Below are 57,157 nucleotides of genomic sequence, written 5' to 3'. Positions count from 1 at the left end.
GCTGCGCTCGCGCGCGGAGGGCTGGGCGAAGGAGCTGAAGAAGGCGGGCGTCAACGTCAACCTGGCCCCCGTCGCCGACATCGTCCCCACCTCGATCGGCACCGCGAACGCCCCCATCGGCCGCTACGGCCGCCAGTTCGGCGCGACGTCCGGCGTGGTGTCCCCGCACGTCACGGCGTACGTCCAGGGTTCGAAGACGGCCGGGGTGCTGACCACGCCCAAGCACTTCCCGGGCCTCGGCAGCGTCAAGGGCAACACGGACACGACCGCCTCGGTGACGGACACGACGCTGACCCGCACCGGCAGCAACATCGCGCCCTTCCGCGCGGGCATCTCCGCGGGCGCGGGGCTGGTGATGGTGTCGCTGGCGACGTACAAGCGCATCGACCCCAAGCACAAGGCCGTCTTCTCCTCGCTGATCGTCGATCAGACCCTCCGCCGCGACCTGGGCTTCAAGGGCGTCATCATCTCCGACGACCTCGGCAAGGCCGCCTCCGCCCAGTCCGTCGCCCTCGGCCAGCGCGCCCTGTCGTTCCTCCGCGCCGGCGGCGACCTCACCCTCACCGTCTCCCCCAAGGGCATCCCCACGATGGCCGAGGGCATCCGCTACGCCATGCGCCACGAGCCGAAGGTGCGGACGCTGGTCGCGAACAGCGTGCGGCGGGTGCTCACGGCCAAGCAAGCGGCGGGGGTGCTGCGCTGCACGAGCTGATACCGCGGCGCCGGCCCCGGGCCGCAGGTCAGCCGGCCTCGATCCGCGCCGCCAGCGCGGAGAGCATCGAGGTCAGCTCCCGGGCGGACACCACGGTGTTCTCGAACTGGCCGTACTTGTCGCAGAGCTCGAAGGCGCCGTCGTCGGGTCCGCGCACGAACGCCGTCGTGGTGTTCACCGACGAGCCGGGAGAGTCCCCGGACACCACCCGCTCCACCGCCTCCAGGAACAGCCGGACGCTGTGGGCCCGCTTGCCGAACGAGATCGCCAGCGTCTCCACCGCCCACAGCAGGTTCTCGTCCGCCGGCGGTGTACGCGTGGGCTTCCAGAAGCCGTCGCTACGGGTGAAGTCCCAAGCGGCGGCGTCACCTTCGGTCACGTGCCCGGACTCCTTCGGGAGGGGAACGGTGACGGTACGTGAGGTCCGCCGCCGGATGCCCGGGGACCGTAGCACCCCGGGACGGGGCCGGATCGACACCCGGGGGGAACGGCCGGGATGGCGGGGCGGGGCCGTGCGGTGGCACTGTCGGAGCATGGAGCACCTCTCGCGCAGGCACGTCGCGCAACGCTGGCTCGCCCGCTTGGCCCTGGCCGCGGCGGGGGCGGCCGTGGCATTGCCGCTGGTGGTCGCGGGGCTGCGCAGCATCGCGCTGGTGGGCGCCGCGCTGGGCGGCACCGCGGTGACGGCGGCGGGGGCGTGGTGGGTGCTGACCCGCCGCGGTGTGGTGCGGGCGCTGGCCGTACTGCTGACCGTGGTGACCCCGCTGGCCGTCCTCGCCTTCTACGACCGGGCCAATCTGCTCTGGGTCGTGGTCACCTCGCTGGCGCTGTGGGCGCTGGCCGTCGGCGCCGGGCGCAACGCGGTGCGCGCCACCCGGGCCCATGAGGCACGGCTGCGGGAGCGGATCGCGGCCCGGCCGCGGCGACCGTTCCTGATCATGAACCCGCGCTCCGGCGGCGGCAAGGTCGGCGCCTTCGGGCTGAAGGAGAAGGCGGAGGCGCTCGGCGCCCGGGTCGTGCTGCTCGACCCCGACCACCCGCAGGACGTCGCCGAGCTGGCCCGGCAGGCGGCCGACGAGGGCGCCGACCTGCTCGGGGTGGCCGGCGGGGACGGCACGCAGGCGCTGGTGGCCGGGGTGGCCGTCGAACGGGGACTGCCGTTCCTGGTGATCTGCGCGGGCACCCGCAACCACTTCGCCATGGACCTGGGTCTGGACCGCGCCGACCCCGCGGCCTGCCTGGACGCGCTCAGGGACGGCGTGGAGCTGCGGGTCGACCTCGGCTACGTGGGCGACCGGCCCTTCGTCAACAACGTGTCGTTCGGCGCCTACGCGGCCGTCGTGCAGAGTCCCGCGTACCGGGACGACAAGGTCGGCACCATCCTGGAGCTGCTGCCCGACCTGCTCACCCACCGCGCCGGGCCCCGGCTGACGGCCACGGCCGGGGAGACCGTCGTCGACGAGCCGCAGGCCGTGCTGGTGAGCAACAACCCGTACCGGACCGACGACCCGGCCGGGCTCGGCCGCCGGGACCGTCTCGACACCGGTCTGCTGGGGTTGCTCGGCGTCAAGGTCGACAACGCGGCCCAGGCCGCGGGGCTGCTGATGGGCCCGCGGGTCGCCTCCGGGCTCACCGTGGCGACGGCGCGGGAGGTGGTGACCACGGCCGACGCCGACGAGATCGACGCGGGCGTGGACGGCGAGGCGCTCGTGCTGCCCACGCCCGTGCGCTGCCGCATCCGCCCCGGCGCGCTGCGGGTCCGGGTGCCCCGCGGCCGCCCGGGGGTGCCGGCCACGGGCGTGCGCACGGACTGGCGCCGGCTGCGCAAGCTCGCGCTGACCATGGGCCGCACCGCGGCCGGACGCCCGGACCGGCCGGGTTGGCCCAGCGCCTGATCGGGCCGGTGGCCCCGGCGACGCGGAGACCCGCACCGGCACCGGTGCTCCCGGGCCAGGGACCGATCCCGTCCCCGTACGCACGTACGCGCGGATCAGCGGCCGGGCAGCCGAAACCAGCACCGCACGAGCCGCACCGCGACCGGAGCCCCGGACCGCCCGGGCTGACCCAGCACCTGATCAGGCCGGTGGCCCCGGCCACGCGGAGACCCGCACCGGCACCGGTGCTCCCGGGCCAGGGACCGATCCCGTCCCCGTACGCACGTACGCGCGGATCAGCGGCCGGGCAGCCGAAACCAGCACCGCACGAGCCGCACCGCGACCGGAGCCCCGGCCGGGCCGGCTCAGCGCCTGATCAGGCTGGAGTCCCGGACTACCAGCTCCGGCTGGAGCACGACCCGGCGATGCTGGTGCTCCCGGGCCTGCGGCCCGGTCTCCTCCAGCAGCATCCCGGCGGCCAGCGCGCCCATGTTCGTGGCGGGCTGCCGCACGGAGGTGAGCGGCACGGCCGCCGCGGCCGCGAACTCGATGTCGTCGTAGCCGACGATGGCCATCTCGCCGGGGACGTCCACCCCCGCCGCGTACAGCGCCTGCAGCACCCCGAGGGCGAGCAGGTCGTTGGCACAGAACACGGCGGTCGGCCGCTCCGGGAGGCCGAGCAGGCGGTGACCGGCGTCCCGTCCGGCGGCGACGTCCAGCCGTTCGGTGGGCAGTTCGCGCAGGGTCTCCGGCGGCAGCCCGGCCTCCGCCAGGGCGGCGAGCGCGCCCTCGCGCCGGTCGCGGACCTGGTGAAGGTGCCCGGGGCCGGAGACGTACGCGATCCTCCGGTGCCCGGCCGCCGCCAGGTGGCCGACGGCCATCCGGCCGCCGGCCACGTCGTCCACCGACACCGAGCACTCGGCGGTGCCCGCCGCCACCCGGTCGACGAGGACGAAGGGGATGCGGTGGCGCCGGAACGCGGCGAGGTTGCCGCCGTCGGCGTCGGCCGGCGTCACCAGCACCCCGCGTACCCGCTGCTCCGCGAAGAGCGACAGGTACGCGGCCTCCTCCTGCGGGTTCTCCGCGCTGTTGCAGACCATCACGCCGAGCCCCGCCGCCCGGGCCGCCCGTTCCGCGCCGCGTGCGACGTCGACGAAGAACGGGTTGCCCATGTCGAGCACGAGCAGGGCCATGATCCTGCTGCGGCCCGCCCGCAACTGCCGGGCGGACTCGCTGCGTACGTACCCCAGCCGGGCGATGGCGCGCTGCACACGGACCCGGGTGGCCTCGGGGACCGCGTCCGGCCGGTTGATCACGTTGGAGACCGTGCCCACGGACACCCCCGCCTCACGGGCGACGTCCTTGATCCCCACCGTGCGGCCCTTCTCCGCCACGCCCCGGCTCTCAGAACTTGAACTGGTCGATGTTGTCCTTGGTGAACACGGTCGGCTTGCCGAGCACCACCACGCCGTCCTTGCCGATGGTGTAGCTGCCCAGGTCACCGGCCTTGAAGGTCTGGCCCTCCGCACCGGAGATCTGGCCGGAGGACAGGGCGACCGCGGCGTACGAGGCGAGCGAGCCGAGCTTGGCCGGGTCCCACAGCTCGAAGGCCTCGACGGTGCCGTTCTTGACGTAGGCGCGCATGTCGTTGGGCGTGCCGAGGCCGGTCAGCTTGACCTTGCCCTTGTACTTGGAGCCCGCCAGGTACTGGGCGGCCGCCTTGATGCCCACCGTGGTCGGGGAGATGATGCCCTTCAGGTTGGGGTACTGCTGGAGCAGGCCCTGGGTCTGCTGGAAGGACTGCTGGGCGTCGTCGTTGCCGTAGGCGACCTTGACCAGCTTGACGTCCTTGTACTTGGGGTCCTTGAGCTCGTCCTTCATGAAGTCGATCCAGGTGTTCTGGTTCGTGGCGGTCTGCGCCGCCGAGAGGATCGCGATCTCGCCCTTGTAGCCGATCTGCTCGGCCAGCAGCTGCACCTCGGTGCGGCCCAGGTCCTCGGAGCTGGCCTGCGACACGAACAGGTCGCGGCACTCCGGCTTGGTGTCCGAGTCGTAGGTGACGACCTTGATGCCGTTCTTGCGGGCCTGGTTCAGCGAGGTGCACAGCGCGCCCGGGTCCTGCGCGGAGACGGCGATCGCGTCGACCTGCTGCTGCGTCAGGGTGTTGACGTAGCTGACCTGGCCGGCGGTGTCGGTGCCGTTGCTGGTGCCGACCTCCTTGTAGGTCGAACCCAGCGCGTCCAGGGCCTGCTTGCCGCCGCCGTCGGCGATGGTGAAGTACGGGTTGTTGACCTGCTTGGGCAGGAAGGCGACGGTCAGGCCCTTCTTGGTCGCCGCGTTGGGGTCGGCCGACGCGGTCGCCTTGGCTCCGCCGCCGCTGTCCTTGGAGGAGTTCTTGGTGGTGCCGCCGCAGGCCGTGGCGCCGAGCGCGACGGCCGCGGTCACGGCGACGACGACGGTGGCACGACGGGTGAGGGTTCTGCTGGACATGGTGATCCTTTCGCCTCCGGAGCGGGTGCCGGAGTGAGGACGGGACGGGGTGCGGGTGGTGGTGCTGGTGGTGCCGTGTGACAGGTGCGGGGGGAGGTGGGGGTTCACGAGGCGGCGAGCGCAGCCGGGGCCTCGTCGCCCGACCTCCTGCGCGCCCTGGCCTGCGAGACCTGACGGCCGATCCTCGGGGCGAGGACGGAGATCACCAGCAGCACGCCGGTGACGACGATCTGGGACTGGGCCGAGACGTTGAGCAGGCTCATGACGTTCTGGCCGGCGCCGAGCAGGAACACCCCGGCGATCGCGCCGCCCAGGGTGCCCTTCCCGCCGTCGAAGTCGATGCCGCCGAGCAGGACCCCGGCGATGACGGACAGCTCCAGACCGGTCGCGTTGTCGTAGCGCGCGCTGGCGTAGTGCAGGGCCCAGAAGATCCCGGTGAGGGAGGAGACCAGACCGGTCGTCACGAACATCGCCAGCTTCAGCCGCCGCACGCGCACACCCGCGAACCGGGCCGCCTCCTCCGAGGCGCCGACGGCGAACAGGGAACGTCCGAAGGGGGTCGCGTGGAGCACGAGGACGGCGACCAGCAGCAGCACGGCGAAGGGGATCGCCGCGTACGGGATGAAGGTGCCGTCGATCCGGCCGGCGCCGAAGTCGAGGTACTGCTGCGGGAAGTCGGTGACGGAGTCGGCGCCGAGCACGATCTGCGCGATGCCGCGGTAGGCGGCCAGCGTGCCGATGGTGACGGCGAGCGAGGGCAGGCCGAGCCGGGTCACGAGCAGGCCGTTGACCAGGCCGCACAGGGCGCCGAGGAGCAGGCAGAGCGGGATGATCGTCTCGATCGCCATGCCGCCGTTCCACAGCGCGCCCATCACGGCCCCGGACAGGCCGGCGGTGGAGCCGACGGACAGGTCGATCTCGCCGGAGACCACGAGCATGGTCATCGGCAGCGCGATGAGCGCGATCGGCAGGGTGTTGCCGATCAGGAAGGACACGTTCAGGGCGTTGCCGAAGTTGTCCACGAAGGAGAAGGAGCAGATCAGCAGGACGACGAGCAGGGCGCCGACCGCGGTGTCCCAGCGCACCGCGCCGCCGAGGCGGGCGAGCGGGGCGGGGGCCTTGGTGGTCTCAGGCATGGTGGGCACTCCTCATCTGTGCGGCCCGCTTGCGGAGGACGCCGGCCACCCGCAGCGCCACGATCCGGTCGACGGCGATGGCGAGCAGGAGCAGGACGCCGTCGATGGCCAGCACCCACACCGAGCTGACGCCGATGGAGGGCAGGACGCTGTTGATCGAGGTCAGCAGCAGGGCGCCGAGCGCGGCGCCGTACACGGTGCCGGAGCCGCCGGTGAAGGCGACGCCGCCGACCACCACGGCGCTGACGACGGTCAGTTCGTAGCCGTTGCCGGTGCCGGAGTCGACGTTGCCGAACCGGGCGAGGTAGAGCGCGCCGGCGAGTCCGGCGAGCGCCCCGCACACCACGTACGCGGTCAGGATCCGCTTGCGGACCGGCACGCCGGCCAGCCGGGCGGCCTCCGGGCTTGAGCCCAGCGCGTACAGGTCGCGGCCGCCGCGGTAGCTGCGCAGGTAGTAGCCGACCGCGACCAGCACCGCGAGCGTCAGGAGCGCGAGGTAGGGGATCACCGACAGGCCGTCGTGACCGAAGTCGACGAAGCTCGCCGGCAGGTCGCCCGCGGTGATCTGACGGGATCCGACCCAGATGGAGTCGATGCCGCGGATGATGTAGAGCGTGCCCAGGGTCACCACGAGGGCGGGGACCTGACCCAGGCTCACCAGCAGGCCGTTGAGCAGGCCGAAGAGCACGCCGAGCGCCACCGCGATGAGCACGGCGACCAGCGGGTTGCCGCCGCCGTGCAGGTAGGTGCCGGCTGCGAAGGCCGAGATGCCGAGCACCGAGCCGACCGACAGGTCGACGTTGCGGGTGATGACGACCATGGCCTGGCCGATGGCGACCAGCACGAGGATGGTGGCGTTCAGCAGGAGGTCCTTGACTCCCTGCTGGGACAGGAACTCGCTGTTGTAGACCTGGGTCGCGGCCAGCATGACCACGAGCACGGCGAGCACGGCGAGCGCCCGCAGTTTCAGCACCCGGTCCAGGAAGCGGCGGGACGCGGTCGGTTCGTCCGCGGCGATCTGCTGCGGGGTGTCGGCGGTCACGGTCACGCCGCCCTCCTCACGCGGCCGGTGGCCGCCGCCATCACGGATTCCTCGGTCGCCTCCGACCGGGGGATCTCGGCCGTCAGTCGTCCCTCGTGCATCACCAGGACGCGGTCCGCCATGCCGAGGATCTCCGGCAGGTCGGAGGAGATCATCAGTACGGCCACGCCCTCGGACGCGAGCCGCGACAGCAGCCGGTGCACCTCGGCCTTGGTGCCGACGTCGATGCCGCGCGTGGGCTCGTCGACGATCAGCACCCCTGGCGCGGTGGCGAGCCACTTGGCGAGGACGACCTTCTGCTGGTTGCCGCCCGAGAGCGTGCCGACGACGTCGGCCAGCCGGGCGTACTTGACCTGGAGCCGGACGGCCCAGTCCAGCGCGCGGCTGCGCTCGGCGCTGCGGCTCATCAGACCGCCCCTGGTGGTGGCGGCGAAGCCGGTGAGGCCGATGTTGCGCTCGATGGACATGTCCATCACCAGGCCCTGGGCCCGGCGGTCCTCGGGGACCAGAGCGATCCCCGCGGCCATGGCCAGGCTCGGCGCGCCGCCGCGCAGCGGCTTGCCGTCGACGACGACCTCCCCGGCGTCCCTGCGGTCCACACCGAAGATCGCCCGGGCGACCTCGCTGCGCCCGGCGCCGACGAGGCCCGCCAGGCCCACGATCTCGCCGCGGCGCACCTCGAAGGAGACGTCGGTGAAGACGCCTTCGCGGGTGAGCCGGCGCACGCTGAGGGCGACCTCGCCGATCTCGGCGTCCTGCTTGGGGTAGAGCTCGTCCAGGTCGCGGCCGACCATGCGGCGCACCAGGTCGTCCTCGGTGAGCCCGTCGAGGGGCTCGCTGGCGATCCACGCGCCGTCCCGCAGGGTGGTGACCCGCTGGCAGAGGGCGAAGATCTCCTCGAGGCGGTGGGAGATGAAGAGCACCGCGGCGCCCTGCTCGCGCAGGGACTTGACGACGCCGAAGAGGCGGGCGACCTCGCTGCCGGTGAGCGCGGCGGTCGGCTCGTCCATGATCAGGACGCGGGCGTCGAAGGAGAGCGCCTTGGCGATCTCCACCAACTGCTGGTCGGCGATGGACAGTCCGCGCGCCGGCTGTTCCGGGTCGAGGTCCACGCCGAGGCGGCGGAAGAGATCGGCCGCGGCCTCGCGCACGGCCTTGTGGTCGACCCTGCCCAGCGAACGGCGGGGCTGGCGGCCGACGAAGATGTTCTCGGCCACCGACAGGTCGGGGAAGAGCGTCGGCTCCTGGTAGATGACGGCGACCCCCGCGTCACGGGCGTCCCCCGGGCCGTGGAACTCCACGGGCCGGCCGTCGAGCAGCACCGTGCCGGTGTCCGGGCGGTGCACACCCGCGAGGGTCTTGATCAGTGTCGACTTGCCGGCGCCGTTCTCGCCCGCCAGGGCATGGGCCTCGCCGGCGTGCAGCCGGAGCGACACACCGCGCAGAGCGCGAACGGCACCGAAGGACTTGCTCACCCCCTCGAGCGCGAGCACCGGAGTGGTCTCCGGTTCGGGGTGCGTCATTGCGCCCTCCTGCTATGAAATGTTTCAACGGAGTTGCCGGGAAGCTAGCCCCGCCCTGCGAAGGCGTCAAGAGCCGCCGCCTCCCCCGCCTGACCTGCACCCTCGCGAAACCCGCAGGTAACAGGCCTGACAATGCCGCACGAACAGCAACAACGCGCTTTTGCGGCACGGATGACACGATTCAATAACGGGGATCGAGACCGGTAGACCTCTTGACGGCCACCGGTGGACGTGGATAGCTTCACAGGCGAATGAATCGATTCACTGAAGCCGGTTCACTGAGCCGATTCACCGAGCCATCCGAGGTGGACATGCCTGACATCGCAGCCGTCAAGGCCGCACTCACAGCCCAGCGGATCGAGACGCCGTCCTGGGGTTACGGCAATTCCGGCACCCGTTTCAAGGTCTTCGCCCAGGCCGGGGTGCCCCGTGACCCGTACGAGAAGCTCGACGACGCTGCGAAGGTGCACGAGTTCACCGGCGTCGCCCCCAAGGTGGCCCTGCACATCCCCTGGGACCGGGTGGACGACTACACCGCGCTCGGCGCCCACGCCAAGGAGCGCGGGCTGGAGTTGGGCGCGATCAACTCCAACGTCTTCCAGGACGACGACTACAAGCTCGGCAGCGTGTGCCACCCCGACCCCCGGGTCCGCCGCAAGGCCACGGACCACCTGCTGCAGTGCGTCGACATCATGGACGCCACCGGCTCCGCCGATCTCAAGCTCTGGTTCTCCGACGGCACCAACTACCCCGGTCAGGACGACATCGTGGGCCGCCAGGAGCGTCTCGCCGAGGCCCTCACCGAGGTCTACGGGCGGCTCGGCGACGACCAGCGGATGCTGCTGGAGTACAAGCTCTTCGAGCCGGCGTTCTACACCACCGACGTCCCGGACTGGGGCACCGCCTACGCGCACTGCCTCAAGCTCGGCCCCAAGGCGCAGGTCGTCGTCGACACCGGCCACCACGCGCCGGGCACCAACATCGAGTTCATCGTCGCCTTCCTGCTCAGCCAGGGGAAGCTCGGCGGATTCGACTTCAACTCCCGCTTCTACGCCGACGACGACCTGATGGTCGGCGCCGCCGACCCCTTCCAGCTCTTCCGGATCCTGCACGAGGTCGCCAGGAACGGCGGCCTCGATGCGGCGACCGGCGTGGCCTTCATGCTCGACCAGTGCCACAACATCGAGGCCAAGATCCCCGCGGTCATCCGCTCGGTGATGAACGTCCAGGAGGCCACCGCCAAGGCCCTCCTGGTGGACCTCGACGCCCTGGGCGAGGCACAGCGCTCCGGTGACGTGCTCGCCGCCAACGCCGTGCTCATGGACGCGTACAACACCGACGTGCGCCCTCTGCTGCGTGAGGTGCGCGAGGAGCGCGGCCTGGCCCCCGACCCCGTCGCCGCGTACCACGCCTCCGGCTGGCAGGAGCACATCGTGGCCGACCGCGTCGGCGGCACCCAGGCCGGCTGGGGCGCGTAGGCCCTGCCGGCCTGACGCCCGTCCTCCCCGCCCCTCCTCGTTCCTCCCCTCCCGAAGGACACCCCCATGGCACCCGCCACCCATCCGGAAGTCGCCGCGCTGCTGGAGCGCGCCCACCGCCTGGGCGCCGACCCGCGCAACACCAACTACGCCGGCGGCAACGCCTCCGCCAAGGCCACCGCCACCGACCCCGTCACCGGCGGAGCCGTGGACCTGATGTGGGTCAAGGGCTCGGGCGGCGACCTGGGCACGCTCACCGAGGCCGGCCTCGCCGTCCTGCGCCTGGACCGGCTGCGCGCCCTGACCGCCGTCTACCCCGGCCCCGAGCGCGAGGACGAGATGGTCGCGGCGTTCGACTACTGCCTGCACGGCAAGGGCGGCGCCGCTCCCTCCATCGACACGGCCATGCACGGCCTCGTCGACGCCGCGCACGTCGACCACCTGCACCCCGACTCGGGCATCGCGCTGGCCTGCGCCGCCGACGGCGAGAAGCTCACCCAGGAGTGCTTCGGCGACAAGGTCGCCTGGGTGCCGTGGCGCCGCCCCGGCTTCCAGCTGGGCCTGGACATCGCCGCCATCAAGGAGGCCAACCCGCAGGCCGTCGGTGTGATCCTCGGCGGTCACGGCATCACCGCCTGGGGCGAGACCTCCGAGGAGTGCGAGCGCAACGCCCTGTGGATCATCCGCACCGCCGAGGAGTTCCTGGAACGCCACGGCAAGCAGGACCCGTTCGGCGCCCCGCTGCCGGGCTGGGAGCCGCTGCCGGAGGCCGGGCGCCGGGCCCGGGCCGCCGCGCTCGCCCCGGTCCTGCGGGCGATCGCTTCCCAGGACCGCCCGCAGGTCGGCCACTTCACCGACTCCGCGCCCGTCCTGGACTTCCTCGCGCACGCGGAGCACCCCCGGCTGGCCGCGCTCGGCACCTCCTGCCCCGACCACTTCCTGCGCACCAAGGTCCGCCCGCTCGTCCTCGACCTGCCCCCCACGGCGCCGCTCGAGGACGTCGTGGCCCGCCTGGAGGAGCTGCACGCCGCCTACCGCGCCGACTACCAGGCGTACTACGACCGGCACGCCACCGAGGACTCCCCCGCCATCCGCGGCGCCGACCCGGCGATCGTCCTCGTCCCGGGCGTCGGCATGTTCAGCTACGGCAAGGACAAGCAGACCGCGCGCGTGGCGGGCGAGTTCTACGTCAACGCGATCAACGTGATGCGCGGCGCCGAGGCGGTCTCCGCGTACGCCCCCATCGACGAGGCGGAGAAGTTCCGCATCGAGTACTGGGCGCTGGAGGAGGCCAAGCTCCAGCGGATGCCGAAGCCCAAGCCGCTGGCCACCCGCATCGCCCTGGTCACCGGGGCAGGTTCGGGCATCGGCAAGGCCATCGCGCACCGCCTCGTGGCGGAAGGCGCCTGCGTGGTCGTCGCCGACCTCAACGCGGAGAACGCCCGGGCCGTCGCCGAGGAGCTGGGCGGTCCGGACCGCGCGGTCGCGGTCACCGTGGACGTCACCAGCGAGGAGGCCATCCGGGCCGGCTTCGACGAGGCCCTGCTGGCCTTCGGCGGGGTGGACCTGGTGGTCAACAACGCGGGCATCTCCATCTCCAAGCCGCTGCTGGAGACCACCGCCCGCGACTGGGACCTCCAGCACGACATCATGGCCCGCGGCTCCTTCCTCGTCTCCCGCGAGGCGGCCCGGGTGCTCATCGCGCAGAAGCTCGGCGGCGACATCGTCTACATCGCCTCCAAGAACGCGGTCTTCGCCGGGCCCAACAACATCGCCTACTCCGCCACCAAGGCGGACCAGGCGCACCAGGTCCGGCTGCTGGCGGCCGAGCTCGGCGAGCACGGCATCCGCGTCAACGGCGTCAACCCCGACGGGGTCGTCCGCGGCTCGGGCATCTTCTCCTCCGGCTGGGGCGCCCAGCGCGCCGCGACGTACGGGGTGCCGGAGGAGAAGCTGGGCGAGTTCTACGCCCAGCGCACCATCCTCAAGCGCGAGGTGCTCCCCGAGCACGTCGCCAACGCGGTCTTCGCCCTGACCGGCGGGGAACTGACGCACACCACGGGTCTGCACGTCCCGGTCGACGCCGGCGTGGCCGCGGCGTTCCTGCGCTGACGCCGACCGCACCGCGCGGGGGAGCCGGCCGACCGGCTCCCCCGCACCCGTACGACCCACCGCCCCCCGCGGCGCGCCGCGCCGCACCGACCGCACCCGTCGCTCCGACCCGAACGACCAGAACACGAGGGGCCCACGTGCCATTCGCCGCCATCGACCTCGGCGCCACCAGCGGCCGCGTCATCCTCGGCCGGGTGGGCCCGGACCACCTCGTCCTCGACGAGGTGCACCGCTTCGCCAACACCCCCGTACGGCTGCCCACCGGACTCCACTGGGACGTCCTCGCCCTGTTCCGGGAGAGCCTGGACGGCCTGCGCCTGGCGGCCCGGGCCGGGGACGGCGTCACGTCGGTCGGCATCGACAGCTGGGCGGTGGACTACGGACTGCTCGACGCGGACGGCGCCCTGCTGGGTATCCCCCACCACTACCGCGACAGCCGCACGGAGCACGTCGCCGAGCGGGTCAGGGACGACATCGGCGCGCAGGAGCTGTACGCGGTCACCGGGCTGCAGCACCTGCCCTTCAACACGGTCTTCCAGCTGGCGGCGGCCCGTGACGGCGCGCAGTTCGCGGCCGCCAGGACGCTGCTGATGATCCCCGACCTGCTCACCCACTGGCTCACCGGCGGCATCGGCGCCGAGGAGACCAACGCCTCCACCACCGGCCTCTTCGACGCGCGCACCGCGACCTGGGCGGAGGAACTCCCCGGCCGGCTGGGCATCGGGCCGCGCCTGCTGCCGCCGCTGCGCCGCCCGGGCACCCACGCCGGCACGCTCCTGTCCCACGTGGCCGCGTACACGGGGCTGCCGGCGGACACCGCCGTCGTCACCGTGGCCTCGCACGACACCGCCTCGGCGGTGGCCGCGGTCCCGGCCACCGGGCCGCACTTCGCGTACATCTCGTGCGGCACATGGTCGCTTGCGGGCCTGGAGCTGGACGCCCCGGTGCTCACGGAGGCCTCGCGCCTCGCCAACTTCACCAACGAGCGCGGCGTCGACGGCACCATCCGCTACCTGCGCAACATCATGGGCATGTGGCTGCTGGAGGAGTGCCGCCGCACCTGGGAGCAGCAGCAGGAGGGCCTGCCCCTGCAGGAACTGCTCGCCGCGGCGGCCGCCGCGGAGCCCTTCGCCGCCCTCATCGACCCGGACGACCCGCTCTTCCTGACGCCCGGTGACATGCCCGCCCGGATCCGCGCCTTCTGCGCCGGGACCGGCCAGAAGCCCCCGGCGTCGCACGGCGCGGTCGTCCGCTGCATCCTGGAGAGCCTCGCCCTCGCCCACCGCCGCACCCTCCGCGAGGCGGCCGAACTCGCCGGCCGGGAGATCCACCGCGTCCACCTGGTCGGCGGCGGCTCCCGCAACGAACTGCTGTGCCGCTTCACCGCCGACGCCACCGGGCTCCCGGTCGTCGCCGGCCCCACCGAGGCCACGGCCCTGGGCAACATCCTCGTCCAGGCCCGCGCCGCCGGCGCGTTCGGCGACGGCCACGACGGCCTGGCGGCGATGCGGGCGCTGGTCGCGGCCACCCAGCCGCTGCGGACGTACGAGCCGGCCGCGGACGGCCGGGCCTGGGACGCGGCGGCCGCGCGACTGGCCGGGCTCGCCGCGGCGCGGCAGCCCTGAGGGGCGCTACGTCGCTCAGCCCGCCCCGGATCCACCTGCCTGAGGGCGCGACCCGGGGCCGTGGGAGGGGACTTCGGCGGTCGTCGGGTTCCTCAGCCCTGCTGCTGCGAGGGGAACTGCGAGCTGAAGTCGGCCGTGTCGGAAGCCGGGGGCGCGGTGACGGCCTTGGTTCCGCCGAACTTGAGGAAGTCGATCGTCACCTTCGCCTTGCCCATGACCTGGACCATGCGGACCGGCAGGTCCTTGCCGTCCACCCAGACATCGATCGTGATCTCGTCCACCGGCCCGGTGGCGGAGTTGAAGATGCTCTTCTCCTCGGAGGGCGAGAGGGACTTCCCCAGCTTGCCCAGTCGGCTCTTGTCGAGGGTCGCCCGGAAGTGACGGGCCTCGCGGCCGCGGATCGTCTGCTCCCCGAGGTCCTCGACGTCCTCGGTCAGCTCGATGTAGCGCAGCCCCGCGGTCGGGTCCCCGCTCTTCGCGACCGCGGCGGCGCCCTCCTTGCCGAGGACGGCGGAGACGTCGACGCGCAGCCAGTGCTTGCCCTTCAGCAGGCCGGCGGGCTGCGGGTCGACGTTGTAGTAGTAGGCGCCGTCCACCATCAGCGCCCGCAGTTCCGGGTCGTCCTGCAGCGGCTGCATCTGCGCCGCCGAGGTGTCCATCATGACGTCGTACGCGACGCCCTTGCCCCAGGAGTAGGTCCCCTTCATCGTGATGGGGCTGCCCTGGCCCAGGTAGGTCGACATGTCGACCTCGGCCGAACCGGTCTTCTCCGTGTGGCTGCTGACGCGGGCGAGGATCCGGGCGATCGAGTCCGTCTTGCTCACCGCGTCCGCCGTGTCACGCGCGGCGCTGCAGCCCGCCGTCGCGGTCAGCGCGACGGCGGCGGCTCCGATCGTGGCGGCGACGCGTATCCGCCGCTTCTCCCTCGTGTCCTTGGTCTCATTCATGCTGCCCACCCCTGGGTCGTTCGTGGCCGATCTTGTGTGTTCGCTGTGGAACGTATCGCGGAGGACTGACACCGCTAGACGCCGGTCGTGCCGTCGACCAGTTCCCGCAGGAGGTCGAGGTGGCCGTTGTGGCGGGAGGTCTCCTCGACGAGGTGCAGCAGGATCCAGCGCAGGTTGGGGTGGCGGCCGTCGCGGATGGGGCGCTTGGCGACGGCGTCCAGGTCGAGCCCGGCGACGAGCTCGCGGTAGCGGGCGGTGTGCGCCTCGTAGTCCGCCAGCAGGTCGGCGAGGGGGAGGTCCACGGCGATCCGCATCTCGCGGTCGGGGTCCTCCTCCGTCCACGGGCCCTCGTCCTCGCCGCCGAGGAACACCACCTCGAACCAGTAGTACTCGACCCAGCGGAGGTGGTTGACCAGTCCGCTGAGCGTCATCAGCGGCGAACCCGGGAGCGGGGCGCTGCGGGCGTGCTCGGGCGTGACGCCCTCGCACTTGGCGCGGGCGGTGTCGCGGGCGTAGTCGAGGAGGGTCGTCAGCGCGGAGCGCTCGTCCCATGCGGTGGGCGTGTCTGTTCGTGTCATCGGCGGAATGCTGTCGGGAACGACGGCGGCCCGTCCACCGATTAACCCGGGCCGCCCCGCCGCACCCCCTGACAGCAGACGTCAGCGGAGAGCCGGACCATCGTTCCCCGTGACCACCACCGGACGAACGCAACGTCTCCTCCTGCCCGCCGTGTTCATCACCTCCCTGGGCAACAACATCCAGCTCATCGCCGCGGCCCTGCTGATGGTGCGCGCCCAGGGCTCGCTGCTCGACGTGGGCTGGCTCTTCATCGCCGTCGCCGTCCCCCAGGCCGTGCTGTCGCCGTTGTTCGGCCGGGTCGCCGACCGCTTCGACCGGCGGGCGCTGTGGGCGGGCTGCGACCTGCTCAGCGCCGCCGTGGCCCTGGTGCCTGCGCTGGGTACGGTCCTGGGCTGGCCGCGGGGGGCGGTCGTCTACGGCAGCAACTTCGCGCTGGCCGTGACGGCCGCGCTCTTCGTGCCGGTGAGCGCGGCGTTGATCAAGGAGCGGGTGCCCGCGGGGCGGCTGCGGCAGTTCAACGCCCACTACGAGATGGCGTTGCAGAGCGGGATGCTGCTGTCGGCGGCGGTGGGCGGTCTCGCGCTGCAGTTCGCCGGCCCTGCCCCGCTGTTCGTGTTCAACGCGGCGACCTTCGTGGCCTCCGCGGTCCTCGTCCTGGCGACCGGCCGCGGGGTGGGGAAGCCCGTCACTTCGGGCACCGCCGCCTCGGCCGCGGTGCGACCGGTCCCGTCGCGGGCGCCGCTCGGCCCGCTGGTCCTGCTGTACGCCCAGGGCAGCGTGGTGGTGACCGTCTTCAACGCCCTGATGCCGGTGCTGGTCATCGCCCAGCTGCACCGGGGCGCCGCCGTCGTCGGTGCGGTGGACGCGCTCGGCGGTGCGGGCTTCCTGCTCGCGGCGGCCGCGTACCGGCGGACGGGGGCCCGGCTGGGGGACCTGCGGCTCGCGCTCACCGGTTTCGCGCTCTGCGCCGTGCTGTTCGCGCTGCAGCCCCGGTTCGGGGTGACAGGGCTGCTGCTGCTCGTGCCGGCCGGGGCCTTCGTCTTCGGGCAGGCGCGCATCGCCTCGCGGACGCTGTTGATGGCCGCGGTCGACGAGGGCCGCGTGGGGCGGGCCTTCGGGGCGGCGAACGCGTACGGGCTCGCCGCGACCGTGGCCGTGATGCTCGGGACCTCGGCGGTCACCGCCCGCGCCGGGCTCCTGACCGGCTTCGCGGCGGTCGCCGGTCTCAGCGCGGTGGCGGCCGCAGGGGCGGCGGTGTGGAGCGCGGCGGCCCGTAGAGGGCGGCCAGCGCCCGCGCCGACTCCGCCAGCATCTCCCGCAGCGGAGCCGGCGCCAGGACTTCGAGGTCCGCGCCGAGCCTGAGGAACTCGCCGTGCGCGTGCGCGACCGACTCGATGGGCACGCGGGCGCAGACCCAGCCGTCCGGCTCCCGCTCGCCGTCCTCGGCCACCGCCCGGGCCACGGGGCGTGACAGCAGCGCGGGCAGCCGCTCGGCACCGCGCGGTGACACCCGGATCAGGGCCGTGTCCCGGTGGAGCCGTGCGTGGAACCCGGCGAGGTACTCCCGCCAGTACGCGGCGAGGTCGAAGCCGGGCGGGGTCGCGAACGTCTCGTCGAGGGCGCGCACCTCGAGCATCTGGTCGACCCGGTAGGTGCGCGGGTCGCTCCCGTCGTGGGCGACCACGTACCAGCGGCCCGCCTTGAGCACCAGACCGTACGGTTCGAGCCTGCGGTCGGTCTCGGCGGGCTCGCGCCAGCGGCGGTACCGCACCCGTACGGCCTGCCGGTTCCACACGGCGTCGGCCACCACGGGCAGGTGCGGCACCTGCTCCTCGGAGCTGTACCAGCCGGGCGCGTCCAGCAGGAACCGCCCCCGCACCCGCTCCGCCCGTTCCCGCAGCGCCGGCGGCAGCGCGGCGCTGAACTTCAGCCGGGCCGCCGCCGCGGCCTCCCCGAGCCCCAGCTGCGCGGCCGGATCGGGCAGGGCGGCCAGGAACCACGCCTGCGTCTCGTCGGCGGTCAGGCCCGTCAGCCGGGTGCGGTAGCCGTCGAGCAGCCGGTAGCCGCCCTCGTGCCCGGCGTCGCCGTACAGCGGGATGCCCGCCTCGTGCAGCGACTGCACGTCGCGGTAGATCGTCCGTACGGACACCTCCAGCTCCTCCGCCAGCTCCGCGGCGGTCATCCGCCCCCGCGACTGGAGGAGCAGGAGGAGGGAGACCAGCCGGCTCGCGCGCATGGCGGCAGTATCGCCGCCGCCACCGACAGTGGCCGCAGGACACCATCACAGCGGCCGCGGGGGCGGCCCCGGCCGATTTGATGGTGTCCTGCGGAGCGCGCACCCTGGGGAGGTAGGGACTGCGACGGGTGTGTGATCGCCGACGATGAACACGAGTGACCCCGGGGACCCGGCCGCCACGGCCGTGGTCTCCGTCAGCGCGCGGGGGGTGGTCACGGGATGGAGCGCGGGGGCACGACGGCTGCTCGGACACGCGGCGGCGGAGGCGGTGGGACGGCCCGTCGCCGAGGTGTTCGGTGCGCAGGCGCAGGCGATCGCGCTCGACCGGGAGTGGCGCGGCCGGGTGCGGGCCCACCGGCGGGACGGGCGGGAACTCGACCTCGACGTACGGGTCTCCCCCGCGCTGGGCGCCGACGACCGGCCCGGCGGCTGTGTCGTGACGGCCTCCTGCGCCGACCCGGACACCGCGCTCCTGCTGTGGGCCTTCCAGCAGTCGTCCGTCGCCATGGCCACGTACGACACCGGGCTGCGCTACCACCGGGTCAACGACGCCGCGGCGGACATGATCGGTGTCCCGGCGGCGGACCTGACCGGCCGGCCGTTCTCCGGGGCGCTCCTGGACGACGAGGGTCGCCGCGGGTTCAACGCCCACCTGCGGCAGGTCGCGGAGACCGGCCGGCCGGCGCACTACGAGAGCCCGGCCGCCGCCGGGGCCACCGTCGGCGACCGGGCGTGGAGCACCGAGATGTGGCCGGTGCGGGACCCGCAGGGCCGGATCCGGGGCGTGGCGAGCGCGGCGTTCGACAGCACCGAGCAGTTCCGGGGACGCCGGCGGCTGGCCCTGCTGAACGAGGCCGGCGCACGGCTCGGCACCACCCTGGACGTGGTGCACACCGCCGACGAGCTGGCGGAACTGGCCGTGCCGCGCTTCGCCGACTTCGCCAGCGTGGACCTGCTGGACTCGGTGCTGCACGGCGAGGAGCCCCCGCCGGGACCGCCCGGCCTCGGCGTGGAGCTGCGCCGGGTCGCCCACCGCACCGCGTCGGGCCGCGCCCCGGACGCGGCCGTCGACCTTGGCGAGCTCGACGTCTACCCGGAGTTCTCCCCGCCGTCCCGGGCCCTGGCGACCGGCCGGCCCGTGCTCAGCCGGCTGGGGCACCCGGACTTCACGCTGTGGCTGGCGCAGAACAGCCTGCGGGACGCCAAGGTCCAGGAGTACGGCATCCATTCGGTGCTGGCGGTGCCGTTGCGGGCGCGCGGCATCACCCTCGGGGTGGCGGTGTTCATCCGCTGGGCGCGTCCGGAGTTGTTCACCGAGGACGACCTGACGCTGACCGAGGAGCTCGCCGGGCGGGCCGCGGTGTGCGTCGACAACGCCCGCCGCTTCACGCGGGAGCACTCCACGGCGCTGACCCTCCAGCGCAGTCTGCTGCCGCTGCGGCTGCGCGAGCAGGCCGCGGTGGAGGTCGCCTCGCGCTACCTGCCGGCCGGGGCCCGGGCGGGGGTCGGCGGCGACTGGTTCGACGTCATCCCGCTGTCCGGCACGCGGGTGGGCCTGGTCGTGGGCGACGTCGTGGGCCACGGCATCCACGCCTCGGCGACGATGGGCCGGCTGCGGACGGCGGTGCGCACCCTCGCGGACGTGGACCTGGCGCCGGACGAGCTGCTGACCCACCTCGACGACCTCGTCTCGCACCTCGACCCCGAGGACGGCCACGGCCGGGAGGTGTCGCCCGCCGAGACCAGCGGCGAGCTGGGCGCGACCTGCCTGGTCGCCGTGTACGACCCGATCGCGCGCCGCTGCTCCCTCGCCAGCGCCGGGCACCCGCCGCCCGCCGTGCGCCTCCCCGACGGCAGGGTCGAGATGGTCCCGATGTCCGCGGGCCCGCCGCTGGGCGTCGGGGGGCTGCCGTTCGAGGCGGTCGAGCTGGAGCTGCCGGCGGGCAGCATGCTCGCGCTCTACACCGACGGCCTGGTCAAGAGCCGGGACTTCGACCTGGACGCCGGCCTGGCGCGGCTGCGCGCCGCGCTGGCCGCCCCGGCCCCGACGATGGAGGCGGCCTGCGACACCGTCCTGAAGACCCTCCCCTCGGACCGTCCGGTCGACGACGTCGCGCTGCTGCTCGTCCGTACCCGGGCGCTCGACGACGGCCAGGTCGCGGTGTGGGACCTGCCCGGCGACCCCGCGCACGTCGCGGACGCCCGGCAGGCGGTGGCGGAGCGGCTGGTCGCCTGGGGCCTGGAGGACGCGGTGTTCGTCACCGAGCTGGTGGTGAGCGAGCTGGTCACCAACGCCATCCGGTACGGCGCGCCGCCGATCCAGCTGCGGCTCATCCGCGACCGCACCCTGATCTGCGAGGTGTCCGACGGCAGCAGCACCGCCCCGCACCTGCGGCGTGCCCTGTCCGACGACGAGGGCGGCCGCGGCCTGCTGCTGGTGGCGCAGTTGAGCCAGGCCTGGGGTACCCGGCAGACCTCCGCCGGCAAGACCATCTGGGCCGAACAGGCGTTTCCCCCGGCCGGGCGATGAGCGGCGGCACGTCCGGGCTCCCCGCGTCGCGCCGACCCTGACGAGCTGTCAGTCTCGGAGGCATGACCGCTCGCTTCCCCGTGTCCGCCCTGCACTGGACGGTCCTCGTCCCGGTGCTCTCGGTGGTCCTGCTGGCCCTGACGTGGGGACGGACGCTGCCGGTGGCCGTGGTCGTGGTCGTCGCGGTCTTCCTGGCCGTCGCGGTGCTCGCCGCCGTCCACCACGCGGAGGTGGTGGCGCATCGCGTGGGCGAACCCTACGGCGCGCTCGTGCTGGCGGTGGCGGTGACCGTCATCGAGGTGGCCCTGATCCTCACCCTGACGGCGGACGGCGGCCCGAAGAGCGCGGGCCTGGCCCGTGACACCGTCTTCGCCGCGGTCATGATCACGTGTAACGGCATCATGGGGCTCTGCCTGCTGGTGGGGGCGCTGCGCCGGCGGGTGGCGGTCTTCAATCCGGAGGGCACGGGCGCCTCCCTGGCGACGGTGGCGACGCTCGCCACCCTCAGCCTCGTGCTGCCCACGTTCACCACCAGCACCCCGGGCCCGCGCTTCTCCACCGCCCAGCTCACCTTCGCCGCGCTGGCGTCGCTGGTGCTGTACGGCCTGTTCGTCGCGACGCAGACGGTGCGGCACCGCGCGTACTTCCTGCCGGTGAAGCCGGGCGGCGAGGTGATCGACGTCTCGGAGGACGACTCCGTCCCGCCCACCGTCCGCGCCGCGTTGTTCAGCCTGGCGCTGCTGGTGGTGGCGCTGGTCGCGGTCGTGGGGCTGGCCAAGGTGGAGTCGCCGACGATCGAGCAGGGCGTGCAGTACGCCGGCCTGCCGTCCTCCTTCGTCGGCGTCGTCATCGCCCTGCTGGTGCTGCTGCCCGAGACCATCGCCGCGGTGCGCGCGGCCGCCCGCGACCGTGTGCAGACCAGCCTCAACCTGGCGCTCGGCTCGGCGATGGCGAGCATCGGGCTGACCATCCCGGCGGTCGCGGTGGCCTCGGTGTGGATGTCCGGCCCGCTGCTGCTGGGGCTCGGCGCCACGCACATGGTGCTGCTGGCGATCACCGTCGCCGTGGGCACCCTGACGGTGATACCGGGACGCGCCACGCCGCTGCAGGGCGCGGTGCACCTGGCCCTGCTGGCGGCGTACATGGTGCTCGCGATCAGTCCCTGAGCCGGTGGGGCCTACCGGCAGCCGACGACGACGCGGCCGGCCAGGACGGCCTCGACGAAGGGCTCGGGCGGGGCGTAGCGGTGGGCCAGGACGTAGTGGACGACCAGGTCGGGCGCGATCAGCCAGGTGCCGGCGCCGCCCTCCACCCGTACCTCGCCGTGGCCCACGAGGATCCGCTCGCCGCCGCGGGACACGCTCACCGGCTTGAAGCGACCGCCCCCGACCAGCCTGCGGCGGCACAGGGTGCAGCCGTACCAGCCGTGGGTGATGGCGCACAGGTGGTCGCGGCACAGGGCGAAGAGGCGGTCGGCGAACTCCTCGGAGGGCTCCGCCTGCGGGTAGGGGCGGGCGGGGTCCAGCCAGCCGACGGCGCGGGCGGAGACGTCCGGCGGAATCGTTTCTGTGAAGTAGGCGTACGGGCTCAGGTCCTCGTAGTACGGCATCGCAGCCTCCCCCACCCGCGGACCCCGCCCGCGCACACCGTCCGATCGATCGCGGGCAAGCGTCCAGCAGCGGCGCCCGTAGGTCAATCACCCGTACGTGGCGGGCCTGCGCCGGTGCGCCCCCGGCGGCCGTGCGGTCCACCCGAAGGAGACCCGCGCCGGACACCAGTCCCGTGCGCGGCGCGCGTCAGCCGACGACCGGTTGCTCGTCCTTGCCGTCCTCGACCGGGGGCGCCTGGGCCAGGGGCTTGCGGCCGAGCCAGCCGCCCAGCAGCTCGTGCACGGCCCCGGCGCCCACCAGGCGTTCCAGCGGATCGGGACCGTCCAGGTCGAACGGGTGCAGCAGGAAGGCGCGGCTCTGGTCGCCGCCCAGGCCGCCGTGCGAGCCCACCTGCTCCTCGAAGGCGTGCACGGTCCGGGTGACCGGGTCGTACGCCGAGTTGACCATGAGGTCGGCGGCGTGCGGGAAGCGTGCGGTGCGCAGCACCGCGGCCGCCGCGCCCGGCCCGAACGGCGCCAGCGGGTCGCGGCCGGTGACCCGGCCCGTCTCCAGCTCGTGCTCGCCGCCGTCCCCGCCCAGCACCAGCGGCCCGCGCTCCCGGTCCAGGACCAGCACGAAGCCGACTCCCGGGTGCTCGGCCAGCGTCCGCAGCAGGGCCGGGTGGCGGGCCTCGACGCCCTGCCGGTCCGCCCGCCCCGGGAGGTCGGGGAAGGAGATCAGCGCCAGGTTCCCCGAGGCCAGCACCACCGGGTCCGAGGACGGCCCGGCCGTCTCCTGCTCCTCGCCCGCGCGGCCCCCGTGCTCCGGGCGGTGCAGTGCCGCACGGGCCGCCGCGCGCGCCTCGGCGCCGCTGGCCGTGCCCCGCACGCGGCGGCGCACCGGCAGCCCGCACCCCGCGCGGACCAGGTCCCGCAGGGTCAGCCCGTACGCGGACTCGAAGGTCTCGCCCTCGCTCTGGCCGTGGTCGGACAGCAGCACGATCCGGTAGGGGCGCGGCGCGTACCGGGAGGCGTCGGCGATCAGGCGGATGGCGCGGTCCAGACGCCGCAGCACCCGCATCGCGTCCCGGCTGCGCGGCCCCGAGTGGTGAGCGACCTCGTCGTACGCGACGAGGTCGGCGTAGACGGCACCCCGCCCGGCGAGCATGTCGCCGACGACGGCCGCCACCGCCACGTCGCGCTCGACAACGGTGGCGAAGGCCCGCAGGAAGGGGTAGAGGCCGCCGCGCCGCACCCGGGGACGCTCGTGACGCAGCCGCGCCGAGGTGGACTCGGTGATCTCGCGGACGACCTCCGCGACGAAGGAGGCGGCGGTGCGCACGGCGTTCGCCGGGTCGGAGAAGTACGCGAAGTAGCCGGTCCGGGAGCGGGTGGCGCCGACGCGGGCGAGGACGGCCGCGGGATCGCCGCCCTCCGGGGCGCCGACCGCCCGGGACCGCAGCCGTGCCATCGCGAGCCGGTCGGCGGAGAAGCGCCGGCGGCGGGTCGACACCGACATCACGAGCGCCAGCTGCTCGGCGCCGCCGCTGAACAGGTTGCCCCGGCTCGCGCCGTCCGGCGCCAGCAGCCCCGCCCGCCCGGTGCGGGCGACCGCGCGGCGCTCCAGCTCGGCCGCGCACGAGGGCCGGTTGCAGACCATGACCTGCCCGGTCTCCTTCTCGTACCAGCGGAAGGCGGGCACGTCCTCGTTGCTGCCGTGCAGGATGGCCAGCTGACTGGCGCCGGTCTGGCTGCTCCAGTCGGTGGTCCACGGCACCAGGCGGTGGCTGCCGTCGAGCCAGTCGGCGACGGTCTCCATCGCCGGGGGGCGCAGCCTCCCCTTGCGCGTCACCGGGCGCACGGCCTCGCGCAGCACGTCGTGCCCGACGCCGTCCAGCTGGACGAAGACGAAGCCCGGCTCCCGCGGGCCGTCCGCGCCGGCGGCGTCGTGGCCCGCGCCCCCGCGACGCCGGCCGGCCAGGCGCGCCAGGCGCCGGCCGTACGCCGCGTCGTCGCGCATGGCGAGCGTCGTGCTCGTCGCGGACGACGCCGCCGACATCACGGCGGCGATCACCACGGCCGTGGCCGGCGCGATGTCACCCTGCCAGTCGGGGGTGAAGCGGAAGGCGAGCAGCAGCAGCGAGCCGTTGAGGAAGAACACCAGCAGGCCCAGCACCAGCGCGGGCACCAGCAGCACGGCCCGGACCAGCACCGGCCAGACCAGCGCGCTCAGCAGACCGAAGGCACCGGCGGCGGCCGCCGCCGTCACCGCGATGCGGGTGGGGCTGTCACCGCCGGGCGACTGGATGCGGAAGTCGGGCAGGATCCCGGCGAGCACGGCCATCGTCGCCGTCACCACCGCCCACACGACCAGCACGCGGACGATCGCGCCCCCGGCGGCCCGCCACCGACGCAGCACGCCCACCCTCTCCACGTCTCCTCACGTCTGCGCACGTCCCCGCGCGTCCCCGAACACGAATACCCCCAGACTGTCACAGTCCCCCCTGGGCCCCGCGGCGCACCGGGGGCACACGGCGGGCGCGCCGGAGCATAGGCTCGGGGCGAGACGAGGAGGCACGAGTGGCGGTCGAGATCACCTGGTGGGGACACGCGACGGTGACCGTGCGGGACTCGGGGGTGCGCGTGCTCACCGATCCGCTCTTCGCCCCGCGCCTGGCCCACCTGCGCAGGCGGCGCGGCGCGGTCCCGCCGCCGGGCGCGGCCCTGGCGGACGTCGCCGTCATCTCCCACCTGCACGCCGACCACCTGCACACCGGCTCGCTGGCCCGGCTCTCCCGGGGTACTCGGGTACTGGTGCCGCGCGGGGCCCCCGCCGCGGTACCCCGGCTGCGGCGGCTCGCGGCGGACCGGCGACTGGAGCTGACCGAGGTCGCCCCCGGTGACGAGGTGAAGGTGGACGCGCTGACGGTACGCGTGGTGAGCGCCGCGCACGACGGACGGCGCCTGCCGTACGGGCCGCGCCGCTCCCCCGCGCTGGGCTACGTGCTGGTGGGCGAGGAACGGACCTACTTCGCCGGGGACACCGGGCTGTTCGACGGGATGGCGGACGAGGTCGGCCCCTGCGACGCCGCCCTGCTGCCCGTCGGCGGCTGGGGACCGTTCCTCGGCACCGGCCACCTCGACGCCGGGCGCGCCGCCCGGGCCCTGGCGCGGCTCGCCCCGCGCGCCGCCGTCCCCATCCACTACGGGACGTACTGGCCGATCGGCATGGACGCCGTCCGCCCTCACGAATTCCACGCCCCCGGCGAGGAGTTCGTCCGGCTCGCCGGGCAGCTGGCACCGGCGGTGGCGGTGCACCGGCTGGAGCACGGCGAGAGCATGCTGCTGGAGGCCGCCAGGTGAGCGGACTCACCCTGCTCGCGGAGCAGACCTCCTCCCAGTCCACCGGCCAGGTGGTCGGCTACCCCTCGCTCTTCCTGCTGGTCGTGCTCGGCTCGCTCGTGCCGGTCGTGCCCACCGGCGCGCTCGTCAGCAGCGCCGCCGTCGTCGCCTTCCACCAGACCGCCCCCTTCTCCCTGGCGCTGGTCTTCGTCGTCGCCGCGGGCGCCGCCTTCCTCGGCGACATGGGCCTCTACCTGCTCGGCCACCGCGGCGTACGCTCCCGCAACGGCTCGCGCTGGCTGCGGCAGCTCCAGCAACGCGCCGATCCCGCACGCCTGGCCGACGCGCAACGCCGGCTCGACGACCACGGCGTCGCCGTCCTCGTCCTGTCCCGCCTGATACCCGCCGGGCGCATCCCGGTGATGGTCGCCTGCCTGCTCGCCGAGATGCCCGTCCGCCGCTTCGCGCGCGGTGACGTCCCCGCCTGCCTGGCCTGGGCGGCGGCCTACCAGCTCATCGGCATCCTCGGCGGCACCCTCTTCCCCGAGCCGTGGCAGGGCGTCCTGCTCGCCGTCGCGCTCACCCTGCTCATCGCCTCCGCCCCCCAGCTCTGGCGCCGCCTGCGCGGTCTCAGGGCCACCTCCGCCACCCCCGACGACACCCCGGCCGAACACCCCGGCCACTGACCGCCTCCCGGCGGGGGGTGCTTCCGGACCCACGGCCGCCCCTTCGGCCGGCCGGGCGCACAATGCTCGCCGATCCCCGAACGATCCGGCCCAAACGCCGCTCGTCATCAGGTCGGACGACACCCCCGGCCGCCACGCGCGCCCACGCCGGCTCCGTACCGAAGGCGCTCACACCACCCCCCGACGACACCCTGGCCACCGACCGCCTCCCGGGGGTCCCCCGGACCCGCCGTCGTCCACGGATGTAGCCCCGCCATCCAGGCCCGACTTCAGGGCGCCGCTCGCGGCCTACCAGCGTTGAGAGCGCGGCAGCGGGCCCCGGTACGCGCCGTCGTCAGGGCACCGGGCCTGCGGCGGTTGCGCGGTTGCGCAACGGTGCCTGGGAAGGCGGATGGCACCGCCCCGCAGCCGGCGCCCCTACGGCCGCGGGTCGGCACCCACGGGTCACACCTGCCTCACCCCGGCCGCCCGGGGGCCCGCGCGGGCGCACGGCGCTGACGGCCCCTGCCGCAGCAGCCACGCGCGCCCTGGGCCGGCCTCACCGCGCCCGCAGCGGCTCCGTGCCGAACCCGCCCGCACGCACACCGCGCCCCCAGGGGGACAGCCGCTTCGCGGAACTCGCCCCGGACGGCCCCGCGTTCGTGCCCGGCCAGACGACCTCGGTCGCGGCACCGGCGCGGAGCGATCTCCACGCCGTCACGTCAGCGCACCCGTCGCGCCGCGGTACGCCGCGGAAGCCCGGGCCGGCGGGCACCGCACTGAAGTTGTACAGGAACAGCAGCACGACGATGAGCGGCACCGAGCGGAACAGCCAGGTGTACGTCCAGCTGACGGCGCGCAGCACGGGGCTGCCGGAGAGCCTGGCCAGTGCGAGCGCGATCCCGCCGAGCAGGCCGAGCACCGCGCTGTACGCGGCCACCTCCAGGGTGATGAGCAGCCCGTCCAGGATCAACGGCCGGACGAACCAGTACGCGAAGCGGTCCCACTGGTAGAAGGGGTTGGTCACCAGGCCGTGGGCGATCTGGGCGACGAGCACGAGCACGACCGCGGTGGGCGGCCCGCTCGGCGAAGTCGCGCGCGGCGTCCTCCGGGAGGCGGGCGAGCCGTCACCGTCACCAGCGAGGCTCAGGCGGCGCCCCTGGCCAGGCCGGTGATCGCGGATTCGAGGTCGGACAACGCCGCGGCGACGTGGGGGAGTTCGAGGGGGGACGCGGAGGTGAGGGCGGCGTGGCGCTGGCGGTCGTCGGTGCCGTGGAGGGGGCCGGTGTCGATGCGGACGTGGAGGGCGGACGGGTCGTCGCCGAAGCGGTGGCCGCCGGGGACGGGGCGGCCGAGGCGGGCGGACAGGGCGGCCTCCAGGGTCGGCGCGTCCGTGACGCCGGCGGCTGCCAGGGCGTGCCGCAGGGGGCCGAGGTCGGCGTAGAGGTGGAAGCCCGCTTCGGGTGGGCGGCACAAGGCGCCCGCACGGGTGACCGCCACGTACGAGGCGGCGCCGAGGGCGGCGTGCAGGCGGGTGGCGGCGGCGAGATGGGCCCGGACGTCCGTGCCCTCGGCGAGCGCGTGGGCGGCCGTGGCGGCCACCGGTTCCGCAAGCACCGCGCGCAGCCCGGCGCAGCGGTCCGCCACGGCGGCGCGCAGGCGCGCGCCCTCGGCGGTGGCCGGGAAGCGGGCGATCGCCACGGGCCAGGACGGCGGGGCCAGGGCGGCGCACAGGTCCACGACGACGATCGTCCGGCCGGGCAGCATCTCGGCGGGGGTGAGCAGCACGGTCTCGTGCGGATGGTGCACCGTGTCGGCGTACGTCTCGTCGGAGACCAGCAGCAGCCCGCACTGCTCGGCCGCCTCGCACACCTCGTGCAGCAGTTCCGGGGGCGTCACCGTCCCACTGGGGTCGTCGGCGGCCGACATGAGCAGCACGCGCGGGTCGCCGCCCTCCGCGCGGGCCCGGCGTACCGTTTCCAGCAGGGCGAAGGGGTCGGGTGCGCCGCCGCCCACCGCGGGGGTCTGCACGGTCGTGGCGCGCCGGCCCAGGGTCCGCACCAGCGGCGCCTGCCAGGCGGCGGCGGGCCTGGCGAGCACGACGTCGCCGTCCACCGCGGCGAGCAGCGCCAGCAGCAGGGGCTCCGCGCCCGGCGCGGCGACGGTGTCGGCCGCGGTCGTGGCGAGCCCACGGCGCTCCCAGTGACCCGCGGCGGCCGCGAGCACCGCCTCACCGCCCCCGGGCGGCCCCGGCACGGCACCGCCCGGCATGCCCGCGGACAGCCGCTCCGCCCAGTACGGCGGCACCGGCAACCCCGGGTCGGGGCGCAGACCGGCCCGCGCGAGGCGCCCGGCAGGGGCCGGCGGTGAGGTCCGCTGCATCCGTACCTCCGGTGGGATCGGTGACCGGCGGGATCCGGCGACCGGGCGCACGGCCCGGCCCCCGCCGCCACCCTCGCACGCGCTCCGCGCTCCCGCCGCCGGGGCGCGCGAATCCCGCTGCGTGCCACCGGGAATCCAGGGCAACCGGAATCCAGGAGGTGTTCCCATGGTCCCGCTGCTCGTCGTCCTGCTACTGGCCCTCGTCCTGTTCGGCGCGGCTTTCGCGGTCGACGTCCTGTGGTGGGCCGCTCTGGTCGTCCTGGTGCTGTGGCTGCTCGGATTCGTGGCACGGAGCGGTTCCGGCGGCTCGCGCTGGTACCGGTGGTAGTGGACGCGACCGCGAGCGGCAGGAGAGGCGTACGGCGGCGAGACGTGCGGCGGCCGTCGGGGGGCCGCGCGCCCCGGATCCGCGAGGTCTCCTCGCCCGGTCCGCTATTGCTGCGCCTGGACCGGCATGCGCAGGGTCCGGGCCCTCGCCCCGGCCCGCGTACGGCCGGCGGAGACCATCCGATGGGGATGACGGCGCAGGTACTCGCCCTCCAGGGCCGCCATCCGCGAGTTGTGGGCGTCGAGGGCCGCCCCGGAGCCGTAGAGCAGCGTCTCGTGGCGGGTCCGGTGGACCGACTCCAGTTCCTGCACCAGTTGTCGTTCGTCCAGGTCTGCGGGGTCGACCCCGCCGGGGTAGCGGCTCATGGGTCGCGCACCTTCCTTTCGCCTCCTGTCACCTCGCCCGTTTGGTACCCCCGGTGCGGGGATTCATCCGCTTCTGTGGGCATTCAACAGGCATCGGACCCCTGGTCCGGGTAGACGATGGAGAGACCTGACCCCTGAGGAAAGGAGCCACCGTGCAACGAGGAAGCGACCGTCTGAGCGTCCACCGTGACGACGAGATGAAGCACGAGCTGCGCGAGCTGCTGCGCTCCGGGCACTCCACCCGGGTCGAGGAGTGGCACGACCCCGAACCCGCCGCCGACGACGACCCCGAGGTCGGCACCGGGCCGGCCTGGGCGGGTGCCCCCGAGGGCACGGCGGTGCGGTTCGAGCTCGGCAGGCATCTGACCCGGGAGCCGTTCCCCGCCCGGCGCGGCGACCTGCTGCGGGCCCTGCGCGACCGGCACGCGCCGGACCCCCTGACCGACCTGGTGGACGGACTCCCCGGCGACAACCGGCGGTACGCCAACGTCCAGGAAGTCGTACGGACGCTGGGCATGCGCCCGGAGGCCTGACGGGCCGCACGACCGCGACGCGGGCCGCGGGGCCGGTCCACCGGCCCCGCGCGCCGCGCGCCCGCACCGACCGCACCGTCCGGGAATCGATCGATCGTGGAGGTAGCCGTTGTGCGCCGGATCCTGAGCGCATGGGACAAGGAGCTATTCCTGAACGTGGCGACCCGTTCGTGGCCCGCCGCCGAGCCGGTGCTGCCGCGGCTCAGCAAGGCCGCCAACCACGGGCTGCTGTGGTTCGGGGTCGCGGCCGGCATCGCGGCCGTCGGCGGCCGCACCGGCCGGCGCGCCGCCCTGCGCGGCGCCGCGTCGCTGGCGGTGGCGTCGGCGGTGGTCAACACCGTCGGCAAGGGCGCGGTGCGCCGCAACCGCCCGGTCCTCGACGCCGTGCCGGTGATGCGCCGGCTGTCGCGACAGCCCGGCACCACGTCCTTCCCGTCCGGCCACGCCGCGTCGGCCGCCGCGTTCGCCGCCGGCGTCGCCCTGGAATCTCCCCGCTGGGGCGCCGTGGTGCTGCCGGTCGCCTGGTCGGTGGCGTTCTCCCGGATCTACACCGGTGTGCACTACCCCAGCGACGTCGCCGCCGGGATGGCCCTCGGCGCGGGCGCGGCCCTGGCCGTGCGCGGCCTGGTCCCCACCGGGCGGCAGCTGGCGGTGCCCCCCACCCCCCGGGCCGACGCCCCGGCCCTGCCCGACGGCCGTGGGCTGTACGCGGTGGTCAACGAGGTCTCCGGCCCTCCGCCGCTGCTCGGCCCGCCGGCCGAGCGGCTGCGCGGCGCGCTGCCCGAGGCCGTGGTCGAGGAGTGCTCCGAGGACGACGACCTCGCCGAGATGCTGGAGAAGGCCGCCCAGCAGGCCGCGGAGGCCGGCGGCGCGCTCGGCATCCACGGCGGGGACGGCAGCGTCAGCCTCGCCGCGTCGGTCGCGCTGCGGCACGGTGTGCCGTTGCTCGTCTCCCCCGGCGGCACGTACAACCACTTCGCGCTCGACCTGTCGATCGAGAGCATCGAGGACGCCGCACGGGCGGCCCGGGAGGGCACCGCGATCGCCGTCGACGTCGCGCGGGTCTCCCCGACCGGCGACGCCGCGGGCGAGGAGGACGGGTCCGCGCGGTCCACGGTCTTCCTCAACACCTTCAGCATCGGCGTCTACCCCGACCTGGTCCGCTACCGCGAACGCTGGTCGCGGCGCGTGGGCAGCTGGCCCGCGGGGGTGCTGGCCGCGCTGCACGTGCTGCGCACCTCCGCCCCGATCGACCTGGAGATCAACGGACGTCGGCACTCGGTGTGGATGCTCTTCGCCGGCAACGGCGCCTACCGCAGCATTGGCCCGGCGCCGCTGCGCCGCCGTGCCCTGTCCGACGGGCAGCTCGACGTCCGCATCGTCCCCGGCAGCCCCTACGCCCGCACCCGTCTGCTCGCGGCCGCCCTCACCGGCTCCACCACGGCCCTGCTGCGGCGGCTGCGGATCGGCGGCGTGGACCCCGGCGTCCGCCTGGCCTTCGACGGCGAGGTGGCGCCCGCACCGCGCGACCTGGTCATCGACAAGGCCAACGAGGCCCTGACCGTCTACCGGCCGCTCTGACCCAGGCAGCACGACGCGGGCCGCGCTCCCCGGGGGCGCGGCCCGCGTGGCACGCGCGGGTGGGCGGACGGCCGTCGGTCAGCCCGACAGGCCTGCCAGCGCACGGACGCCCTCGCCCTTGATGGTGAGGGTGTCCGGCGATCCCGCGTCTATCGCGAGCGTGAGCTCGTCGGACGGCCAGCCGCTGCTCAGCGCCGCGAGGGGCAGGATGCGGTACCCCCGCGCGTTCGGCAGGGCGTGTGCCAGGCGCACCTCCGAGGTGAAGACCGGGACCAGCTTCGTCCCGTCCTCCTGCTCGAAGACCGGCAGGCTGATCGTCTCCTGCTCCGCCCCGTCCCCCGCGGACTCCTCCGGCGCCCCCGGCACCGGCAGCAGGATGTCGCTGGCGGCCAGGGTGCTGAGCGCGGCCGCGTTGTCACCGCCGGTGGCGATCTCGTGCAGGGCACGCTGTGCCGGGGGCTGCGCACCGTTCGGAGTGGTGAAATCGGTCATGGCCGTTCCCTTTCCGTTGCTTGCGTACGGGGTGGCTCGGGGGCTGCGCGTACCCAGCGGGGGAACGGTCATGCGTGCTCCGCGGGTGTCACTCGTACTCGGTGCCGCCCTTGCGGGTGAGGTAGGCGTCGCTGACCGCCTTGAGGACGGCGCGTCCGCCGAGCTCGGGGCTGTGCCGGTCGGGGGCCGCCCGGACCACGACGCCCTCGCGCAGGTGCAGGGCGCGGCCGGAGACGGTCTCGGCGCCCCGCGCGAGCTCCAGGACGACGTCGAGGTCGTAGGGGCCCTGGTAGAGCGTGGGCACCAACGGCACGCTCCCGGCCGGGAGGACCTCGGCGGGGTCGAGCCAGCGGACCGCCCCGTCGATCTCGGCGGCGACGTCGAAGGCCGCGTAGCCGGGCGTGCCGCGGCCCGCGTCGGCGCCGTAGCCGAGGTCCTGGACACCGGCGCCGTAGACCTCGCCGAAGATCGCCACGCGGGTGGCGCCGAGCCGGCCGGCGAGGGCCGCGGCGACGTCGGGCAGGCCGTGTCCGCGGACGGCGCGCCAGTAGAGGTTGCCGTCGGCCTCCTTCAGGGCGAGGCGCTGGGCGCCCAGCCCCTTGGAGGTGACCAGCACACGTCCCGAGTCGGCGAGGTAGGTCAGGCAGCAGGCCGTTCCGTGGAGCTTCTCGGTGATCGCGACCGGCTCGCCCTCGCCGAACACTCCGGGGTGGCGCTTGACGTTCTCGATGTCGATCCACGGCAGCAGGTCCGGCGCGGACTCCACGTCGCCGCTCATCGACACCGGGACCGGCGGCACCCACTTGGTGATGCCGAGCAGCTCCGCGAAGTCGGTGGCGTCGCCGGCGGCCCGCGCCAGGTCCGTGCCCTCGAGCGCGGCCGGGCGGCAGACGATGCCCTGGGACAGCTCGCCGCGCAGCCGCACCGCCTTGACGCGGTCGGCCGCGGGGCCGGCGAGCCGTCCGGTCAGGCCGAGCTCGTCGATGAGCGCGGAAGGCAGCACGGACTGCTCGGGGATGTACAGCGCGAAGTCACCGGTCCGGTAGGCGCCCTTGGCCACGACCGCCCGGTAGAGGCCGACCTGGGCGAGTTCCAGGGCGTCCGCGTTCGGGTGGTCGTGGACGGTGAGCCGTTCGGCCGTGACGCGCAGCGTCGACATCGGGTTCCCCCTCGTGGTGGTGCGTGGATCGCACCACTGTGCGGGGTGCCGCGCGTCGCGGGCGAACGGTTTTTCAGGGTGCCGGTGCCATCCGGAAGTCGTACGCCCGGGGCAGCGGTTCGTCGGTGAGGGCCTGCCAGGTGGTGTGCAGCGACTCCTCCCCCTCCCTGAGGTCGTCGACGGTGAAGCCCTCGTCGAAGACGGCCCGAGCGGCCGCGACGTCGCCCGCGGCGAGCAGGACTTGGGCGTGCAGCAGCCGGAAGCGCCCGCGGGCGCGGAGGGCGCCGGGCAGGGCTTCCAGCACGGCGGCGGCGTCGCCGGGGCGGCGGGCGGCCAGGAGGGCCGGTACGGCCTCGCGGGCCAGGGCCCCCGCGGCGGTTTCCCAGGCGTCGCCCCCGGGGACGGCCCGGAAGGCGTCGAGGTGGCGCTGGGCGGCGCGCTCCGGATTGCCGTCGGTCTGGTCGGCGACGGCCAGGCAGTGCAGCGGCAGGCACGAACCCGACCCCGCGGCGGCCCGTTCCCAGCTGAGCACGGCCTGGGCGCGGTCACCTGCGTGCCACTGGGCGAGGCCCAAGTGGTAGTCCAGAGCCCAGCCGTTGCCCTCGTAGGTGGCCGCGGTCTCCAGCAGTTCCCGCCACTCCGGGGAGACGAGCGCGGGGCCGGGGACGGAGTCCTCGCCGAGCCGCGGGAAGACCCCGGCGAGCAGGAGTTCCAGCCAGGGCTTCTGCCGCTCGCCCATAGTGTCGGCGGCGAAGGGCGTGCCGGGCAGGTCGAAGCGGCCGCGGGTGACCTCCAGCGCACCCCAGCCGGAGCCGGTGGCGAGGACGTCCTTGGGCTCGGTGTCCGCGGCGGGCAGCCACGCCTCGTGGGCAGCGCGCAGCTGTTCGCGCGGCAGGACCGCCTCCAGCCGTTCCGCCACGGCGCGGGAACCGGCGCCGGGAGCGGTCTCCAGCGGGCCGTAGGCCTCCAGCCAGCTCACGGCGGCACCCGGGGCCAGGGGGAGGTGTTCCAGCTGGGTGGGGGCGAGTCCGGCCTGGATCTCCAGGTAGCCCGGGGCGTCGCCCTCGTCCCCGGCGAGCCAGCGTTGCCAGCGGCGTCCGCCGGGACCCCGGCCCCAGACGAAGAGCTTGCGGCCGCCGAGGGCGTCGGTGGAGGTCTGCACGAGGCCGCGGCCGTCGGCGTCGAGGGCGGCGATCCAGGGGCGGGTGCCGTCGGGCAGGTCGTAGAACCAGTCCGCGGGGTGCTCGGAGGCGGTGGGCGCCTCGGGGGCGGGCACCCGCTGGAGGGTGCGGGAGGCGCCGAAGTGCCAGGCGTGGGTGGCGGGTGCGACGACGCGGGTGCCAGGTGTCTGGGGTACGGCGGTGTTGGACCACCAGTAGAGGGGAACGGTCCGGTGGTGAGGATTGCGGACGCGTACTCCCGCGTAGAGGAAGTCGGAGCCCTCGGGGAGCCACAGGTCGATCTGGAACGGCAGGTCGCGCAGCCGCTCCCACTCCCAGAGGCGGAGCATCTCGCCGCCGTCGGGGGCGGGGACGCGGGCGGCGTGGAGCGGGGCGCAGCTGAGCGTGGTGTGCCCGGTGGCGCCGGGGTTCCATTCGACGCCGCCGGAGAACCAGGCGCCGGCGAGGCCGAAGTCGGCGTACTGCAGGACGGGGTCGGCGTGCAGCAGTTCACGGCCCGTGGGCTTGTGGTGCAGCGCGTACAGGCGGCCGCCGAGGCCGGGCAGGACGGTGGCGCGCAGCCGGTCGTTCTCCAGGACGACCGCGTCCAGCGCGGTGGGCACGCGTTCGCGGGTGTAGCCGTCGAGACGCGGTACGGGGAGCAGGGTGCGCAGTTGCCCGTAGGCGATGCGCCGGGCCATGCCGGGCGGGAGCGCGGCGCTCTCGGCGGGGTCGAGGACGTGCGGGTCCCCGGACGCGCGGAGCGCGGGCAGGGGGTTCTCCGGGCCGAGCGGGCTGGCCGGGAGGGTGAGGGTGGTGCGTCGCACGGTGGTGGCCAAGAGGTCCCTCTCTCTGTCACCGGTGGTCGGGTGAGGACATGGAACCCCCTTTCGGCCTGCGCCGTCAGGGGTTTGGACCTCACGGAACGGGCCGCGTGCGGACTTCAATATATGGTGAACGTCATTTTGACCTTCTTTTGCCGTCGGACAGGTCCGGGAGGGTTTGCCGATCATGCTGTCCACGCTGTGGAGCCCGCCGAACGGCACGCCCTCGCGCGCGCCCCGCGTTCCGCGTCCCGCCCCGGTCGAACGCGCGCACAGTCCGCGGCTGGCGGCGCTCGCCGCCCGCCCCGAGCGCGAGGCCGAGTTCTGGCGGGCCGTGGAGGCCGAGGGGACACCACTGGTGGAGCGCCTGGACGGCGACCCCGGGCACGCCGCGGTCACCTTCCTGTGGCGCGGCACGGCCGCGACGCGCGCCGTACTGGCCCTGCCCAACCAGGTGCTCGACCCTGACGACCTGGCCGGCAACCTGATGTCGCGCGTGCCGGGCACGGACGTGTGGCACTGGACGATAAGGATGCGGGCCGACTGGCGCGCCACGTACGCGCTCTGCGTGGACGAGGGCGACGGCGCGGGCGTGGCCCCGTCGGGGCCCAAGGGCCAGGCGTACCTGCGCGGACTGCGGCGGAACCCGCGGCGCGACCCGCTCAACCGGGCGGACTTCCCCACCCGCTGGGGCACCGAGCCGCTGTCGGTGGTCGCCCTCCCCGCGGCACCGGCGCCGCTCGGCGCGGGGCGGAACCGGCCCGGGACGCCGGTGGGCGAGGTCTCCGTCCACACCATGCGCAGCGCTCACCTGCGCAACTGGCGCCGTGTGTGGGCCTACGCCCCGTCCGGCTACGAGGACCTCGCCGGGCTGCCGGTGGTGGTGCTGCTCGACGGGGACGTGTGGCAGCAGCACCTCGACGTCTCGGCGCTGCTCGACGGGCTCGTGGCGGCCGGCGCCCTGCCCCCGCTCGTCGCGCTGATGCCGGACGCGCTGGACAGCGACACCCGGCGCCGCGAACTCACCTGCGACGACCGCTTCGTGGCCTTCCTGACGCGTGAACTGCTGCCCTGGGCCGCGCGTCGGTGGCCGGTCAGCAGCGACCCGGCACGCACGGTCGTCGCCGGCCAGGGCCTCGGCGGACTGGCCGCCGCGTACGCGGCGTTGCGCCGGCCCGAGCGGTTCGGGAACGTGCTCGCCCAGTCCGGCGCCTTCTGGTGGCCGGCCGGGCGGCGCGCGGGAGCCCTGCCCGAGGAGTGGCTGACCGGGCGCGTGGCGTCGCTGGCGCGAAGACCGGTGCGGTTCCACCTGTCGGCGGGCCTGCAGGAATGGGGCCTGACGGCCGTGGTCCGGCGGCTGCGGGACACCCTGCTGGCCCAGGGCTACGAGGTGGCGCACCACGAGTACAACGGCGGGCACGACTACCTGTGCTGGCGCGAGGAACTCGCCCACGGCCTCGCCTCCTTGCTGCGCGGCCCCTTCCCGGGCACCCTCCCCGGCCCCCGCGTATCGGCCCCGGCCGACACGGAGCCGGTCTGACGCGGTGGCGCGGCACGCCCGTGCCGGGGGCGGTGACGACCCGGGCGCGGCCCGGGCCCGGGAAGTGCCCCATGGCCAGGCCTCGTTGCCGCGTGGCCCCTCCCCCGCACCCGCGTATCGGTCCGGGCAGGCACGGAGCCGGCCTCACGCGGCGGCGCGGCCCGCTCGCGCCGGGGGCGGTGACGACCCGGGCGCGGCCCGGGCCCGGGAAGTGCCCCAGGAGCGGGCCTCTTTGCCGCGTGGCCCCTCCCCCGCAACCACGTATCGGTCCGGGCAGGCACGGAGCCGGCCTCACGCGGCGGCGCGGCCCGCTCGCGCCGGGGGCGGTGACGACCCGGGCGCGGCACGGCCGCTGCGGGGACGCGTACCGGCCCGGGACGGCGACGGATGTGCCCCACGACCGGGCCGCTTTGCCGCGCGACCCCTCCCCCGCACCCGCGTATCCGCCCAGGCCGACACGGAACCGGCCTCACGCGGCGGCGCGGCCCGCCCGCGCCGGGGGCGGTGACGACCCGGGCGCGGCACGGCCACTACGGGACGCGTACCGGCCCGGGGCGGCGAGGGACGTGCCCCACGACCGGGCCGCTTTGCCGCGCGGCCCCTCCCCCGCAACCACGTATCCGCCCAGGCCGACACGGAGCCGGCCTCACGCGGCGGCGCGGCCCGCCCGCGCCGGGGGCGGTGACGACCCGGGCGCGGCCCGGCCGCTGCGGGGCGCGTGCCGCGGGGTGGCATGCCTGGCCCCGGCCGTCGGCCGCGGCTGCGCGCCGCCCGGCGCACGTGACGGCGGCGCGGGCGCGGGGGCCCGCAATGACCACGGCATGAGCCGGGCCGCCCACCCGGCGTGGCGCAGGCGCCACCGGAGAGCGCGGCGGATGCCTGCGCACTGCCGAACCGGCACGACGACGCCCTGTCCGCTCGCGGCGTCACCAGAGCCGTCGACGACCCGAACCCCTTCGCCACCGCGGCACGGTGGACAAGGCCGTCCGCGCCGCGGCCGGGGCATCCACGCCCGAACCGGCGGGCGACGGCGCGCACATGCGTCAACCCGCCGACCGGGCGGGCGCATCGCGCGGCGCGGTCGATGACGGCCACCGCGGCACCGCCCCCGTGACCACGCGGTATGCGCGGCAGTCCCCGCGCCGGGCCGCCGCGAACCGCCGTGGGCACCCCCGGAAGGACGGCCAACGCAGGGGCCGCGCTCGAAATGCGCTTGCCGGGCAGGGGCGGGGCGTCCAGACTGCCCGGGTGCTGATTCGACGTGAGACCCCCGGCGACGTCCCGGCCGTACAGGCACTCACCGCGGAGGCTTTCGCCTCCGCGGAGCATCCCGTCCCCGTCGAGGTCACACTGTTGGCCGAGTTGCGGAAGTGCGACGCCTGGCTGCCGGAGTTGTCCCTGGTCGCCGTGGACGCCGACGGCGAGAGCGTCGTCGGCCATGTCGTCTGCACGCGGGCGCACGTCGGCGGCACGCCCGTGCTCGGTCTGGGCCCGTTGAGCGTCGCGCCGGAGTACCAGCGCAAGGGCGTCGGCCTGGCGCTGGTCCACACCGTGCTGGGCGCGGCGGACGGCCTCGGGGAACCGCTCGTGGCGCTGCTGGGCAGCCCGGACTACTACGGCCGGTACGGCTTCCGGGCGAGCACGGACTACCGGATCACGCCGCCCGAACCGGCCTGGGGGCCGTATTTCCAGGTGCGCCCGCTGTCCGCCTACACCCCTTCGGTCAGCGGGGCGTTCCGCTACGCGGAGCCCTTCGAACGGGTCTGAGGGAACCGCGGCAGCCACGCGGGCACGGCCCGGCCGTACGCCTCGTACGCCTCGCCGTGGGCCGCGCGCAGCGTCGGCTCCTCGTACCAGCGGACGAACGCGGCGACCGTCAGCCACACCGCGGCGGCGTAGAGGAACAGGACGGGCCGCAGGAGCAGCAGTCCCTGCCCGGCGACGAGCGCCACGACGGCCAGGTACATGGGGTTGCGGACCCGGGCGTACGCGCCGCCGGTGACGAGGCGTTCGGTGGGGGCCACGGGCGCGGGCGTGCCGAGCCCCTCGCGGACGAAGCGGGCGAAGCCGTCCAGGAGGACCACCGCGCCGGCGAGGGCGAGCAGGCCGCCGGCGGCCCGTAGCGGCCAGGGGCCGTCGCCGGACGCGTACCCGGTCAGCCACCAGGGGACGAGCCCCGCCACGACGCCGGGCGCGGCAAGGAGGAAGACCGCGCTGCCGAGCGCGGCCGTGGACCGTCTCATGTCTTCATGGTGCCCGCGGGCGGCCGTCCCGGACCCGTCTTGGCGGCGCGGATGTGCCCGTAGACGTGGGCGCGCAGTTCGGCGAAGCGGGGGTCGGAGCGGGTGATGATCTGGTCGCGGTCGTGGGGGAGGTCGACGGGCAGGTCCTCCTGGACGACGGTGGGCGCGGCGGAGAGGACGACGACACGGCGGGCGAGGTAGACGGCCTCGTCGATGTCGTGGGTGACGAGCATCGTGGTGATGCCGAGACGGTGCCAGAGCCCGAGGAGGAGGTCCTCGAGGTCGGCGCGGGTCTGGGCGTCCACGGCGGCGAAGGGCTCGTCCATGAGCAGGACCTGGGGCTCGTAGGCGACGGCGCGGGCGATGGCGACGCGTTGCTGCATGCCTCCGGACAACTGCCAGGGGTGGGCGGCGCCCGCGTCGGCCAGGCCGACGGCGGCGAGCGCCTGCTGGACGAGGGCGGTGCGGCGCGGGCGGGGCACGCGCGCCTCGCGGAGCGGGAGTGCGACGTTCTGGCTGACCGTCAGCCAGGGGAAGAGGCTGCGGCCGTACTCCTGGAAGACCACCGCCATGCCGGGCGGCGGCCCGTCGACGACGCGCCCGGCGAGCCGGACCTGGCCCGCGGTGGGCGTCAGGAGTCCGGCGACGCATTTGAGCAGGGTGGTCTTGCCGCAGCCGGACGGGCCCACGACGCAGACGAGTTCGCCGCGGTCGACCGTGAGGTCGATGCCGCGCAGCGCCTCGACGACGCGGCCGCGGCCCTCGTACACCTTGCGCAGTCCGGTGATCTCAAGCATGTGTCTCCCGTTGGTGCCAGTGCAGGACCCGGCGCTCGAGGGCGCGGAAGGCGAGCGAGAGCAGGAAGCCGACCAGGCCGAGCAGCACGATGCCGCTCCACATCTCGGGGATCTGGAACTGCCGCTGGAACAGCACGACCGAGTGGCCGATGCCCGAGGTGCTGGCGAACATCTCCGCGATGACCATGAGGATGATGGCCAGCGACAGCGCCTGCCGCAGTCCCGCCGTGATCTGCGGGCTCGCGGCGGGCAGGACGAGGCGCCGCAGCCGGGCGGGGCCGCGCAGGCCGTAGACGCGGGCGGTGTCGGCGAGCACCTCGTCCACGGCGCGGACGCCCTCGATGGTGTTGAGCAGGACGGGCCAGATCGCGCCGGAGACGATGACGAGGACCTTCATGGTCGTGTCGAGCCCGGCCACGAGCATGATCAGCGGCACGAGAACGGGTGGCGGGATCGCCCGGAAGAACTCCAGCGCGGGTTCGGTGGCGGCGCGCAGCCGGGCCGAGAGGCCGACGGCGGTGCCGAGGGCGACGCCGAGCAGCGCGGCGAGCGCGTACCCGGCGAGGAGCCTGGCGAGGCTCGGCAGGACGTCGTCGGTCAGGCGCGCGGTGAGCCACACGTCGCCGAAGACGGCGGCGATGCGCTGCGGCGAGGGGACGTAGAAGCTGGGCCGCCACACGCTCCACGCCCACCAGCCGAGGACGAGGAGGACGGGCAGTCCCAGCACCCGCAGGGCCGCGAGCAGGAGGCGCGCGAGGCGGCTCATGCGGCGGCCTCCCCGCGCACGGAGGGGTGCCAGGCCAGCAGCCACCGCTCCAGGCGGCGTACGGCGAGGTTGACGACGACACCGATGATCCCGGCGAGGGTGATCAGGGCGTACACGGTGGCGACGGCGCCGCCGGACTGGGCCAGCTGGATGCGCAGTCCGAGCCCGGGGCTGCCGATGACCAGTTCGGCGGTGACGGCGAGGATGAAGGCGACCGAGGCGGCGAGCCGCAGCCCGGTCATGACGTACGGGAGCGCGGTCGGCCAGACGAGGCGGCGCAGCGTCGTCCAGTGGCCGAGGCGGTAGGAGCGGGCGGTCTCGCGGGCGACCGGGTCGACATCGGCGACGCCGTACAGCACTTGGATGAGCACCTGCCAGAAGGCGGCGTACACGACCAGCAGGAGACTGGAGCCGAGGTCGGCGCCGAAGAGCAGGGTGGCGAGCGGGATGAGCGCCACGGAGGGGATGGGGCGGAGGAACTCGACGGTGGACGCGGTGGCGGCACGGGCGCCGGGAAGGGCGTCGATGAGGGTGCCGAGCGCGACGGCGAGGACGAAGGCGATGGCCAGGCCCAGGGCCCAGGCGCTCATGGTGTCGCCGAGCGCCGACCAGAGCTGACGGGTGGTCAATTCGTGGCCGAGGGTGCGCAGGATCTCGCTCGCCGGGGGCAGGAAGTCCCGGGAGACCCAGCCGAGCCGCGGCACGGCCTCGGCGGTGCCGAACAGCACCGCGAGGCCGGCCGCTCCGTACGCGGCGTCGCGTCCCCTCATGGCAGGAGGGCCGGGAGGTCGGCGTCCTTGGTGAGCGTGCCGTCCTGGCGGGCGTCGTCGGCGACGGTCTGGACGGACTCCCGGTTGATCTCGGTCGGCCACTTGGGGAGCTTGATCTTGGCGACGGCCTCGGCGGGGATCGAGGTGTAGGACTTCAGGGTCTCGCGCACCGCGTCGGGGTGGGCGTCGGCGTAGGAGAGGGCCTCGTTCATGGCGGCGGTGAAGTCCTTCACCAGCTCCGGGTCCTTCTGGACGGTCTGCTGGGTGGTGAAGTACATGGCCACGGTGAGGTCCGGCGCGGCATCGGCGTAGGGCCACGCGACGGCGCGGGCCCCCTGGCCCGTGGCCTGGGTGACGAAGGGCTCGACCTCCCAGACCGCGTCGACTCGGCCCTTGGACAGGGCGGCCGGCATGTCGGGGAAGGGCATCTCGACGAACTCCACCTTGGAGGCGTCGCCGCCGTCCTTGCGCACGGCGGCGCGCACGGTCGTGTCGCCGATGTTCTTCAGCTGGTTGACCGCGACGGTCCTGCCCGCGAGGTCCTTCGCGGACTTCACCGGGCTGCCGGCCGGGACGAGGACGGCGCTGTAGTCGGTGTCCCGCTCACCGGTGGAGGCGACGCCGTTGGCGACGACCTTGAGCGGCAGTCCCTGCTGCTGGGCCGTGAGCAGGGAGGTGGTGTTGGCGAAGCCGAAGGCGAACTGGCCGCCCATCACGCCGGTGATGCTGGCGGCGCCGCCCTGCACCGAGGTGATCTTCGCGTCGATGCCGTGCTTCTTGAAGAAGCCCTGGCTCTGGGCGAGGTACACCGGTGCGGTGTCGACGATGGCGATGGCGCCGACCGTGACGCTCCGTGCGCCTCCGCCGGAACCGGAGGGACCGCCCTTGCCGGCGGAGTCGCCGGAGTCGCCGCAAGCGGTGAGTCCGGCGGCGAGGAGCGCTGCCGCCGACAGGAGCAGGGGAAAGGTGCGACGCATGGGCACTCCCTGATCTGATCAGTTCCGTTCGCACAGTGAACTGTCGTTCATTGGGTGGTGCGCCAAGTGACGGTAGGGGCGCCGCGCGGCCGCGTCAACGGATCGCACAACGGCTCCTCGACGACAGTCGTGTCGCAGACGGGAGAGCAGGGGCACAGGAGGCACGAGAGGCGGAATTACATGGAGAAAATCATGAATTGAAGGCATTTGCCCCTGGTCGTCCGCTTTCGCCCTGAGTACAGTGGAGGTGGCCTACGGGGCGAGCGAGGGAGTCCGGTAGCACCGGAGCCGGAGCAGGAAGCAGCGGCTTCCACCGGAACCGGGTACAACGGCCGGGCTGAGAGGCTTGAAGGTCCGGGAAGAGGTTTTGAGACCGGAGAGCGACCCCTAGCACCTGATCCGGACCATGCCGGCGAAGGGAGTCCCACCTCGTAGGTCGTGGAACTGTAGCCGACGAGCCCGCGCGGTGAGCGCGGGCTCATTTGTGCCCGCCGAATCGTGTCGCGCGGGGCCCCGCCGGTCACTTGGCCGCCCCGCCCGTTCGCTGGGATGATCGCCTGACGCGGACGAGACCGACGGGGTGGGGGACATGGACGACCGGATGCTGGTGGGCGCGGTCAACGCACTGACCGCGCGATGGGCCCGGGAGACCCTGGGCGCCGGCCCGGCCGGGGCGACGGTCCTCTCCGCAGCGGGAGTCTGGCCGCTGCTGGCCCTGCTCGCCGCGGGTGCCGCGGGCCCCGCCCGCACCGAACTGGAACAGGCCGTCGGCACGGACGCCACGACGGCGGCCGCCGCTTCGGAACGGCTGCTCGCGCGGCTGGACGCGATGGACGGCGTCGACACCGCCGTGGGCCTGTGGACCAACGCCTCCCTGCCGCTCGCGCCCGGCTGGCTCTCGCTGCTCCCGGCCGGCGCCCACGGGCACTTCAGCGGCGACACCGAGACCGACCGCAAGGCCCTGGACACCTGGGCGGCGGAACGCACCCACGGCATGGTCCCCAGGATGCCGGTCGCCGTCGACCGGAACACCCTCCTGCTGCTCGCGAACGCCCTGGCCCTGCGCACGGACTGGGCCGAGCCCTTCCAGGACCACCACACGGGGACGCTCTTCCGCAGCTCGCCGCACCTGGACATGGCCGGGGTCGCGACCACTCCCTTCGGCCCGCTGACCATGGCGAAGGTGAACGGCACCAACGGGATCGAGGTCCACCTCCTGCTCGGCCCCGACCACGTCGCCCCCGGCGAGGTGATCGCCGCCGGCGTGGCCGCCCTCGGCGGGACGTACCCGGTGCTGCCCGGCAACCTGCTGCCGTACGGGCGCCCCGGGCCGGGGGTCGTGGTCGAGGACGTCACGAGCTTCGACCCGGCGCCCGCGCTCGACCTGACCACGGTGCCGTTCACCGTCGGCGCCGAGCACGACCTCCTCGACCGCGCCGCGCTGTTCGGGCTCGCCACGGCCCGGGACAGCGGCGCCGGGCACTTCCCCGGCATCAGCGCGCAGCCCCTTGCCGTCGGCGCGGCGAAGCAGGCCGCCACGGCGACCTTCAGCGCGAAGGGCTTCCGCGCCGCCGCGGTCACGGCCGTCTCCCTGATCGCCGGCAGCGCTCCCGGGCGGGCCCAGCAGGCCAGGCGCGTACGCGTCGGGTTCCTGCGCCCGTTCGGCTTCCTCGCCGTCCACCGGCTCTTCCCGGCGGTCCTCGTGGCGGGGTGGGTGACGCCCTGACCTCAGCGGGCGGCGGTCACAGGGCGCTCCCCGCCCGCCAGTCCGCCCAGCTCGCGTTCCAGGCGCCGTAGCCGTTGTTGACCTGGACGGTGTCGGTGGAGTGGACGACGGTCACCGGGTCGCCCGGTGACACGTGCTCGTAGAACCACTTGGCGTCGGCCGTGCTCAGCCCTATGCAACCGTGACTGCCGTTGACGCGGCCGAACTTGCCCTCGTTCCAGGGCGCGGCGTGCGCGAAGGTGCCCGACGTGGTGAGCCGGACGTCCCACTTCACGTCCTTCAGGTTGTACGCCTCGGGACCGAAGATGCGCACGGTGCGGGAGTTCATGGTGATGCTGGGCGTCTTCTCCAGGACGACCATGGTGCCGTTCCACGTCTCGAAACCGGACTTGCCGGTGGAGACGGGGAGGGTGCGCAGGACCGCTCCGTCGCGTCGCAGGGTGAGGGTCTTGCGGGCGGTGTCGACCGTGGTCACGACCGAGTGCCCTATCCGGAAGCGGACGACCCGGTTCTGCGTGCCGTAGCGGCCGCCGCCCGCGTCGACGCCGTCGAGGTCCATGCGGAGCGTGACCTCGGTGCCGGGCTTCCAGTAGGTGCGCGGGCGGTAGTCGACGCGGTCGCGGCCGCTCCAGTCCTTCATCCAGCTCCAGGCCCCGTCCACGGCCGGGCTCGCGGTGACGCCGAGCTTGCGCTCGACGGCCGCGCGGTCGCGTATGGGCTTGTTGAACACGATCGACACGGGCATGGCGACGCCGACCGTGGTGCCCTTGTCCGGGTGGTACTCCCCCACGAAGGTGCGCTCGGGCTCGGCGGTGGTGAAGGTGGTGTGCTCCGTCAGCCGCTTGCCGTCGGAGGTGGTGGCACGGACGAGCACGTCGTACGTCACACCGGGGGCCAGCCGGCCTGCCGAGGTCCAGCTCTCCTTGGAGGACGCGAGCGTGCCGCGCAACGGCCCTGGGCCGGCGGCGGTGACGCGTACGGAGTCGATCCGCGCGGCGGTGGTCCGAACGGTGACCTTGCGGTCGACGGGCACGGCACGCCCGCCGGAGGCGGGGGCGACGGCGATCGCCGGCCGTGGCTCCGCGGCGTGGGGCCCACCGCCGGAGCCGCTGCACGCCGAAAGCGACGCGGCGACGGCCAGGGCGAGCGTCGCGGCTCGTGCGCGCAGGGTCGTCCTCCGGTTCCGGGTCCGGTCGTTGGTCATGTGACGGCTCTCCTCCCCTGTCGAGTCGTACCTCTGCTCCTGCCCGGACTCGGGGCGGTCCACCGCATTCCGGCGACCGGAACTGCGCGGCCCGGACGGCTCCGTGGCGTCACCGTTCCGTACCAGGCGTGTACGCACGGAACCCGGGCGCGGCACGGCCTCGTGTTCCGCGGCGAACTCCGGTCGTGGGCCGGGGTGGCACAACGGGACAGCCGAACAGCCGAACAGCGGAACAGCGGAACGACCAGGGGGACTTCATGGAGCGCAGGAACACGAGGCGGGCCACGATCGCGGTGGCTCTGGCGGCAACGGCGGCGGTGCTGCTGACGGGGTGCCGGGGAGATGACGACGTCGCGGGCGGCGCGCCCTCGCCGACCGCTCCGTCGACCGCTGCGTCGGCCGCCGCGCCGTCACGGACCGCGGGTGGCACCCTCCCGGTCTCCAGCACGTCCCCGGAGCCCGGGGGCACCGGATCCTCCGCCTCCTCGTCAGGTTCCACGGCGGGCCCCGCGGACCGCTGCGGCGCGGAGGACCTGGAGGCGACCGCGGCGCACCAGGCCGCCGTACGTCCCCAGGGCACGGGCACCGGGGCGGCGGTGGTCGGCTTCACCAACACCTCCGGCGCGCCCTGCGTCGTCGAGGGCTTCCCGACGGTGGCCGGGGCGGCCAACGGCTCCCCGGAGATGAACGTGCCGCTGACGGTGCGGCACACCGGTGCGGCCGCGCCCGTCAGGCTGGCGCCGGGCGGCCGCGCGTGGGTGAAGCTGACGTTCCACCAGGTCCAGGGCGAGGGCGACGGCTCCTGCGTCTCGGGGGAGGCGCCGGTGCAGTACCCGACGATGGTGCTGGGCCTGCCCGGCGGGGCGGGCAGGCACCAGGTCGCCCTGGACGACGGGGTGTTCGCCGAGTGCGACGGTGTCGTCGCCGTCACCGCGCTGTCGGCGGACCAGCCGTCCTGAGGGCGTAGGCCCCCAGGTCAGCCGGCCGGTGCGGGCGCCTCCACCGTGAGGGTGCCCGCATCGGCGTCCAGCACCGCGGGGACGCCGAGCGGCACGGTGAGGCTGGTCTCGCAGTGGCCGAAGCCCAGTTCCTCGACGACCGGGACGCCGAGTCCGCCCAGCCGGTCCAGCAGCACCGCCCGCACCTCCTCGTAGGGGCCGCAGTCCTGCCAGGAGCCGAGGGCGATCCCCGCCACGCCGTCCAGCCAGCCGGCACGCAGCAACTGGGTCAGCATCCGGTCGATCCGGTAGGGCTCCTCGCCGATGTCCTCCAGCAGGAGGATGCCGCCGGGCACCCCCGGCCGCCCGTCCGGCGTGCCGAGGCCGGAGGCGAGCAGGGCCAGGCAGCCGCCGACGGTGACACCGCGTGCCGTGCCGGGAACGAGGGGGCGGGCGGTCGGTGCGCCGAGCACCCGCGTCCGCTCGGGCGCGAAGAGGGTGTCCTTCAGCTGTGCGCGCGTGGGCTCGTCCTTGAGGAAGCCCTCCGCCGCGGTCATCGTGCCGTGCAGGGTGGCCAGGCCCAGCCGGACCGCGAAGGCCTCGTGCAGCGCGGTGATGTCGCTGAAGCCGAGGAGGGTCTTGGGCCCGGCCGCCCGCAGCGCCTCCCAGTCCAGGAGGTCGGCCATGCGCTGGGCGCCGTAGCCGCCGCGCGCGCAGAGCACGGCGGCCACCGACGGGTCGCACCACGCCTCCTGGAAGTCGCGGGCGCGCGCCGCGTCCTGTCCGGCCAGGTAGTCGAACGTGGGGTGCCGGTCCAGGACGTGCGGCGCCACCACCGGGTCGAGGTCCCAGCCGCGGAGGATGTCGAGCCCCGCGTCGAGCCGCTCGCGGGGGACGGGTCCGCTGGGGGCGACGACGCAGACCCGGTCCCCGGGGACCAGGCGACGGGGGCGGGTGAGCGGGACGAGCGGTGTCACTTGGTGAGCTCCAGAGGGGGTACCGAGGGCGGGGTGAAGCCGAAGACCTGGCCGTAGAGGGCGAGTTCGGACTCGAGGCAGGTGATCATCGTGTCCTCGCGGCGGAAGCCGTGCCCCTCGCCCTCGAAGGTGAGGTAGGCGTGGGGGACACCGCGTCCCGTGATCCGCTCCAGGAACCGCTCGCACTGCACGGGCCGGCAGATCACGTCCTCCAGCCCCTGCAGCAGCAGGAACGGCACGGTGAGCCGGTCGGCCCGGGTGACCGGCGAACGGTCGCGGTAGCGCTCGGGGACGTCGGCGTAGGGCCCGATGAGCGAGTCGAGGTAGCGGGACTCGAAGTCATGGGTCTCACCGCCCTCGGCCCAGCCGGTGAGGTCGAGGAGGGGGTACTTGATCACGCCGCAGGCGTAGACGTCGGTGCCGGTGAGGGAGGCCGCGCTCGTCCAGCCGCCGGCGCTGCCGCCGCGGATCGCGAGCCGCTGCCCGTCCGCGGTGCCCTCCTCCGCCAGCGCCCTCGCGACGGCGGCGCAGTCCTCGACGTCGACGACGCCCCACTGCTCGCGCAGCCGCTCGCGGTAGGCGCGCCCGTAGCCGGTGGAGCCGCCGTGGTTGACCTCGACGACACCGATCCCGCGTGAGGTGAAGTAGGCGATCTCCAGGTCGAGCACGAGCGGGGCCCGGCTGGTGGGGCCGCCGTGCACCCAGACGACGTAGGGCGGCAGCTCTCCCTCGGGCGCGGCGAAGTAGGGGTTCGCCGGCGGGTAGAGCTGGGCGTGGATCTCCCGTCCGCCGGGCCCGGTGAAGGTGCGTTCCACGGGCTCGGGCAGGAACTCCGGTGGCACCGTGTCGTGGTGGGCGGCACCGATGACGCGGGTACGGCCGGTGCAGGTGTCGAGTTCGAGGACCTCGAACGAGCTGCGGGCCGAGGCGGCCACGGCGACCACCCGGGTGCCCTCGGTGGACAGCGCGGCGGTCCACTCGGTCCACGGCCCCGGCGCGTCGACCAGCTCGCCGGTCGCCGGGTCGAGTATCCCCAGGCGCTGTGCCCCCTTGCCGTGCAGCACCGCCAGCGTCCCCGCGGCGAGCGGGGCGAACCAGCGGGCGCCCATCTGCCAGCCGGGCCCGGCGAACTCCTCCTGCGCCGGCCGCAGGTTGACCGCGTCACCGGTGGCCGGGTCGACACGGTGCAGGTTCCACCAGCCGTCGCGGTCGGTGGCGGCGATCAGGGTCCCGTCCGGTGTCCACTCCGCCTGGGCCACCGACTCGGTGGGGCCGCCGAGGATCGTCCGGGCGGCGCCGAAGGTGCCGTCCGCGCCGACGGCGGCGTACTTGAGCTCCGTGCCGTCCCACGGCATCCGGGGGTGGTCCCAGGCGGTCCACACGGCCTGCCGGCCGTCCGGGGAGAGCCGGGGCGAGGTCACGAAGTGGTGTGCGTCGTCGGAGAGTTCACGCACGGCGGAGCGGTCCTCGGCGGCCGAGCCGTCGAGCGGAACGGCGGCGAGGACCCGTCGTACGTCGCTCGGGCCCGCCCCGGTGAACTCCTCCAGTACGCACCACACCTCACCGCGGTCCGGATGGATCTGCGGATCGGCCCAGCGCAGCCCGTCACCGACGGGGGAGAGCGGGGTCAGCGGCCGCGGCACGGCGCCCGGCGCGTCGGGCTCGTACGCGTAGAGCCGCTGGTCCGGGAAGTGGGAGAAGACGATCAGCGGTCCTCCCCCGGGCCGTGCCGTACCCGTCCAGGCCCGGCCGCCGTACTCGATGACGCGGGTGCGGACGTTCCACGGCGCGGGCAGCGGGCCGTCGACCCTGCCGTCCGCGCGGCGGCGGACGAGGGCGCGGCGGCCGCCCTCCGCCGGCCGTGGTTCGGTCCACCACACCTCGTCACCGACGAACCCGGGGAACTCGGGGCGCCCGTCGTGGGAGGCGGCGGTGCGGGCGTCGACCGGCGACTCCCAGGCACCGTAGGGGGCGATGATCGGGGCACGCGTCATCGGGCAGCTCCGTCGGTCGTGTCCTGCCGGCCCAGCATGAACCGGTCGAGTACGCGGACGCCGAAGTGCAGCCCCTCCACCGGGACCCGCTCGTCGACGCCGTGGTACATCCCCGCGTAGTCGTAGCCCTCGGGGAGCTTCAGCGGGGAGAAGCCGTAGCCCGTGATGCCGAGCCGCGAGAACTGCTTCGCGTCGGTGCCGCCGCCCATCACGTAGGGCACGACGTGGGCATCCGGGTCGAAGTGGATCAGCGCCTCCCGCATCGCGGCGTAGACCGGCGCGTCCAGGGGGGCCTCCAGCGGGATCTCGCGGTGGTGGAACTCCCACTCGACGTCCGGGCCGGTGAGCTCGTCCATGGTGGTCGTGAACTCCTCGTCGCCGCCGGGCAGGACCCGGCCGTCGACGTAGGCGACGGCGCTGCCCGGGATGACGTTGACCTTGTAGCCGGCTTCGAGCACGGTCGGGTTGGCGCTGTTGCGGATCACCGGTTCCACCAGGGCGGCGGCGGTGCCCAGCTTGGTGAGCAGGGTGTCCACGTCGTCGAAGTCGGGCTCGACCTCGTGCAGCGCGGCCAGTTCGGTCAGCGCCGCCCGCACCGTGGGGACGATCCGCACCGGCCAGCGGTGCTCGCCGATGCGGGAGACGGCGGCGGCGAGCCGGGTCACCGCATTGGCCGGGTTGACCTTGGAGCCGTGCCCCGCCCTGCCGTGCGCCGTGAGCTTCAGCCACGCGGTGCCGCGTTCCCCGGCCGCCACGGGGTACAGCCGCAGCCCGGGCCCTGCGTGGAAGGTGAAGCCGCCGGACTCGCTGATGCCCTCGGTGCAGTCGCGGAACAGTTCGGCGTGCTGCTCGACGAGGTAGGTCGCCCCGTAGGTGGCGCTGTCCTCCTCGTCGGCCGTCAGCGCGAGCACGATGTCCCGCTCGGGGCGCAGGCCCCGGCGGGCCCAGGAGCGGACGGTGGCGAGCACCATCGCCACCGTGCCCTTCATGTCGACCGCGCCGCGGCCCCAGACCACTCCGTCCTGTACCTCGCCGGAGAAGGGGTGCACGCTCCAGTCCTCCGCCCGGGCGGGCACGACGTCCAGGTGGCCGTGGACCAGCAGCGCGCCCTGCCCGTTCCCGGCGCGTGGGGCACCCTCGATCCGCGCCACGACGTTGGCCCGGCCCGGTGCGGACTCCAGGATGCGGGCCTCGATCCCGGCCTCGTCGAGCAGCCGCGCGGCGTGCTCCGCCGCGGGACGCTCGTTGCCGTCACCGCCGCCGCGGTTGGTGGTGTCGATCCGGATCAGCTCCGAGGTGAAGCGGACCGCCTCGTCCAGTGCCAGGGTGTCAGCCATACTGCTCCTCCACAGCTGCCGAGACGAGGGTGGTCACGGCCTTGTAGCAGCGGATCCCCTCGTACATGGTCGGTGACGTGTACGTGACGCGGCGCTCGCCCGTGCGCTCCACACCGGGCACGATCGCGGCGGCCCCAGCCAGGTGCGCCGCGTCGAACTCGACCTCGATCGTGAACGGCCCGCCCCGCGCCGGCTCATGGCGCACGGCGAGCGAGGTCGCGTCCTTCGCGGCGGAGCGGATGTCCGCCGCCGTACGGGCCGGCGGCCGGCACACGGCCGCGTACCGCGACACGTAGTCCTTGACGGCGACCGTCCGCGCCGCCGGCGCGTAGTCGCGGGCGTCGAGGCCGGTCCGGTCGTCCCCCGTGACCAGCACGACGGGCACCCCGTACTCGGCGGCCACCAGCGCGTTCAACCGGCCCTCGCTCGCCGGCGGACCGCCGTTGACCCACACGCCGGTGATCGAGTTGGGGAGGTAGGTGTGGGCGAGCACCCCTTCCGTCCCCGCACCCGTGTGGAAGCCGACGAAGGCGATGCCGTCCACGTCGCCGTGCTGCACGCCCTCGACCATGGACAGGTCCTTGTGCCGCCCGGTGACCATCCGGGCCCGCTCGTCCAGCTGCTCCAGCAGCAGGTTCCGCATGGACCAGTGGGCCTCGTTGACCAGGACCTCGTCGGCGCCGCCGTCGAAGAAGCCGGCGATCGCGGCGTTCACGTCCGAGGTGAACAGATGCCGGAACCGCTGCCAGCCCTCCGTGCCGGGCAGGACGTCACCGGGCCAGGTCACCCCGGTGGCGCCCTCCATGTCCGCGCTGATCAGGATCTTCATGGCATGGAACGTTACGCAAAGTCACCGCGGCACACCAGGCCCCCGCCCCGCCTGTGGAAAACTTCAGTGGCCCAGACCGGTGGCGGTCAGCCGGCACCCCCTGCCACCAGCCAGTTCGTCGGTACCTCGAGCCGCGTGCCGTCCGCCCGCCGCTCCGTCGTCACGAGCGCGACCTCACCGCGTGCGAGCACCTCCATCCCCGCCGCGCGGAAGAGCTCCGGGACGGTCTCGTCGGGCAACGCGGCCGGCGCGATCCCGTGCGAGAAGACCGCCGCGAGCTTGGCGGGCGGCCCGCCCGGCCCCTGCGCGAACCTGGCCAGCACGTCCTTCGCCGACGCCGCGAGTTCGTCCGCGAACGCCCGGCCGCGCCCGCCCGTCAGCACGGCGATGCCCTCGACCAGCGGTGTGCGCTCCTCGGGCAGGCACTGGTGGAGCACTCCGCGCATGTACACGTTCGCCTCGCCCAGCTCCTCGCTCAGCCGCCGGACCGCCTCGGGGTCGGCCGCGTCGAGCTGCCGGTACTCGGCGACACCGCCCGGGTCCTGGTGCCGCGCGTGGCCGATCGCGGCCGCCGCGAGGTCCACCCCGACGGCCCGTCCGTAGTGCTTGGCCAGGAAGCGGGTCTGGGTGCCGTTGCCGCAGCCGAGGTCGACGACCGGCAGCGACGGGTCGAAGTGCGCCTCGAAGAAGGGGAGGTGCGCCGCCGCGGTGACCTCCGCCTCCGCGTCCCAGAACACCGCCCCCCGGCTCTCCGGGGGCGTCGCGCCAGAAGCCCTCCCACGCCTGCAGGTTCGTGCCGGTGACGTCCATGCGATCTCTCCCCAGGTCCACGTGTCCGTCGCCGCGGACCGTGCCCGGCCGCGCGGCCGAAGCCCCGTCAGCGTCCGTGCTACCGGCGGCCGTCGGCGAGGGCAAGCGTCCGGTCGAAGTCGTGACCTCGCGTTCGCTACGTTCGAGGCCCGGCCGGGGCCCCGCCGCGTCCGCCGGTCCGCCGCCACGGCAGCGCCTGCTCGAACCAGACCGTCTTGCCCTGCGCCGTACGGCTCGCGCCCCACTCCCGCGCCAGCCGGGCCACGATCCGCAGTCCCCGCCCCGACTCGTCCTCGGGCCCGGCGCCGAGCAGGACGGGTACGGCGTGGTCGTCGTCCGAGACCTCGCACAGCAGCGCGTCCGTACGCACCAGGCGCAGCTCGACGTGCCGGGAGTGCGCGTGCCGGACGGCGTTGGTGACCACCTCGCCGACCATCAGCTCTGCCGCCTCCGCCGCCTCCTCCAGCCCCCAGCCCTCCAGGGCGCCCCGGGTCAGGATCCTGGCCCTGCCCACTTCGCGGGGGTCGAGGGCGAGCTGCCAGGTGACGACGTCCTCTCTGGCGATGCCGTTGAGCCGCGCCATCAGCAGGGCGACGTCGTCCTTGCGGCCACCCGGCGGGTTGAGGGCGCGGATGATCGTGTCGCAGGCGTCGTCCATCGAGGCCGCGGGATGCGCGGCGCTCTCGCAGAGCGCCGCGAGACCGGCCCCGATGTCCTGGCCCCGTACCTCGACCAGCCCGTCCGTGCACAGCACGAGCCGGTCGCCGGGGCCGACGGCGACCTTGACCGTCTCGAAGGGCACCCCTCCGATGCCGATCGGGGCACCCGTCGGGACGTCGAGCAGCACGCTGCGGCCGTCCTCGGCGCGCACCAGCACGGGCGGGATGTGGCCCGCGTTGGCGATGAGCAGCTCGGATCGGATGGGGTCGTACACGGCGTACAGGCAGGTCGCGAGGTAGTGCTCGCCGAGGCGCTGCGCCAGGTCGTCGAGGTTGCGCAGCAGTTGCGCCGGCGGCATGTCCAGCGCGGCCATGGTCTGCACGGCGGTGCGCAACTGGCCCATCATCGCGGCGGCGTTGAGCCCGTGCCCCATGACGTCGCCCACGGCGAGGGCGAGCCGGGAGCCGGGCAGCTTGATGGTGTCGAACCAGTCGCCGCCGACCCGGCCCAGCCGGGTGCCGGGCAGGTAGCGGGTCGCCACGTCGCACCCCGGCATGCGCGGGGTGATCTGCGGCAGCATGCTGTCCTGCAGCGTGTCGGCGACGTTCTCCTGGTACGTGTACATGCGGGCGTTGTCCAGGACGAGCCCGGCGCGGGCGGCCAGTTCGGCGCCCGTCACGCGGTCCATGTCGTTGAACGGCGGGCGCTCGCCGTGCCGCAGCAGGATCATGAAACCGAGGACGACGTTGCGCGCCTTCAGCGGCACGACCAGCATCGACCGCCCGGTGATCAGCGGCCGGATGTCGCGCTTCTCGAACTGCGAGGCGATCTCCTCGCCCATGGGTTCGGTGATCCTGGGCACCAGCACCGGCTGACCGCTCATCATGCACTGGAAGAACGGTGTGTGCTCGGGGAAAGGCATGGACTCGCCGACCGGTACGACGTCGTCCCAGCGGCCGGGCTCGTCGGTGTGCTCCAGGGCGACCCGGTACCACATGGTGGTGACGTCGGGCGGGCCGTCGGGGAAGCCCTCGCCCGCCAGCACCTGTTCGCGCAGGTAGGTGCCCGCGACGTCGGTGAAGCGCGGTACGACGGCGGCGCTGACCTCCCGGATCGTGCGGGTCAGGTCCAGGGAGCTGCCGATGCGCCCGCTGACCTCGTTGAGGAACTCCAGGCGCTCACGGACGGCGGCGTACTCCAGGTCGGGTTCGGGCTCCTCGGACCCGATGGTGCGCGGTTCGGTGGCGGACTCACGGACGGCACGCCGCCTGCGGGCCCTGCGCTCGTCCCGTCGGGGCACGCCCCAGTCAGGGGTGACGGGCACCCGGTCGTGCCGGCTGATCTCCAGGACGGGGTAGCCGAGTTCCAGCACCTGGGAGACGATGCGCCCGCTCTCGGCGACGCTCATGCTGGGCAGGATCTCGGGGAGCCGCTTGGCGAGCCCGTCCGCGCCGGGGAACTCGGTGTGCAGGGCGAAGCCGGGCGCGACCCGCTCGGACTCCCGGGGAGGGGAGTCGTCCTCGCCGTGCACCAGGGCGGCGTCGGCGGCCAGCACGAGCAGGCGCTCGGGACCCGGGCCGACCAGCGGGTAGGCCCACCACAGGACGTCGCCGGGGAGGCCGAGGGGGTCGGGGTCGGGTCCCTGGTTGAGCCGCGCGAGGCCGGCGGTCGGGTAGGAGGTCACGCCGCTGAGCGTGGCGTCGAGGTCGGCCCCGGGCGACCCCTCGGGTCCGTCCGGGCCGGGCTCCTCGCCGAGCGCGCCGGAGACCGGCAGCAGGTCGACGGCAGGGCGGCCGACGGCCTCCTCCCGGGTGGGCCCGAAGAGCTTGCGGGCGCCCGTGCTCCAGTGCGAGACGAGCCCGTCGCCGTCGACCACGACCACGGCGAGCGGGACGCGTCCGGAGAGTCCGGTCCGCTGCTCCGGCAGCGCGGCGCGGCTCCCCTCCCCCGGCGGAGTGCGACGTTGCATGACGCGAGCGGCTCCTTCCCCTGCGGCGCCCGGATCCCGACAGAGGCGCGGAGGTGGTCGGCCCCCGGCGCAAGATCTGCGGCTCCGCAACCACGGTACGACCGACACCGGGTGCCGCGGAGGGCATTGGACGAATCCGGTGTGCGCCCGCGGAGGGCCGTGGATGCGCCGGGGCATGCGCGGGCGCATGCCCCGGCACTGAGGGGCCGTCAGGGGCAGGTCAGTCCTCGTGGCCCAGGTGCACGTCGCGCTCGGTGCGCTCACCGCCGCTGAGCCGCAGCACGGTGGCCACCGGCGGGTACCCCGAGGCCACGACGGTGTACTCGCCCGCGGCCAGGTCGACGAAGCGGAAGACGCCGTCAGGGCCGGTCGTCACGGTGTCCAGGACGTTGCCCGCCGCGTCCAGCAGGGTGACCCGCGCGTCCTCGACGGGGCTGCCGCCCGGGCCGCGCACGGTGCCGCGCAGCATCGCGCCGCCCGCGAGTTCGACGTCCTGCCGGGTCTCCCGGGCCGCGTGCACCGACACGGGGAGCGCCGCGGGCCGGTAGGCGGGGGCGTTGGCGGCGAGCGTGTACTCCCCCGCGACGAGGTCGCTCAGGACGTAGTCGCCCTCCCTGCCGGTACGGGTGGTGGCCACCACGTCGCCGCGGGAGTCGGTGAGGGTGACGGTGGCCTCCCGTACGGCCGTGCCGTCGGCGGTGCGCACCGTGCCGGCGAGCCGCCCGGCGCCGCCGAGCACCACGTCGAGCTCGACGGGGCGTTCCCCGACGGTGACGCTGACGGCCTGCGGCTGGTGTCCCCCGGCGGCGGCGATCAGGACGTAACTGCCGCTGCCCGGGGTGCTCAACGCGTAACGTCCGTCCTCACCAGTCGCGCCACGCCCGATCTGTCGGCCGGTCACATCGATGAGGGTGAGGGCCGCCCGGCCTACGGTGCTGCCGTCGGCGTGCTGGACGGTGCCGCACACCGGGACGCCGACGCCGACGGTGTCGGCCTTGCGGGCGGTGGGGACGTGCTGGGTCACCAGGGGTTTCTCCTTGAGCAGGAAGGCGAGCAGGAAGCCGAGGGCGAGGACCGGCACCAGGTAGAGGAAGATGCGCGGCATGGCCTCGGCGTACGCCCGCACATAGGCCTCGCGCAGCGGTGCCGGCATCGCGTGCACCATTTGCGGCGTGATCGACTGGGGGTCCGGCAGGTCGACGCCGCGCGGCAGCCGGTCGGCGAGCCCGTCGGCGAGCCGGTTGGCGAACAGGGTGCCGAAGACGGCCGCCCCCACCGAGCCGCCGATCTGCCGGAAGTAGTTGTTGGCGCTGGTGGCGGCGCCGAGGTCGGCGGGCCGCACGGAGTTCTGCACGGCGAGGATCAGCACCGGCAGGACGAGGCCGATGCCCAGCCCCAGCACGCCCATGTAGACGCTGTACTCCACGCGCGGGGTGTCGGTCTCCAGCAGCGACAGCAGCCACATGCCGGCCACCGAGAGCGCCCCGCCGGCCAGCGGGAACACCCTGTAGCGCCCGGTACGGCTGATCAACTGCCCGGAGACCACGGAGGCCAGGACAACGCCGAGCATCATGGGCAGCATCAGCAGCCCGGACTCGGTGGCGCTGACGCCGTTCACCATCTGCAGGAACGTGGGCAGGTAGCTGGCGGCGCCGAAGAGGCCGACGCCGACGACGGCCCCGATGAGGGCCGAGACGGTGAAGATGCCGTCGCGGAAGAGCCGCAGCGGGATGATGGGTTCGACGGCGAACCGTTCCACCACGACGAACAGCACGGCACAGCCGAACGATGCCACGCCCAGCCCGATGATCACGTCCGAGCGCCAGGCGTACGTCGTCCCGCCCCAACTGGTCAGCAGCACCAGGCAGGTGGAGCCGGCTGCCAGCAGCAGTGCGCCCAGCACGTCCAGCCGGGGGCGCACGGCCGGCCGCGGCAGCTTCAGGACGACGGCGATGACGGCCAGGGTCAGCAGCCCGAAGGGCACGTTGATGTAGAAGCACCAGCGCCATGAGGCGTGGTCGGTGAAGAAGCCGCCGAGCAGCGGCCCCGCAACGGAGGCCAGACCGAAGGATGCGCCGATCAGGCCCATGTACCGGCCGCGTTCCCGGGGCGGGACGATGTCCGCGATGATCGCCTGGACGCCGATCATCAGCCCCCCGCCGCCGACACCCTGGACGGTGCGGAACGCGATCAGCTCGTTCATGGAGCGCGACCAGCCGGCGAGCGCCGAGCCGATGACGAAGACGACGATGGCGAACTGGAAGACGCTCTTGCGCCCGAAGAGGTCGCCGAGCTTGCCGTAGATCGGCAGCCCGACGGTGGAGGCGAGCAGGTAGGCGGTGACGGCCCAGGACATCTTGTCCAGGCCGTGCAGCTCGCCGACGATCTTGGGGAGCGCGGTCGCCACGATCATCTGGTCGAGCGCGGCCAGCAGCAGGGTCAGCATGAGCCCGAGGAAGACCAGACGCACCCTGCGCGGGCTCAGTCCGCCGACGGGCGCGCCCTGCTCCTGCGGCACGGCTGCGGGTCGGTCCTCGGGGCCCGTGCCGGCGCCGGTCACGTCCGTGAGGGTGCCGGTCTCCTCGGACAGGGTCGTCCCGGTGGTGCCGCCCATCTGCGTACCGCTCCCCTCGTCGCGCCTGCCCTGCGACAACGATCTGGGGCGCCGGGGATGCGCCGGAGCGCGGCAGATCCACCCTTTCAAGTGACGTGCCCACCGGCGTGCGCCCACCGGGCGCCGGCCCGGCACATGGGGCGCGTACCCGTGCGACGCGTCAAGGGAGGTGACCGGGCGTCACCCGGCTCCGGCCGCCTCCCTTGTGCCGCCTGCTACTTCTCGGTCTCCGCGGCGAGGCGCGCGAGCACCGCATCATGGATGCGGTTCAGGCCCTTGGGAGCGAAGGTGCGCTCGAAGAAG

Annotated in this window: 44 protein-coding genes and 4 pseudogenes (1 of these 48 running past the window's edge); 17 read left to right on the top strand and 31 right to left on the bottom strand. The window is 74.2% G+C overall.

The annotated features are described in order from the left end of the window. Positions 1 to 712, top strand: partial view of a glycoside hydrolase family 3 N-terminal domain-containing protein gene (locus tag ACFYYN_RS08650; RefSeq protein ID WP_500545184.1) — the 3' portion only. Its footprint begins 491 nt before the window's first position; only the last 712 of its 1,203 coding nucleotides appear in the window; its start codon lies beyond the left edge, outside the window; it ends in the stop codon at positions 710 to 712. A gap of 28 nt (positions 713 to 740) precedes the next feature. Here ACFYYN_RS08650 and ACFYYN_RS08645 read toward each other — a convergent pair whose 3' ends face one another. Beyond that, complete coding sequence (locus tag ACFYYN_RS08645; protein WP_500545183.1) at positions 741 to 1,091, bottom strand: hypothetical protein; 351 nt, start codon at positions 1,089 to 1,091, stop codon at positions 741 to 743. A 154-nt stretch (positions 1,092 to 1,245) separates the two neighbouring features. Here ACFYYN_RS08645 and ACFYYN_RS08640 point away from each other — a divergent pair, with 154 nt between their 5' ends. Continuing rightward, positions 1,246 to 2,607 (top strand): diacylglycerol/lipid kinase family protein, encoded by a 1,362-nt coding sequence (locus ACFYYN_RS08640; protein ID WP_500545182.1) that lies wholly within the window; start codon positions 1,246 to 1,248, stop codon positions 2,605 to 2,607. Positions 2,608 to 2,951: 344 nt separating this feature from the next. On the opposite strand, the gene ACFYYN_RS08635 is transcribed toward ACFYYN_RS08640, so the two are convergent. The 5 genes from ACFYYN_RS08635 to ACFYYN_RS08615 form a co-directional block, all read right to left on the bottom strand. After that, on the bottom strand, positions 2,952 to 3,980 hold the full coding sequence (locus ACFYYN_RS08635; protein WP_500321533.1) for a LacI family DNA-binding transcriptional regulator: 1,029 nt from the start codon (positions 3,978 to 3,980) through the stop codon (positions 2,952 to 2,954). Between the two features lie 10 nt (positions 3,981 to 3,990). Next, positions 3,991 to 5,076 carry a rhamnose ABC transporter substrate-binding protein gene (gene rhaS, locus ACFYYN_RS08630; protein WP_499514863.1) on the bottom strand — a complete coding sequence of 362 codons (1,086 nt, stop codon included), beginning with the start codon at positions 5,074 to 5,076 and terminating at the stop codon, positions 3,991 to 3,993. A 104-nt stretch (positions 5,077 to 5,180) separates the two neighbouring features. Beyond that, complete coding sequence (locus ACFYYN_RS08625; RefSeq protein WP_500359244.1) at positions 5,181 to 6,212, bottom strand: ABC transporter permease; 1,032 nt, start codon at positions 6,210 to 6,212, stop codon at positions 5,181 to 5,183. Further along, complete coding sequence (locus ACFYYN_RS08620; protein ID WP_499514861.1) at positions 6,205 to 7,260, bottom strand: ABC transporter permease; 1,056 nt, start codon at positions 7,258 to 7,260, stop codon at positions 6,205 to 6,207. The genes ACFYYN_RS08625 and ACFYYN_RS08620 overlap by 8 nt, the downstream gene beginning before the upstream one ends. Continuing rightward, a complete protein-coding gene (locus tag ACFYYN_RS08615; protein ID WP_500321537.1) occupies positions 7,257 to 8,777 on the bottom strand; it encodes a sugar ABC transporter ATP-binding protein in 1,521 nt (506 codons plus the stop codon). Before ACFYYN_RS08615 ends, ACFYYN_RS08620 begins: the two co-directional genes overlap by 4 nt. Positions 8,778 to 9,088: 311 nt before the next feature. On the opposite strand from ACFYYN_RS08615, the gene rhaI reads away from it, so the two are divergent. The 3 genes from rhaI (at position 9,089) to ACFYYN_RS08600 (ending at position 13,992) form a co-directional block, all read left to right on the top strand. Next, complete coding sequence (gene rhaI, locus ACFYYN_RS08610; RefSeq protein ID WP_500545181.1) at positions 9,089 to 10,255, top strand: L-rhamnose isomerase; 1,167 nt, start codon at positions 9,089 to 9,091, stop codon at positions 10,253 to 10,255. A 66-nt stretch (positions 10,256 to 10,321) separates the two neighbouring features. Continuing rightward, the gene (locus ACFYYN_RS08605) at positions 10,322 to 12,367 is read left to right on the top strand and encodes a bifunctional aldolase/short-chain dehydrogenase (protein WP_500545180.1); all 2,046 of its coding nucleotides are present in this window, start codon (positions 10,322 to 10,324) and stop codon (positions 12,365 to 12,367) included. A gap of 137 nt (positions 12,368 to 12,504) precedes the next feature. Further along, positions 12,505 to 13,992, top strand: coding sequence for a rhamnulokinase (locus tag ACFYYN_RS08600; RefSeq protein ID WP_500545179.1), 1,488 nt, complete (start codon positions 12,505 to 12,507; stop codon positions 13,990 to 13,992). Between the two features lie 92 nt (positions 13,993 to 14,084). On the opposite strand, the gene ACFYYN_RS08595 is transcribed toward ACFYYN_RS08600, so the two are convergent. Together ACFYYN_RS08595 and ACFYYN_RS08590 are read right to left on the bottom strand one after the other, a co-directional pair. Continuing rightward, positions 14,085 to 14,939, bottom strand: coding sequence for an SCO4651 family lipoprotein (locus ACFYYN_RS08595; RefSeq protein WP_500545178.1), 855 nt, complete (start codon positions 14,937 to 14,939; stop codon positions 14,085 to 14,087). Positions 14,940 to 15,013: 74 nt separating this feature from the next. After that, positions 15,014 to 15,517: a DinB family protein gene (locus ACFYYN_RS08590; RefSeq protein ID WP_499514855.1), complete on the bottom strand. Its 504-nt coding sequence runs from the start codon at positions 15,515 to 15,517 to the stop codon at positions 15,014 to 15,016. 7 nt (positions 15,518 to 15,524) lie between these two features. On the opposite strand from ACFYYN_RS08590, the pseudogene ACFYYN_RS08585 reads away from it, so the two are divergent. Further along, positions 15,525 to 16,637 (top strand): annotated as a pseudogene (locus ACFYYN_RS08585) (MFS transporter); the annotation flags it as partial. A gap of 106 nt (positions 16,638 to 16,743) precedes the next feature. On the opposite strand, the gene ACFYYN_RS08580 reads toward ACFYYN_RS08585, so the two are convergent. Beyond that, on the bottom strand, positions 16,744 to 17,754 hold the full coding sequence (locus ACFYYN_RS08580) for a helix-turn-helix transcriptional regulator (protein ID WP_500545177.1): 1,011 nt from the start codon (positions 17,752 to 17,754) through the stop codon (positions 16,744 to 16,746). Positions 17,755 to 17,899: 145 nt separating this feature from the next. Between ACFYYN_RS08580 and ACFYYN_RS08575 the strand changes: the two genes are divergently transcribed. Together ACFYYN_RS08575 and ACFYYN_RS08570 are read left to right on the top strand one after the other, a co-directional pair. After that, on the top strand, positions 17,900 to 20,284 hold the full coding sequence (locus tag ACFYYN_RS08575; protein ID WP_500545175.1) for a SpoIIE family protein phosphatase: 2,385 nt from the start codon (positions 17,900 to 17,902) through the stop codon (positions 20,282 to 20,284). 62 nt (positions 20,285 to 20,346) lie between these two features. Then, positions 20,347 to 21,450, top strand: coding sequence for a calcium:cation antiporter (locus ACFYYN_RS08570; protein WP_500321544.1), 1,104 nt, complete (start codon positions 20,347 to 20,349; stop codon positions 21,448 to 21,450). A gap of 11 nt (positions 21,451 to 21,461) precedes the next feature. On the opposite strand, the gene ACFYYN_RS08565 is transcribed toward ACFYYN_RS08570, so the two are convergent. Continuing rightward, positions 21,462 to 21,893: a DUF7919 family protein gene (locus ACFYYN_RS08565; RefSeq protein ID WP_500321545.1), complete on the bottom strand. Its 432-nt coding sequence runs from the start codon at positions 21,891 to 21,893 to the stop codon at positions 21,462 to 21,464. Between the two features lie 187 nt (positions 21,894 to 22,080). Next, positions 22,081 to 24,297: a phage holin family protein gene (locus ACFYYN_RS08560; RefSeq protein WP_500545174.1), complete on the bottom strand. Its 2,217-nt coding sequence runs from the start codon at positions 24,295 to 24,297 to the stop codon at positions 22,081 to 22,083. A gap of 155 nt (positions 24,298 to 24,452) precedes the next feature. Between ACFYYN_RS08560 and ACFYYN_RS08555 the strand changes: the two genes are divergently transcribed. Both ACFYYN_RS08555 and ACFYYN_RS08550 read left to right on the top strand, forming a co-directional pair. Beyond that, a complete protein-coding gene (locus tag ACFYYN_RS08555; protein ID WP_500359758.1) occupies positions 24,453 to 25,235 on the top strand; it encodes an MBL fold metallo-hydrolase in 783 nt (260 codons plus the stop codon). Next, positions 25,232 to 25,900, top strand: a complete 669-nt coding sequence (locus tag ACFYYN_RS08550; RefSeq protein ID WP_500545173.1) for a DedA family protein — start codon at positions 25,232 to 25,234, stop codon at positions 25,898 to 25,900. The genes ACFYYN_RS08555 and ACFYYN_RS08550 overlap by 4 nt, the downstream gene beginning before the upstream one ends. A gap of 733 nt (positions 25,901 to 26,633) precedes the next feature. Here the strand turns inward: ACFYYN_RS08550 and ACFYYN_RS08545 are convergent. Both ACFYYN_RS08545 and ACFYYN_RS08540 read right to left on the bottom strand, forming a co-directional pair. Continuing rightward, positions 26,634 to 26,951: pseudogene (locus ACFYYN_RS08545) on the bottom strand (ABC transporter permease subunit); the annotation flags it as partial. A gap of 74 nt (positions 26,952 to 27,025) precedes the next feature. After that, complete coding sequence (locus ACFYYN_RS08540; protein WP_500545172.1) at positions 27,026 to 28,261, bottom strand: aminotransferase class I/II-fold pyridoxal phosphate-dependent enzyme; 1,236 nt, start codon at positions 28,259 to 28,261, stop codon at positions 27,026 to 27,028. A gap of 166 nt (positions 28,262 to 28,427) precedes the next feature. Here ACFYYN_RS08540 and ACFYYN_RS08535 point away from each other — a divergent pair, with 166 nt between their 5' ends. After that, a complete protein-coding gene (locus tag ACFYYN_RS08535) occupies positions 28,428 to 28,589 on the top strand; it encodes a hydrophobic protein (RefSeq protein WP_500321549.1) in 162 nt (53 codons plus the stop codon). Positions 28,590 to 28,693: 104 nt separating this feature from the next. On the opposite strand, the gene ACFYYN_RS08530 is transcribed toward ACFYYN_RS08535, so the two are convergent. Next, complete coding sequence (locus tag ACFYYN_RS08530) at positions 28,694 to 28,954, bottom strand: DUF6158 family protein (RefSeq protein ID WP_500321550.1); 261 nt, start codon at positions 28,952 to 28,954, stop codon at positions 28,694 to 28,696. 152 nt (positions 28,955 to 29,106) lie between these two features. Here ACFYYN_RS08530 and ACFYYN_RS08525 point away from each other — a divergent pair, with 152 nt between their 5' ends. Both ACFYYN_RS08525 and ACFYYN_RS08520 read left to right on the top strand, forming a co-directional pair. After that, positions 29,107 to 29,487, top strand: a complete 381-nt coding sequence (locus ACFYYN_RS08525; protein ID WP_499514844.1) for a DUF2795 domain-containing protein — start codon at positions 29,107 to 29,109, stop codon at positions 29,485 to 29,487. Between the two features lie 111 nt (positions 29,488 to 29,598). Continuing rightward, complete coding sequence (locus tag ACFYYN_RS08520) at positions 29,599 to 31,068, top strand: bifunctional phosphatase PAP2/diacylglycerol kinase family protein (protein ID WP_500545204.1); 1,470 nt, start codon at positions 29,599 to 29,601, stop codon at positions 31,066 to 31,068. Between the two features lie 78 nt (positions 31,069 to 31,146). On the opposite strand, the gene ACFYYN_RS08515 is transcribed toward ACFYYN_RS08520, so the two are convergent. From ACFYYN_RS08515 to ACFYYN_RS08505, 3 genes are all read right to left on the bottom strand, one after another. Beyond that, positions 31,147 to 31,560 (bottom strand): SseB family protein, encoded by a 414-nt coding sequence (locus ACFYYN_RS08515; protein WP_499514843.1) that lies wholly within the window; start codon positions 31,558 to 31,560, stop codon positions 31,147 to 31,149. An 88-nt stretch (positions 31,561 to 31,648) separates the two neighbouring features. Next, positions 31,649 to 32,719, bottom strand: a complete 1,071-nt coding sequence (locus ACFYYN_RS08510; RefSeq protein ID WP_500545171.1) for an RNA ligase (ATP) — start codon at positions 32,717 to 32,719, stop codon at positions 31,649 to 31,651. A gap of 73 nt (positions 32,720 to 32,792) precedes the next feature. After that, the gene (locus ACFYYN_RS08505) at positions 32,793 to 34,718 is read right to left on the bottom strand and encodes a DUF5107 domain-containing protein (RefSeq protein ID WP_500545170.1); all 1,926 of its coding nucleotides are present in this window, start codon (positions 34,716 to 34,718) and stop codon (positions 32,793 to 32,795) included. Between the two features lie 172 nt (positions 34,719 to 34,890). Between ACFYYN_RS08505 and fes the strand changes: the two genes are divergently transcribed. Continuing rightward, on the top strand, positions 34,891 to 36,243 hold the full coding sequence (gene fes, locus ACFYYN_RS08500) for an enterochelin esterase (protein WP_500545168.1): 1,353 nt from the start codon (positions 34,891 to 34,893) through the stop codon (positions 36,241 to 36,243). Between the two features lie 1,248 nt (positions 36,244 to 37,491). Further along, entirely contained in the window at positions 37,492 to 38,010 is a 519-nt protein-coding gene (locus ACFYYN_RS08495; protein ID WP_500545167.1) for a GNAT family N-acetyltransferase, read from the top strand. On the opposite strand, the gene ACFYYN_RS08490 is transcribed toward ACFYYN_RS08495, so the two are convergent. The 5 genes from ACFYYN_RS08490 to ACFYYN_RS08470 are packed head-to-tail and all read right to left on the bottom strand — an operon-like array spanning position 37,983 to position 41,796. After that, entirely contained in the window at positions 37,983 to 38,486 is a 504-nt protein-coding gene (locus ACFYYN_RS08490; protein ID WP_500545166.1) for a methyltransferase family protein, read from the bottom strand. The genes ACFYYN_RS08495 and ACFYYN_RS08490 overlap by 28 nt on opposite strands. Beyond that, entirely contained in the window at positions 38,483 to 39,283 is an 801-nt protein-coding gene (locus tag ACFYYN_RS08485) for an ABC transporter ATP-binding protein (protein ID WP_500545165.1), read from the bottom strand. Before ACFYYN_RS08485 ends, ACFYYN_RS08490 begins: the two co-directional genes overlap by 4 nt. After that, positions 39,276 to 40,049, bottom strand: a complete 774-nt coding sequence (locus ACFYYN_RS08480; RefSeq protein ID WP_500545164.1) for an ABC transporter permease — start codon at positions 40,047 to 40,049, stop codon at positions 39,276 to 39,278. Before ACFYYN_RS08480 ends, ACFYYN_RS08485 begins: the two co-directional genes overlap by 8 nt. Then, entirely contained in the window at positions 40,046 to 40,819 is a 774-nt protein-coding gene (locus ACFYYN_RS08475; RefSeq protein WP_500545163.1) for an ABC transporter permease, read from the bottom strand. The genes ACFYYN_RS08480 and ACFYYN_RS08475 overlap by 4 nt, the downstream gene beginning before the upstream one ends. Then, a complete protein-coding gene (locus tag ACFYYN_RS08470) occupies positions 40,816 to 41,796 on the bottom strand; it encodes an ABC transporter substrate-binding protein (RefSeq protein WP_500545162.1) in 981 nt (326 codons plus the stop codon). The genes ACFYYN_RS08475 and ACFYYN_RS08470 overlap by 4 nt, the downstream gene beginning before the upstream one ends. Before the next feature lie 589 nt (positions 41,797 to 42,385). Here ACFYYN_RS08470 and ACFYYN_RS08465 point away from each other — a divergent pair. Next, complete coding sequence (locus tag ACFYYN_RS08465) at positions 42,386 to 43,522, top strand: serpin family protein (RefSeq protein ID WP_500545161.1); 1,137 nt, start codon at positions 42,386 to 42,388, stop codon at positions 43,520 to 43,522. 16 nt (positions 43,523 to 43,538) lie between these two features. On the opposite strand, the gene ACFYYN_RS08460 is transcribed toward ACFYYN_RS08465, so the two are convergent. After that, positions 43,539 to 44,726 (bottom strand): L,D-transpeptidase, encoded by a 1,188-nt coding sequence (locus ACFYYN_RS08460; RefSeq protein ID WP_500545160.1) that lies wholly within the window; start codon positions 44,724 to 44,726, stop codon positions 43,539 to 43,541. Between the two features lie 257 nt (positions 44,727 to 44,983). Here ACFYYN_RS08460 and ACFYYN_RS08455 point away from each other — a divergent pair, with 257 nt between their 5' ends. Continuing rightward, complete coding sequence (locus tag ACFYYN_RS08455; RefSeq protein ID WP_500545159.1) at positions 44,984 to 45,685, top strand: DUF4232 domain-containing protein; 702 nt, start codon at positions 44,984 to 44,986, stop codon at positions 45,683 to 45,685. Positions 45,686 to 45,702: 17 nt separating this feature from the next. Here ACFYYN_RS08455 and ACFYYN_RS08450 read toward each other — a convergent pair whose 3' ends face one another. From ACFYYN_RS08450 to ACFYYN_RS08415, 8 genes and pseudogenes are all read right to left on the bottom strand, one after another. Beyond that, positions 45,703 to 46,641: a S66 peptidase family protein gene (locus ACFYYN_RS08450; RefSeq protein WP_500545158.1), complete on the bottom strand. Its 939-nt coding sequence runs from the start codon at positions 46,639 to 46,641 to the stop codon at positions 45,703 to 45,705. Beyond that, positions 46,638 to 48,635, bottom strand: a complete 1,998-nt coding sequence (locus ACFYYN_RS08445) for a S9 family peptidase (RefSeq protein WP_500545157.1) — start codon at positions 48,633 to 48,635, stop codon at positions 46,638 to 46,640. The genes ACFYYN_RS08450 and ACFYYN_RS08445 overlap by 4 nt, the downstream gene beginning before the upstream one ends. Then, positions 48,632 to 49,972 carry a M20/M25/M40 family metallo-hydrolase gene (locus tag ACFYYN_RS08440; RefSeq protein ID WP_500545156.1) on the bottom strand — a complete coding sequence of 447 codons (1,341 nt, stop codon included), beginning with the start codon at positions 49,970 to 49,972 and terminating at the stop codon, positions 48,632 to 48,634. Before ACFYYN_RS08440 ends, ACFYYN_RS08445 begins: the two co-directional genes overlap by 4 nt. After that, positions 49,965 to 50,801 carry a M55 family metallopeptidase gene (locus ACFYYN_RS08435; RefSeq protein WP_500545155.1) on the bottom strand — a complete coding sequence of 279 codons (837 nt, stop codon included), beginning with the start codon at positions 50,799 to 50,801 and terminating at the stop codon, positions 49,965 to 49,967. Before ACFYYN_RS08435 ends, ACFYYN_RS08440 begins: the two co-directional genes overlap by 8 nt. An 86-nt stretch (positions 50,802 to 50,887) precedes the next feature. Further along, positions 50,888 to 51,611 (bottom strand): annotated as a pseudogene (locus ACFYYN_RS08430) (class I SAM-dependent methyltransferase). A gap of 136 nt (positions 51,612 to 51,747) precedes the next feature. Next, complete coding sequence (locus ACFYYN_RS08425) at positions 51,748 to 54,240, bottom strand: SpoIIE family protein phosphatase (protein WP_500545154.1); 2,493 nt, start codon at positions 54,238 to 54,240, stop codon at positions 51,748 to 51,750. Positions 54,241 to 54,460: 220 nt separating this feature from the next. Further along, entirely contained in the window at positions 54,461 to 56,854 is a 2,394-nt protein-coding gene (locus ACFYYN_RS08420; protein ID WP_500545153.1) for an MFS transporter, read from the bottom strand. Between the two features lie 215 nt (positions 56,855 to 57,069). Then, positions 57,070 to 57,157: pseudogene (locus ACFYYN_RS08415) on the bottom strand (SRPBCC family protein); the annotation flags it as partial.

This window comes from Streptomyces sp. NPDC001902 (assembly GCF_042891295.1).
Classification (GTDB): Bacteria; Actinomycetota; Actinomycetes; order Streptomycetales; family Streptomycetaceae; genus Actinacidiphila.
This window is presented reverse-complemented; position numbering and strand designations above follow the sequence as displayed.

Coding starts and splice junctions, on each gene's coding strand:
- ACFYYN_RS08640 (WP_500545182.1), top strand. CDS start 1,246: ATGGAGCACCTCTCGCGCAGGCACGTCGCGCAACGCTGGCTCGCCCGC.
- rhaS (WP_499514863.1), bottom strand. CDS start 5,076: ATGTCCAGCAGAACCCTCACCCGTCGTGCCACCGTCGTCGTCGCCGTG.
- ACFYYN_RS08625 (WP_500359244.1), bottom strand. CDS start 6,212: ATGCCTGAGACCACCAAGGCCCCCGCCCCGCTCGCCCGCCTCGGCGGC.
- ACFYYN_RS08615 (WP_500321537.1), bottom strand. CDS start 8,777: ATGACGCACCCCGAACCGGAGACCACTCCGGTGCTCGCGCTCGAGGGG.
- rhaI (WP_500545181.1), top strand. CDS start 9,089: ATGCCTGACATCGCAGCCGTCAAGGCCGCACTCACAGCCCAGCGGATC.
- ACFYYN_RS08605 (WP_500545180.1), top strand. CDS start 10,322: ATGGCACCCGCCACCCATCCGGAAGTCGCCGCGCTGCTGGAGCGCGCC.
- ACFYYN_RS08595 (WP_500545178.1), bottom strand. CDS start 14,939: ATGAATGAGACCAAGGACACGAGGGAGAAGCGGCGGATACGCGTCGCC.
- ACFYYN_RS08590 (WP_499514855.1), bottom strand. CDS start 15,517: ATGACACGAACAGACACGCCCACCGCATGGGACGAGCGCTCCGCGCTG.
- ACFYYN_RS08580 (WP_500545177.1), bottom strand. CDS start 17,754: ATGCGCGCGAGCCGGCTGGTCTCCCTCCTCCTGCTCCTCCAGTCGCGG.
- ACFYYN_RS08575 (WP_500545175.1), top strand. CDS start 17,900: ATGAACACGAGTGACCCCGGGGACCCGGCCGCCACGGCCGTGGTCTCC.
- ACFYYN_RS08570 (WP_500321544.1), top strand. CDS start 20,347: ATGACCGCTCGCTTCCCCGTGTCCGCCCTGCACTGGACGGTCCTCGTC.
- ACFYYN_RS08565 (WP_500321545.1), bottom strand. CDS start 21,893: ATGCCGTACTACGAGGACCTGAGCCCGTACGCCTACTTCACAGAAACG.
- ACFYYN_RS08540 (WP_500545172.1), bottom strand. CDS start 28,261: ATGCAGCGGACCTCACCGCCGGCCCCTGCCGGGCGCCTCGCGCGGGCC.
- ACFYYN_RS08535 (WP_500321549.1), top strand. CDS start 28,428: ATGGTCCCGCTGCTCGTCGTCCTGCTACTGGCCCTCGTCCTGTTCGGC.
- ACFYYN_RS08530 (WP_500321550.1), bottom strand. CDS start 28,954: ATGAGCCGCTACCCCGGCGGGGTCGACCCCGCAGACCTGGACGAACGA.
- ACFYYN_RS08515 (WP_499514843.1), bottom strand. CDS start 31,560: ATGACCGATTTCACCACTCCGAACGGTGCGCAGCCCCCGGCACAGCGT.
- ACFYYN_RS08510 (WP_500545171.1), bottom strand. CDS start 32,719: ATGTCGACGCTGCGCGTCACGGCCGAACGGCTCACCGTCCACGACCAC.
- fes (WP_500545168.1), top strand. CDS start 34,891: ATGCTGTCCACGCTGTGGAGCCCGCCGAACGGCACGCCCTCGCGCGCG.
- ACFYYN_RS08490 (WP_500545166.1), bottom strand. CDS start 38,486: ATGAGACGGTCCACGGCCGCGCTCGGCAGCGCGGTCTTCCTCCTTGCC.
- ACFYYN_RS08485 (WP_500545165.1), bottom strand. CDS start 39,283: ATGCTTGAGATCACCGGACTGCGCAAGGTGTACGAGGGCCGCGGCCGC.
- ACFYYN_RS08480 (WP_500545164.1), bottom strand. CDS start 40,049: ATGAGCCGCCTCGCGCGCCTCCTGCTCGCGGCCCTGCGGGTGCTGGGA.
- ACFYYN_RS08475 (WP_500545163.1), bottom strand. CDS start 40,819: ATGAGGGGACGCGACGCCGCGTACGGAGCGGCCGGCCTCGCGGTGCTG.
- ACFYYN_RS08470 (WP_500545162.1), bottom strand. CDS start 41,796: ATGCGTCGCACCTTTCCCCTGCTCCTGTCGGCGGCAGCGCTCCTCGCC.
- ACFYYN_RS08465 (WP_500545161.1), top strand. CDS start 42,386: ATGGACGACCGGATGCTGGTGGGCGCGGTCAACGCACTGACCGCGCGA.
- ACFYYN_RS08460 (WP_500545160.1), bottom strand. CDS start 44,726: ATGACCAACGACCGGACCCGGAACCGGAGGACGACCCTGCGCGCACGA.
- ACFYYN_RS08455 (WP_500545159.1), top strand. CDS start 44,984: ATGGAGCGCAGGAACACGAGGCGGGCCACGATCGCGGTGGCTCTGGCG.
- ACFYYN_RS08445 (WP_500545157.1), bottom strand. CDS start 48,635: ATGACGCGTGCCCCGATCATCGCCCCCTACGGTGCCTGGGAGTCGCCG.
- ACFYYN_RS08440 (WP_500545156.1), bottom strand. CDS start 49,972: ATGGCTGACACCCTGGCACTGGACGAGGCGGTCCGCTTCACCTCGGAG.
- ACFYYN_RS08435 (WP_500545155.1), bottom strand. CDS start 50,801: ATGAAGATCCTGATCAGCGCGGACATGGAGGGCGCCACCGGGGTGACC.
- ACFYYN_RS08425 (WP_500545154.1), bottom strand. CDS start 54,240: ATGCAACGTCGCACTCCGCCGGGGGAGGGGAGCCGCGCCGCGCTGCCG.
- ACFYYN_RS08420 (WP_500545153.1), bottom strand. CDS start 56,854: ATGGGCGGCACCACCGGGACGACCCTGTCCGAGGAGACCGGCACCCTC.